Source organism: Listeria floridensis FSL S10-1187, assembly GCF_000525875.1.
In the GTDB taxonomy this organism is placed as follows: domain Bacteria; phylum Bacillota; class Bacilli; order Lactobacillales; family Listeriaceae; genus Listeria; species Listeria floridensis.
In genome coordinates, this window is sequence record NZ_AODF01000039.1 from 1 (window position 1) to 57671 (window position 57671).

53 protein-coding genes and 6 pseudogenes (1 of these 59 running past the window's edge) are annotated in these 57671 nt (G+C 40.2%); 17 read left to right on the plus strand and 42 right to left on the minus strand.

Annotation, left to right across the window (positions count from 1 at the left end; translation table 11 throughout):
• Positions 1–22: 22 nt before the first annotated feature.
• Complete coding sequence (locus MFLO_RS12430) at positions 23–361, minus strand: hypothetical protein (RefSeq protein WP_036098339.1); 339 nt, start codon at positions 359–361, stop codon at positions 23–25.
• 490 nt (positions 362–851) lie between these two features.
• On the opposite strand from MFLO_RS12430, the gene modA reads away from it, so the two are divergent.
• From modA to MFLO_RS12450, 4 genes and pseudogenes are all read left to right on the plus strand, one after another.
• Positions 852–1643: a molybdate ABC transporter substrate-binding protein gene (gene modA, locus MFLO_RS12435; RefSeq protein WP_036098340.1), complete on the plus strand. Its 792-nt coding sequence runs from the start codon at positions 852–854 to the stop codon at positions 1641–1643.
• Positions 1644–1881: 238 nt separating this feature from the next.
• Positions 1882–2873: pseudogene (gene argF / locus MFLO_RS12440) on the plus strand (ornithine carbamoyltransferase).
• A gap of 247 nt (positions 2874–3120) precedes the next feature.
• Entirely contained in the window at positions 3121–3378 is a 258-nt protein-coding gene (locus MFLO_RS12445) for a hypothetical protein (protein ID WP_036098341.1), read from the plus strand.
• A 206-nt stretch (positions 3379–3584) separates the two neighbouring features.
• Positions 3585–4016 (plus strand): hypothetical protein, encoded by a 432-nt coding sequence (locus MFLO_RS12450; RefSeq protein WP_036098343.1) that lies wholly within the window; start codon positions 3585–3587, stop codon positions 4014–4016.
• A gap of 524 nt (positions 4017–4540) precedes the next feature.
• Here MFLO_RS12450 and MFLO_RS12455 read toward each other — a convergent pair.
• The 14 genes from MFLO_RS12455 to MFLO_RS12515 form a co-directional block, all read right to left on the minus strand.
• A complete protein-coding gene (locus MFLO_RS12455) occupies positions 4541–5419 on the minus strand; it encodes a glycosyltransferase family 4 protein (RefSeq protein WP_051993659.1) in 879 nt (292 codons plus the stop codon).
• 192 nt (positions 5420–5611) lie between these two features.
• Positions 5612–6394 (minus strand): lipopolysaccharide biosynthesis protein, encoded by a 783-nt coding sequence (locus tag MFLO_RS16595; protein WP_241433658.1) that lies wholly within the window; start codon positions 6392–6394, stop codon positions 5612–5614.
• A gap of 19 nt (positions 6395–6413) precedes the next feature.
• Entirely contained in the window at positions 6414–7028 is a 615-nt protein-coding gene (locus MFLO_RS16600; RefSeq protein ID WP_241433659.1) for a lipopolysaccharide biosynthesis protein, read from the minus strand.
• Between the two features lie 24 nt (positions 7029–7052).
• Positions 7053–8270: an O-antigen ligase family protein gene (locus MFLO_RS12465; protein ID WP_241433660.1), complete on the minus strand. Its 1218-nt coding sequence runs from the start codon at positions 8268–8270 to the stop codon at positions 7053–7055.
• Between the two features lie 5 nt (positions 8271–8275).
• On the minus strand, positions 8276–8785 hold the full coding sequence (locus MFLO_RS12470) for an acyltransferase (RefSeq protein ID WP_036098344.1): 510 nt from the start codon (positions 8783–8785) through the stop codon (positions 8276–8278).
• Entirely contained in the window at positions 8782–9522 is a 741-nt protein-coding gene (locus tag MFLO_RS12475) for a WecB/TagA/CpsF family glycosyltransferase (RefSeq protein ID WP_036098345.1), read from the minus strand. Before MFLO_RS12475 ends, MFLO_RS12470 begins: the two co-directional genes overlap by 4 nt.
• Complete coding sequence (locus tag MFLO_RS12480) at positions 9522–10112, minus strand: sugar transferase (protein ID WP_077913250.1); 591 nt, start codon at positions 10110–10112, stop codon at positions 9522–9524. The genes MFLO_RS12475 and MFLO_RS12480 overlap by 1 nt, the downstream gene beginning before the upstream one ends.
• Positions 10113–10181: 69 nt before the next feature.
• The gene (locus MFLO_RS12485; protein ID WP_036098346.1) at positions 10182–10838 is read right to left on the minus strand and encodes a CpsD/CapB family tyrosine-protein kinase; all 657 of its coding nucleotides are present in this window, start codon (positions 10836–10838) and stop codon (positions 10182–10184) included.
• The gene (locus MFLO_RS12490) at positions 10822–11526 is read right to left on the minus strand and encodes a YveK family protein (RefSeq protein WP_036098348.1); all 705 of its coding nucleotides are present in this window, start codon (positions 11524–11526) and stop codon (positions 10822–10824) included. The genes MFLO_RS12485 and MFLO_RS12490 overlap by 17 nt, the downstream gene beginning before the upstream one ends.
• Positions 11496–12824 carry a nucleotide sugar dehydrogenase gene (locus MFLO_RS12495; protein ID WP_051993661.1) on the minus strand — a complete coding sequence of 443 codons (1329 nt, stop codon included), beginning with the start codon at positions 12822–12824 and terminating at the stop codon, positions 11496–11498. The genes MFLO_RS12490 and MFLO_RS12495 overlap by 31 nt, the downstream gene beginning before the upstream one ends.
• A gap of 14 nt (positions 12825–12838) precedes the next feature.
• The gene (locus tag MFLO_RS12500; protein ID WP_036098350.1) at positions 12839–13321 is read right to left on the minus strand and encodes a DUF4352 domain-containing protein; all 483 of its coding nucleotides are present in this window, start codon (positions 13319–13321) and stop codon (positions 12839–12841) included.
• Positions 13322–13393: 72 nt separating this feature from the next.
• A complete protein-coding gene (locus MFLO_RS12505; RefSeq protein ID WP_036098351.1) occupies positions 13394–15949 on the minus strand; it encodes an immunoglobulin-like domain-containing protein in 2556 nt (851 codons plus the stop codon).
• On the minus strand, positions 15897–18233 hold the full coding sequence (locus MFLO_RS12510) for a pectate lyase-like adhesive domain-containing protein (RefSeq protein WP_036098353.1): 2337 nt from the start codon (positions 18231–18233) through the stop codon (positions 15897–15899). The genes MFLO_RS12505 and MFLO_RS12510 overlap by 53 nt, the downstream gene beginning before the upstream one ends.
• A 113-nt stretch (positions 18234–18346) precedes the next feature.
• Positions 18347–19009 (minus strand): Crp/Fnr family transcriptional regulator, encoded by a 663-nt coding sequence (locus MFLO_RS12515; protein WP_036098354.1) that lies wholly within the window; start codon positions 19007–19009, stop codon positions 18347–18349.
• A 410-nt stretch (positions 19010–19419) separates the two neighbouring features.
• Here MFLO_RS12515 and MFLO_RS12520 point away from each other — a divergent pair, with 410 nt between their 5' ends.
• Positions 19420–20886, plus strand: a complete 1467-nt coding sequence (locus MFLO_RS12520; protein WP_149023052.1) for a helix-turn-helix domain-containing protein — start codon at positions 19420–19422, stop codon at positions 20884–20886.
• Positions 20887–21055: 169 nt separating this feature from the next.
• On the plus strand, positions 21056–21367 hold the full coding sequence (locus tag MFLO_RS12525) for a VOC family protein (protein ID WP_036098357.1): 312 nt from the start codon (positions 21056–21058) through the stop codon (positions 21365–21367).
• 62 nt (positions 21368–21429) lie between these two features.
• Here MFLO_RS12525 and MFLO_RS12530 read toward each other — a convergent pair whose 3' ends face one another.
• Positions 21430–24081: an immunoglobulin-like domain-containing protein gene (locus MFLO_RS12530; RefSeq protein ID WP_036098358.1), complete on the minus strand. Its 2652-nt coding sequence runs from the start codon at positions 24079–24081 to the stop codon at positions 21430–21432.
• Positions 24082–24613: 532 nt separating this feature from the next.
• Here MFLO_RS12530 and MFLO_RS12535 point away from each other — a divergent pair.
• The 3 genes from MFLO_RS12535 (at position 24614) to MFLO_RS12545 (ending at position 25716) form a co-directional block, all read left to right on the plus strand.
• Positions 24614–24844, plus strand: a complete 231-nt coding sequence (locus MFLO_RS12535) for a hypothetical protein (RefSeq protein WP_036098359.1) — start codon at positions 24614–24616, stop codon at positions 24842–24844.
• Positions 24841–25098 (plus strand): hypothetical protein, encoded by a 258-nt coding sequence (locus MFLO_RS12540; RefSeq protein WP_036098360.1) that lies wholly within the window; start codon positions 24841–24843, stop codon positions 25096–25098. Before MFLO_RS12535 ends, MFLO_RS12540 begins: the two co-directional genes overlap by 4 nt.
• A 258-nt stretch (positions 25099–25356) precedes the next feature.
• Positions 25357–25716 (plus strand): hypothetical protein, encoded by a 360-nt coding sequence (locus tag MFLO_RS12545; protein WP_051993662.1) that lies wholly within the window; start codon positions 25357–25359, stop codon positions 25714–25716.
• 20 nt (positions 25717–25736) lie between these two features.
• On the opposite strand, the gene MFLO_RS12550 is transcribed toward MFLO_RS12545, so the two are convergent.
• The 4 genes from MFLO_RS12550 to MFLO_RS12565 form a co-directional block, all read right to left on the minus strand.
• Positions 25737–26792 (minus strand): aldose epimerase family protein, encoded by a 1056-nt coding sequence (locus tag MFLO_RS12550; RefSeq protein WP_036098361.1) that lies wholly within the window; start codon positions 26790–26792, stop codon positions 25737–25739.
• 76 nt (positions 26793–26868) lie between these two features.
• Complete coding sequence (gene araA / locus MFLO_RS12555) at positions 26869–28293, minus strand: L-arabinose isomerase (protein WP_036098397.1); 1425 nt, start codon at positions 28291–28293, stop codon at positions 26869–26871.
• A gap of 16 nt (positions 28294–28309) precedes the next feature.
• Positions 28310–29008 (minus strand): L-ribulose-5-phosphate 4-epimerase, encoded by a 699-nt coding sequence (locus MFLO_RS12560; protein ID WP_036098363.1) that lies wholly within the window; start codon positions 29006–29008, stop codon positions 28310–28312.
• Positions 29009–29022: 14 nt separating this feature from the next.
• Positions 29023–30615, minus strand: a complete 1593-nt coding sequence (locus tag MFLO_RS12565) for a xylulokinase (RefSeq protein WP_036098364.1) — start codon at positions 30613–30615, stop codon at positions 29023–29025.
• A 239-nt stretch (positions 30616–30854) separates the two neighbouring features.
• Here MFLO_RS12565 and MFLO_RS12570 point away from each other — a divergent pair.
• Positions 30855–32259 (plus strand): annotated as a pseudogene (locus tag MFLO_RS12570) (sugar porter family MFS transporter).
• Between the two features lie 249 nt (positions 32260–32508).
• The gene (locus MFLO_RS17270; RefSeq protein WP_420912539.1) at positions 32509–32580 is read left to right on the plus strand and encodes an LPXTG cell wall anchor domain-containing protein; all 72 of its coding nucleotides are present in this window, start codon (positions 32509–32511) and stop codon (positions 32578–32580) included.
• A gap of 47 nt (positions 32581–32627) precedes the next feature.
• Here the strand turns inward: MFLO_RS17270 and MFLO_RS12575 are convergent, their stop codons facing one another.
• Both MFLO_RS12575 and MFLO_RS12580 read right to left on the minus strand, forming a co-directional pair.
• Complete coding sequence (locus MFLO_RS12575) at positions 32628–32870, minus strand: hypothetical protein (protein ID WP_149023054.1); 243 nt, start codon at positions 32868–32870, stop codon at positions 32628–32630.
• A 95-nt stretch (positions 32871–32965) separates the two neighbouring features.
• Positions 32966–34054, minus strand: a complete 1089-nt coding sequence (locus MFLO_RS12580; protein WP_036098366.1) for a GntR family transcriptional regulator — start codon at positions 34052–34054, stop codon at positions 32966–32968.
• 266 nt (positions 34055–34320) lie between these two features.
• Between MFLO_RS12580 and MFLO_RS12585 the strand changes: the two genes are divergently transcribed.
• From MFLO_RS12585 to MFLO_RS14850, 5 genes are read left to right on the plus strand one after another with little or no spacing between them, the layout of a single operon-like run.
• Positions 34321–34704 (plus strand): hypothetical protein, encoded by a 384-nt coding sequence (locus MFLO_RS12585; protein ID WP_036098368.1) that lies wholly within the window; start codon positions 34321–34323, stop codon positions 34702–34704.
• Entirely contained in the window at positions 34701–34958 is a 258-nt protein-coding gene (locus tag MFLO_RS12590) for a hypothetical protein (RefSeq protein WP_036098370.1), read from the plus strand. The genes MFLO_RS12585 and MFLO_RS12590 overlap by 4 nt, the downstream gene beginning before the upstream one ends.
• Entirely contained in the window at positions 34955–35218 is a 264-nt protein-coding gene (locus MFLO_RS12595; protein ID WP_036098371.1) for a phage holin, read from the plus strand. The genes MFLO_RS12590 and MFLO_RS12595 overlap by 4 nt, the downstream gene beginning before the upstream one ends.
• On the plus strand, positions 35215–35865 hold the full coding sequence (locus MFLO_RS12600; RefSeq protein ID WP_051993663.1) for a M15 family metallopeptidase: 651 nt from the start codon (positions 35215–35217) through the stop codon (positions 35863–35865). Before MFLO_RS12595 ends, MFLO_RS12600 begins: the two co-directional genes overlap by 4 nt.
• Positions 35846–36118, plus strand: coding sequence for an SH3 domain-containing protein (locus MFLO_RS14850; protein ID WP_051993664.1), 273 nt, complete (start codon positions 35846–35848; stop codon positions 36116–36118). Before MFLO_RS12600 ends, MFLO_RS14850 begins: the two co-directional genes overlap by 20 nt.
• Before the next feature lie 560 nt (positions 36119–36678).
• Here the strand turns inward: MFLO_RS14850 and MFLO_RS12605 are convergent.
• The 6 genes and pseudogenes from MFLO_RS12605 to MFLO_RS12625 all read right to left on the minus strand — a co-directional run bounded on the left by MFLO_RS12605 (position 36679) and on the right by MFLO_RS12625 (position 40785).
• Complete coding sequence (locus MFLO_RS12605; RefSeq protein WP_051993665.1) at positions 36679–37092, minus strand: tetratricopeptide repeat protein; 414 nt, start codon at positions 37090–37092, stop codon at positions 36679–36681.
• Between the two features lie 108 nt (positions 37093–37200).
• Positions 37201–37929, minus strand: a complete 729-nt coding sequence (locus MFLO_RS12610; RefSeq protein WP_036098372.1) for a MurR/RpiR family transcriptional regulator — start codon at positions 37927–37929, stop codon at positions 37201–37203.
• Between the two features lie 91 nt (positions 37930–38020).
• Positions 38021–38684: pseudogene (locus MFLO_RS12615) on the minus strand (DUF1129 domain-containing protein).
• A 68-nt stretch (positions 38685–38752) separates the two neighbouring features.
• Positions 38753–39130 carry a hypothetical protein gene (locus MFLO_RS16605; RefSeq protein ID WP_241433661.1) on the minus strand — a complete coding sequence of 126 codons (378 nt, stop codon included), beginning with the start codon at positions 39128–39130 and terminating at the stop codon, positions 38753–38755.
• A gap of 10 nt (positions 39131–39140) precedes the next feature.
• Complete coding sequence (locus MFLO_RS12620; protein WP_241433662.1) at positions 39141–39884, minus strand: hypothetical protein; 744 nt, start codon at positions 39882–39884, stop codon at positions 39141–39143.
• A gap of 13 nt (positions 39885–39897) precedes the next feature.
• Positions 39898–40785, minus strand: a complete 888-nt coding sequence (locus tag MFLO_RS12625; protein WP_036098374.1) for an ATP-binding cassette domain-containing protein — start codon at positions 40783–40785, stop codon at positions 39898–39900.
• 142 nt (positions 40786–40927) lie between these two features.
• Between MFLO_RS12625 and gshAB the strand changes: the two are divergent.
• A pseudogene (gene gshAB, locus MFLO_RS15200) lies at positions 40928–43269 on the plus strand (bifunctional glutamate--cysteine ligase GshA/glutathione synthetase GshB).
• Positions 43270–43363: 94 nt separating this feature from the next.
• On the opposite strand, the gene ychF reads toward gshAB, so the two are convergent.
• The 14 genes and pseudogenes from ychF to serC all read right to left on the minus strand — a co-directional run.
• Entirely contained in the window at positions 43364–44464 is a 1101-nt protein-coding gene (gene ychF / locus MFLO_RS12640) for a redox-regulated ATPase YchF (RefSeq protein ID WP_036098377.1), read from the minus strand.
• A 123-nt stretch (positions 44465–44587) separates the two neighbouring features.
• Complete coding sequence (locus MFLO_RS12645; protein ID WP_036098379.1) at positions 44588–46054, minus strand: catalase; 1467 nt, start codon at positions 46052–46054, stop codon at positions 44588–44590.
• 181 nt (positions 46055–46235) lie between these two features.
• On the minus strand, positions 46236–46436 hold the full coding sequence (locus MFLO_RS12650; protein WP_036098380.1) for a DUF951 domain-containing protein: 201 nt from the start codon (positions 46434–46436) through the stop codon (positions 46236–46238).
• Between the two features lie 24 nt (positions 46437–46460).
• Complete coding sequence (locus MFLO_RS12655) at positions 46461–47309, minus strand: ParB/RepB/Spo0J family partition protein (protein WP_036098381.1); 849 nt, start codon at positions 47307–47309, stop codon at positions 46461–46463.
• Positions 47302–48064 (minus strand): annotated as a pseudogene (locus MFLO_RS12660) (ParA family protein). The gene MFLO_RS12655 and the pseudogene MFLO_RS12660 overlap by 8 nt, the downstream one beginning before the upstream one ends.
• Positions 48065–48293: 229 nt before the next feature.
• The gene (locus MFLO_RS12665; RefSeq protein ID WP_036098382.1) at positions 48294–49016 is read right to left on the minus strand and encodes a helix-turn-helix domain-containing protein; all 723 of its coding nucleotides are present in this window, start codon (positions 49014–49016) and stop codon (positions 48294–48296) included.
• A 122-nt stretch (positions 49017–49138) separates the two neighbouring features.
• Complete coding sequence (locus MFLO_RS12670) at positions 49139–49444, minus strand: hypothetical protein (RefSeq protein ID WP_036098384.1); 306 nt, start codon at positions 49442–49444, stop codon at positions 49139–49141.
• Between the two features lie 18 nt (positions 49445–49462).
• The gene (gene noc, locus MFLO_RS12675) at positions 49463–50314 is read right to left on the minus strand and encodes a nucleoid occlusion protein (RefSeq protein WP_036098399.1); all 852 of its coding nucleotides are present in this window, start codon (positions 50312–50314) and stop codon (positions 49463–49465) included.
• 79 nt (positions 50315–50393) lie between these two features.
• Positions 50394–51110, minus strand: a complete 717-nt coding sequence (gene rsmG / locus MFLO_RS12680) for a 16S rRNA (guanine(527)-N(7))-methyltransferase RsmG (RefSeq protein WP_036098385.1) — start codon at positions 51108–51110, stop codon at positions 50394–50396.
• Positions 51111–51123: 13 nt separating this feature from the next.
• Complete coding sequence (mnmG, locus tag MFLO_RS12685) at positions 51124–53010, minus strand: tRNA uridine-5-carboxymethylaminomethyl(34) synthesis enzyme MnmG (RefSeq protein WP_036098386.1); 1887 nt, start codon at positions 53008–53010, stop codon at positions 51124–51126.
• 18 nt (positions 53011–53028) lie between these two features.
• Positions 53029–54402: a tRNA uridine-5-carboxymethylaminomethyl(34) synthesis GTPase MnmE gene (gene mnmE, locus MFLO_RS12690; protein WP_036098387.1), complete on the minus strand. Its 1374-nt coding sequence runs from the start codon at positions 54400–54402 to the stop codon at positions 53029–53031.
• A 245-nt stretch (positions 54403–54647) separates the two neighbouring features.
• Complete coding sequence (locus MFLO_RS12695) at positions 54648–55895, minus strand: DUF1015 domain-containing protein (protein WP_036098388.1); 1248 nt, start codon at positions 55893–55895, stop codon at positions 54648–54650.
• A 77-nt stretch (positions 55896–55972) separates the two neighbouring features.
• Complete coding sequence (locus MFLO_RS12700; RefSeq protein ID WP_036098389.1) at positions 55973–57157, minus strand: phosphoglycerate dehydrogenase; 1185 nt, start codon at positions 57155–57157, stop codon at positions 55973–55975.
• Positions 57150–57671 (minus strand): annotated as a pseudogene (gene serC / locus MFLO_RS12705) (3-phosphoserine/phosphohydroxythreonine transaminase) (it continues 568 nt past the right edge of the window). The gene MFLO_RS12700 and the pseudogene serC overlap by 8 nt, the downstream one beginning before the upstream one ends.

A 57671-nucleotide genomic window follows, 5' to 3' on the forward strand; every position in this document is an offset into this window, starting at 1 on the left:
GCCGCGAAAGGGGGTTTTTCAATTATGCTTCATTATTTTGCAACTGGGCTTCGGTTTGCCGATTCGCATAGAGCTTTCTTTGTAAACTGCTTCGCTCAACACCAAGCTGACCTTGGAGCGTTGCCAAACGTTTTTCAAGCTCACGAAGTTCTTCATCAGCACCATCAAAATGACTAGTATCTGCTCGACTAAAAAGATCCTTTTCTGCCTCTTCTTTTGCCACAGTAGCTTTTGCAAATTCTTCTTCCATCGCTTCCACCTGCTGTTCTGCATAGCTGACTTCAAGAAGTTGAGTTTCAAGCTCCAGGTTTACATGCTGGAGCTGTTCACGCATTTGCATGATTTTTTCTTCAGCTGTCATATCGCTTTTTCTCCTCCCTTCGCTGTTCTCTTGGCTGTCTGACTTTATTTCGAAAGAGCCCGTTAATCCGCTACTTTATTTATACGCGGCTTATTACTCTATCCGTTTTTGCGGCATTAATTATCCGCTTTACTAATATATTAAGTATAGCACCTGAAGCCTAAAACATCTGTGTCTTTTTTGTGAATTTTTCTGACAAATTCGTCCAATCTAAGACCGTTTTACTAGTCCATAGAACGCTTCTATTATTTAACACTCTCCATAAATCGCTTTATAGAGCAGTTTGACACCTTTTTTAGAAAAGGTAGAAAAAAGCCAAAACTGAACTCACTGAAGCATATCTCTGTGTTTTCACAAATTCAGTTCTATTTCCATTCGATATCCCTTGCAAATTCAATAGCACACAGAAAGATATAACAAAATTTCACTTACTAGCAAAAAATGATTTTATTACGTTACAATAGGAATATATAAAAAGGGGGCTATACAAATGAAGTTACGAAAATGGGGAGTTCTTGCGGTTGTTTTTTTGTTGACGATCCTAGCTGCATGCGGAAATAGTTCTAGCGAAAAAGCCGACAAGAAAACAAATGAAAAAGTAGACATACATATTTCTGCCGCGGCTAGCCTGAAAGATGCAATCGACGATATTAAACCACTTTATGAGAGAGCACATCCAAATACGAAGCTAACTTTTGATTTTGGCGGCTCTGGACAAATTAGAGCACGAGTGATGAGCGGATCTCCAATTGACGGCATTTTATTTGCAAGTGCCTCCGATATTAATCAGCTCGTTAAAGCCGATAAAGCATCAGGTAAAGCTGAATTCGCTCAAAACACATTGGTTTTGATTGAACCGGTGAACAGCGAAAATTCTACGAGCAATCTTGCCGATCGTTTGAAAGGTTATCAAAAATTTGCGCTTGGCAATCCTGATTCTGTCCCAGCTGGCAAGTATGGCAAGGAAACGCTTGAAAACTTAAAAGTCTATGATGCTATGAAAGATAAAATTGTTCTCGCATCTGATGTCCGTCAAGTCTTGTCTTATGTTTCAGCGGGAAATGCAGATGCTGGCTTTGTTTACAAAACGGATGCCCTTATCTCAGACAAAGTTAAGGTCGTAGAAACTGTTGCAGATGGTATTCATTCCCCGATCGGTTATTATTCTGGCGTGGTAACAGATACGGAGCACAAAAAACAAGTTCAAAGCTTCCTAAGTTTCATGCGTGAAGCAGGTGCACAAAAAGTGTTAAAGAAATACGGTTTTAAAGAAGGAAACTAATCCGTGATCAAACAAGCAGCTAGGAAAATCCTAGCTGCTTGTTTCACGTGAAACATCAGAAAATCTTTGCTAACATCGTTTGCGGAGATTCAGACTGTTACTCGAGCAGATGCTTTTTAATTTGTTGAGCCAACAAGCTTCATAAATTTCCAAGCCTCATGTTGAATATAATTCCAAAATAATGTATATTTATACTAAAATAAATTTCTTGTTCCTAACAGAAAGGAAGCGATGCAAAATGCCAATCAATCTACAAGGAAGAAGCTTTCTGAAGCTGCTGGATTTTACTCCTGAAGAAATTAAATATCTTGTTAACTTGTCGAAAGAATTCAAACGTTTAAAGTTAAGCCGTACTCCACATCGTTATTTAGAAGGCAAAAATATTGTACTGTTGTTTGAAAAAACCTCTACGAGAACGCGCTGTTCTTTTGAAGTTGCCGGAATGGATCTCGGCATGGGCGTCACTTATCTTGACCCCGGTTCTTCACAAATGGGGAAAAAGGAAAGTATCACAGACACTGCACGCGTTCTTGGACGTTATTATGACGGGATTGAATATCGTGGATTTTCCCAAGCACTCGTTGAAGAGCTCGCACAAGAAGCTGGCGTTCCCGTTTGGAATGGCCTAACAGACGACTTTCACCCGACGCAAATGATTGCTGACATGTTGACAGTGGAAGAACACTTCGGACATCTCAAAGGCCTGACCCTGACTTATATGGGCGACGCGCGCAATAATGTGGCCAATTCGCTAATGGTAGCCTGCGCCAAGCTTGGTCTTCACTTTAAGGCATGCGGACCAAAAGCCTCATGCCAAATCAGGCTCTCATTGAGCAGTGCGCACAAATTTGTAAGGCAACCGGAGCGAGCTTAACCTTCACGGATGACCCGGAAATCGGGGCTAAGGGTGCTGACATTATTTATACGGATATTTGGGTTTCGATGGGAGAATCGGATACAGTTTGGGCGGAACGAATCGAACTTTTAAAGCTGTATCAAGTGAATGAATTACTGATGGAGAAGGCGCATCCTAATGCCATCTTCATGCACTGCCTGCCTTCATTTCATAACCTTGAGACAACTGTCGCACAATCGATTCATCAAAAGTTTGGCTTAACTGAAATGGAAGTCAGCGATGCCGTTTTTAGTTCATCCCAGTCAAAAATATTTGACGAAGCAGAAAATCGGATGCACACCATTAAAGCGATTATGTATGCCACGCTTAAATAAAAAATATACTCCTATACCAAGCTGTCCTACTTATAAGCATTTTAAATGATCCTTTTCCATATCAACCTCACTGCCAACGGAGTCAATATAGCTTTTCAGAAAACTTGATTCACTCTATAGGTCTTAAGCAATTTTGATATAAAGCTGTTCAATTTTTTATGACTTTTAATTAAAGTTTGATTTTTATACCATAATAGAATACAATATTGATATTTAAAATACATAATTACATCAGGGAGGTATATTCATGAATATTCCATTTGCAAAAGTTGGCCAAGGCGATGATTCTTACTCAATTGGTGTAGTAGAACTGAGTAAGCATCCAGATTTAGAAAAAATAAAACAAGATTTGTGGTGTACTGAGTTAGGTTGCGAGTGTAGATTATTGTATTCAACATATTTATCTAGACCAATATTAAAAACATGGAAAAATCAGAATCATAGTGAAGATTGTATGTATTATTTTGAGAGAAATGAAGCAAAAAGAAAAAAGAGTTTATTCTGAAATGATACGTGGTAGTTTAAGTGCTAATGATAAAATGGCTAGATTAAAAAGAACTTTTCGCGAAGAAATTAAGCGACGGACAGAGCAAAATCAAGAAAAAAGCTCAAGTACTGAGACAAAGAAAAAAAAAGAAATTATCTTCAACAGTATCTGACAAGACACAACAACGAGAAAGTATCGGAGTAAATTTAGTTGCTGATGGAGAAGTGATAGAACAAGATGAGAGAGTTGTAACTCCGAGAGTGTTGAAAAGATATGGAAATCAATTTTCCGAAAAAGATGTAGGCAACATACGGCGGTTTGTTGGGGATATTATATCTGTAGATATTTCTGCACGAAGTCCGGTAATTAAAGGAAGGTCAAATGACAAAACAGTTGAAATAGTATTGGTTCCAGCATTTTTCTCCACAATGAATGACGTTAACAAAGAAATAATATTTGATGTCTTAAGTCTCATATCTCAGGTAAGCATTAATGAAGATTTATTATTGGTAGTGATGGGAGAAGTTCATAAGAATTCAAAATCTTCTTATTATGAATTACATTTATATGATCCCGATTCCATAGTAGTAGATGGCGTAAGCATTAGTTCCTTCAAAGCTCATTATACTGCTAAGAAATTCAGAGGCGAGAACTAATTATTTCTCCAAGACAAAGTTGACACTTTTCTATTCTTAATTTCTGTTCAACGAAGTGATGATGCTATAGAACATTGCTAGCTTACTCTGACTTTGATGTATTCAATTTATTCGTCTCTAGTAGTCATCTTGAAGTAAATCGTACTTAAATTGTTCTTTTTCAAACGAGCCAGCCATAGCTTTGACAAACGGGTAAATGATGCTGTTTTCCCAAACAAGCCCCGCCTACCAATTTTTTACAAATTCCATCTAGACATCACCCTTTCTTTTCCCAAAAAAACACGCCCATTTCTTAGCACAAAAAAACACGTCTTCTAATTCTTTGTCTTACACCAAAGAATTAGAAGACGCACTTATCTCAAACGAGCTTTTCATCCACTTCCCTACGCTTGTACTAACAAACAGGTTCAAAGGGGCAGAAAGCTAGTCTTTCTATCTTAGCCGGATTCGCGCCCCCCTAGTGTCGCATATTTTATTGTTTTTATCATAGTATGTGGTATAAGCTACAGATAATAGTATTTTGATCAAGCTTCAAGCTGACGAACAAGTCGCAACAACTGATTTTTCACGATATGAGTACTATAATTTTGAGCGGTTGTAATCGCATTTTCACCCAACTGTTTTCGTTCGGCAGGAGATAAAGAGAGAAACTGGTTCATCGCTTGGAATAGCGATGTTTTGTCCCCTTTACTGAACAAAAGGCCGTTATGATGCGGCTTGAGATAACCGCGAATACTTGGGATATCACTTCCGATTACTGGGGTTCCGCAGGCCATTGATTCAATTCCAACAAGTCCCAAACTTTCATTAAGCTCAGTCGGAAACAAAAAAACGTCAAAATCTTGATACCAGCTTGCAAGCTGTTCTTGCGGCAAAGCACTATAGGATTCGACTCGATCTCGTAAATCAAGCTTATCAATCAATTTCTCTTTTGCAAGCTCTTCTTGACCACTCCCGATCATTACAAGTTTCAGATTAGTTTCGCTTTGATTCCAACATAACTCTGCAAATGCACGCAGGGCTACGTCCCAACCTTTCCCCGGATCAATTCGCCCAACATAACCAAAAGTAATCGTCGTAGCATATCCTTTTGGGGTTGGATAAAACACACTTGTATCTACACCGCCTGATGGCGATACCCAAATTTTATTTTTATCGACGTGATATTTCTGGGCTACTGTATTCTTAAAAAAAGAAGACGGTACAACAATTTGATCTGCTTTACAAACAATTTCACTAACTTTATTCTGCAGTTTACGCTGGATCTTCGTTGTTGGAAAAACATCGCTGCCATGCAAGTTCACTACTAATTTGCGAGATGGTCTCAATTTTTTTGCTAGTAATACTGCCCATGCCGCATGTGAAGCGTAATGCAAGTAAAATAAATCAGATGCACCAAACAAGCCGCTGAAGATGATTTTGAAGTAAAAAAAAACTATACGATACTAACTTTTGCAGTACGCGGCTTGATTTTTTCATTACAATTTTATGAAGCACAAAGCCATTCTCTTTGAGTAATGCGGCTTGATTTTGCACAAAAATACCATATGCCGGATACTTTTTAGACGGATACATATTTGAAATAAGGAGGATTTTCATGGTTTCATTTCCTTTCGATTTTGAAAATAAGCCCAGCCTTTCTTAATAGCGGGAAAATAAATGAGGAGAAGTAGCAATAGAATGAGGCCGTTTATGATGCTAATCCAGAAAATATCGCGAATTATAACATTCAGCAAAGCTGTACCATAAAGTAGCAATGTAACAATCAAATGCCGTTTAACCGAAAAACCTTCCCAGACTCGCATCGAAAAATAAGTTCGTGTTAAAAAGAAAACAATGTACGCCGTTCCCGTAGCAATTGCAGCTCCAACAGCCCCGTATGCTGGAATCAAAAGCCAGTTTAAGCACACGGCTACAATCAAAGAAATCGCAGAGACAACAATATTGAAATAACTTTTTTTCTGAAAGACAATCCCAAGATGCGTTGTTTCGCTTACGGTCATCATAAGCGGATAAAAACAAAGGAATGGGAAAATATATTGTGTAGCTTGATAATCAGGCGAAAGAAGCATCACAATTATTCCTTTAAACAGCAACAGGGCTACAAAAGCAAATGCAATGAGACCCATTATCGCTTCGCTGACCACTTTAAAGTAGATTAGCGGCTTCCCAGTCTGGTACCATTTATACGCAGTAGGCACCCAAAAATTGGAAAAAGCTGTTTGGAAAACCAATAATGCACTAGCTATTTTAAAAGCTGCCATATACAATCCAAGTTGTGTAAAATCGCTTAAATAACGAAGAAACAGTTTGTCTATGACGATAAATAAGCTATAAAGAAACGTTGCGACAACAAGCGATAGAGCGAAAGGTGTCATTCGCTGTAACAAAAATGGGTCAATTTTTTTTAAAAGAAAAACATAAGAGTTTGAGATTTCTCAGCGTCAGTAAAAAATCGCCGAGCATCTGCCCGAAAATCATCGCATAGACAACGGTGACGAAATTTGTTGGGAATACTTGCAGGAAAAGAACTGTACAAACTAAAATACTCAACTTCACTAAAATGTTAAAAAATGAAAATTCAAATGCTTTATTTTCCATTCTTATAAATAAAAACAAAAAACGTTCAAAAATCATAAGAATAATTGAAGCAGCGATCGCCCACACTATTTTGTAGTAGCTGGCACTGCCAAACAGAAATACTGCAAGCGGATTAGCAAAGCCAACAAGCATCACGATGATGATCCCTGCTGCTACAAGCGGAATACTGATAGCCGTTGCAAACAATTTGTCGCTTCTCGGATAATCATAGAATTCTCGCGTCAGCGCCTGATCGTATCCCCAATAAATAATGCAGATCAAAAGCGTTTGAGCAAGCATAAACATACTTGTTTTCCCATATTCTTCCGGTGAAATAAAGAAGGTTACGACCGGAATGGTGATCAAATTTAACAGTGCAGCTCCAAAAGAACCGACCGCAAATCCCAAAAGGCGTTGAATTAAAGCTTTCAATATATTCACTCAAACTTTCTTTTTTTAAAAAATAGTGCCCCACAAACTAATCCAAAGAGCGTAGAAGATAGTGCCGAAAACATTACATGTCCTGCAAACAAGCCATAGAGTAGCAGTAAAAAAAAATAAGAGGCTATAAAGATTCTTTCGCCGCACTGCCCAGACAGCATAAAAGACAAGCACTAACAGCGAACAAAAGAGTCCCAAAAAACCAAGTGAAAAGAGAATATCAAATCCATCCATTTCCACTAAATCTCCGAACAGCCAATTTTTCTCGCGGTAATTAAAGCCGAATCCAAATAAATGTAAAGTGAGAGAACCTCCCTCTTCAAATTTTGAAAAAGCAGCATTTAAAAAATCACTTCTAGAGCTCGTAATTAAGCGGAGCAAATCCCCATTATAAAGCTGATAGAAATAACCGAGTCGGTTTAACGTTCCAGAAAACAGCTGTAATATAAGGTTTTTGTCATAAACTATAACCGCCGCAGCTAAACTAATAGAAACAAGAAAAAGTGTCATTTTAGCAGGAAGTGAGCCTAACTTACGAATGAATATCATATAAAAAATCAAGCAAATACTTAGTAAAATTCCATAAATAATTCCTGTTTTTGTTCCAAGGATAAACAAGCCGACTAAGATTCCTGCATATAACAGCAGCCAGCCTAAAAATCCCCAAATACTCGTGTGCCGCTCTTTCACTAAACAGACTCCCGTAAATGTAGCAGCTGTAATGAAGGCCACTGTTGTATCATTGTTAGCAAAGAAAAAGCCTTTAAATCCAACATTAGATCCTGCATAGGTTTGATTGCCAACCCCTAAAAAATAAGGAATTAAAAGCCCCGCCGCAAAGAGCACACTGATAATTAAGAAAAGAGTTTTAAAATCTTGAAGACTGTAAAAATTTCTGCACTGATAGATGTAATAGGGTATTAAAATCCACATAAAAAACTTGATGAGTATCATGAAATCATACATAAAGGTTTGATAACTATTTTCGAGAATAAAGACATGAAAAAGTAGTGCCAAAAAACCTGTAAAAATTGCTATGGCTGTTAAAATCGTAATGATCTGCTTTGGAAAGCCATGCTTAAAAATAGCAAGGATTAAAAAAACAAGACTAACCGCACGATAAAGTATCCCAATTGGAAATGCGAGTCCAGCTGAAAGAGCAAAACCGTTTAAAACATCAATCAATGGAAAACTAGCAAATAAGAAGAAAAATATCTTTTTCTCTGCACCCATTCGCTTTACCGCTCCTTCTTGATTACTTTTGCTGGAACACCGCCAATAATACTGTAAGGAGGAAAAGTTCCAGCTGTAACAACCGCTCCCGCAGCCACAACACATCCCGACGGAATATCTGCTCCTGGCAAAATAATAACTCGTGTACCAATCCAAACATCATTGCCAATATAAACCGGCGCCGTTTTCGTACCACTATCAATAATTTTTTCAAAACCGTTCACACTATGATTTTCCGTTAAAATAATGACTTCCGGCGCCATCAAGACGTCTGAACCAATTCGAACCTCCGCTTTAGCGACAATTCTAGAACGATCTCCAACCCCCGTATTCGCTCCTAAATAAATATTTTCCGGTTGTACAAACTGTATTTTGGGTCGCAAGTTAACATTTTTTCCTGTTTTACCTAAAAATCTTTGTGCCACTTTATTCTTTACTTGTTTCATCCATTTCCCAATCCACAAACGGCTCGGCATAGGCAGCACGTTCAAAATACTAAATAGAAGCTTACTCATCTTTTCAACCTCACTCTTTCTTTCAGAACTTTCCAAATAAAATAACTATTACTAAGCAGATAGCGCTTGAACATTCGCCGCGGTTCTTGTAAAAAGCGATAAAACCACTCCAAACCGACTTTTTGCATCCACCGAGGTGCCCGCTTCGTCTTTCCGGCCACAACGTCAAAACTCCCTCCGACGCCCATTATAAACGGCACCCCCATCGTTTCTTTGTACTGATCAATAAAAAATTCTTTTTGCGGGCTGGAAAAACCCACAAACAAAATATCCGCTTGACTCGCTCGAATCTGCTTTGCAATTTTAACAGCTTCGCCATCCGAAAAATAACCATTCCGATAGCCGGCCACCTGTAGTGTCGGATACTGCGCCTGCTGTTTTGCCGCCACACGTTGTACAACGGCATCTGTAGCGCCTAAATAGAATACCCGATAGCCTCGCTTCGCTGCTAATTTAACCACATTTAAAAATAACTCAATTCCCGTTACCCGCTCTGGAACCTTCTGACCTAAAAACCTGCCAGCTAAAACAATCGATGAGCCATCTGCACTGACAATTTCCGCCTGATTCACTATCCTTTGAAGCCTTTCATTATGATCGATCAAGTACACCTTAGAAGCATTAAGTGAAACGTGTTGAACGATCTTACCTTCTTCAATATATTTTGCAATCACTTGAAGCGTCTCCGCCATCGTGAGTACATCTAACTGACTTCCTAAAAACTTAATTCGACTCATTAGTATCCATTTCGTGACACCAGCAAAATCAAAACTGTTTTCAGCATTATTTTGAAATCGAGCAGCAGGCAGGACTGATTAATATAAGTTAAATCTAAATCCACCATTTCTTCAAAACTCAAGTCATTTCGCCCGCTTACCTGCCAAAGCCCAGTACAGCCAGGAATTGCATTAAGTCTTAATTTCTCGTAGCTGGTATAAGTTGCAACTTCACGAGGAAGAGGCGGCCGTGGACCTACTAGCGTCATTTCTCCTTTCAAAACATTGATTAATTGCGGCAGTTCATCAATACTTGTTTTCCTGAGAAAACTGCCAAATTTTGTAACCCGTGGATCTTTTTTTATTTTAAACATTGCGCCATCCATTTCATTTTGATCAAGCAGACTTTGCAAATCATTCTCCGCGTTCATCTTCATTGTTCGAAATTTATACATTGTAAATGGTTTTTCATTTTTTCCAATTCGCTTTTGTGCGAAAAAAACCGTACCGCGAGGTTCAGAAATTTTAATGATACATGAAGTAAGCAGAAAAACAGGCAATAAAACGATCAATCCGACAGAAGCAAATACAACATCACAAACACGCTTGATACGTTTATATTTTCTTTTTTTTTAGCAAAAGATGCCTGATAACGCAATCCTTCCATTAATCTCTCTCCTTTAATAAACATATTGATCTCGATTCTTGATACCGTTTAACACGCAGCCGACAATTGGTGTTTCAGCAAGCTGCATTTGTTTCAGTGCCAGTTTCGCACTCTCTCGAAGTGTCTTTGCCGCACGACAAACTAAAATAACACCATCTGCTTCTGAGGCAAGTACAAGCGCGTCTGAAACAATCGTTGCTGGTGGAGTATCAATAACAATTTGATCAAACTGTTCAGCTGCTTCTCTCAGCACAAGTTTCATTGCATTTGTTCCGAGTAGCTCATTTGGGTTTGGCGGCCTAGTTCCGCTTGCCAGAACAAACAAATGATCTATCTCCGTTTTTCGAATGCCTTCCTTCAAACTAACTTCTTGCGTCAGTACAGCAGATAACCCGTCTACCGGTCCGCCTAGAAAAGTTCGATGAACAGTTGGCTTGCGCAAATCAGCATCGATTAGAAGTGTTCTTTTTCCTTGCTGAGCAAACGAAATGGCTAAATTTGCCGATATCGTCGATTTGCCGCTTCCAGCTTCAGGAGATGTGATCAGCAGTACTTTTAATTCACGTTTATCCACTTTAAAAAAAGAAATATTAGTACGAATGGTACGAATTTGTTCGGCAACAACAGAATCCGGATTCGTAAAAGTAATGGGTTTAGTTCTTTTTGCCATTTTTTACCTCTCCTTTCATGTTCATCTCTGATACGACACCAAGTAGCGGAATATCTAAACAGTTTTGAATATCTTCCGCATCCTTGATTGAACGATCAAAGATCAGTCGAATAATCATAATGATAAAGCCGATAATAAGACCTAAAAAGAAAGATGCTATCAATAAAATCATTTTTTTCGGTTTAATAGGTGCCTGATTCGGCATTGTTTTTGCATAAGATAAAATCGTAACATTGTTAATTTTCATAATGTTAGGTATCTGTTTTTTGAAAACTTCTGCCGTTTGATTCGCAATTAGGACAGCTTGTTTTGGATCAGCGTCTTGCGCTGTAATCGTAATCACTTGAGAATCTGCATTTGTATCTACTTCAACAGAATCCGATAATCCCTGAAGCGTATAGCGATTTCCAAGTTTTGCTTTGACTTCCCCAAGAATCCGAGGACTTAAAATAATTGTTTTATACGTGTTGACTAGTTGTAAATTAGCTTGCACACTTTGTGCTTCAAGCGATGTTTCCCGTTCTGACTGATTGACTAAGATTTGCGCTCCACCCTTATAAATAGGCGTCGCAAACCAAAATAAGTAAATAACCATGATACAAACCGCAGCTGTTGTTGAAAAAAGAATGACCCATTTATTCTTCTTTACGCCAGAGATTAATTTGGATAAACTGATAACTTCTTCCATTGTTCCTCCCGATTTTTCTTTTTAAAAATTTGCTGAGCATTCAGCTTGCCAAACTTCGATAAGTCGCCTAAATTCAGACATTCTGCATCCTCAGGAACCTTCTGCACAACTCCTTTTGTATCGAGTATCACTTGCTCTGTCATCCCTACTAAATCCCCGCTGTCAAAACTTTCATACTCGCTATGATCCGTTAAGACGAGCAGCAATTCACTATCACGCACCGCTTCAGCCAGATCCTGTTCTATCCAATCAAACTGATGCACATGCGGATCATGCACAGCGACCTGATAAAAATCCTGCAACTGCTTCAAGATAATCAAAGCCGGGCTTTCTCGAATATCATCCACATTGCCTTTATAAGTAATCCCACAAATCGTAATTTTGCATCCCAACTTTCCGCTGAGCAGTTCACGAACCTTAGAAACAATAAAAGCCGGCATGGATTGATTGACCTTGCGAGCCGTTTGAATAAGTGGAGAACGTTCTGGTGCTTTAGCCGCAATGAAGTACGGATCTACCGCAAGACAATGTCCGCCAACACCTGGACCTGGATCAAGCAAATGAACACGTGGATGCTGATTCGCCATTTCGATAACATCCATTGCTTGGATATCGAGAGTATCACAAATTTTGACAAGCTCATTCGAAAGTGCGATATTCACATCTCGGTAGGTATTTTCCATCAACTTTGCCATTTCCGCTGTTGCCGCCTTCGTTCCCATCAAATGCCCTTCGACAAAAGTCTGATAAACTTCAATTCCTTTTTGCGTGCACGCTTCTGTTACACCGCCGATAATCCGATTGTTGTGCTTTAATTCATGCAAAATCTGACCCGGCAAAACCCGCTCCGGACAATGCACTAGAAAGACATCCTCGCCTATCGTAAAACCAGCTTGCTCAATGAGCGGTGCAATCTCATTTTCCGTTGCCTTTGGTTCAATTGTTGATTCAACAATGACCGTATTTCCCGTTTCAAGTAGCGGCAAAATACTTCCTAGCGCTTCAATTACGAGAGACAAATCACAGCTTTTACTAGCATTATTCAAATTTGGAGTTGGGACAGACAAAATAAAAACATCTGCCTTTTCTGGAATTGTACGCGCTTTGAAGTTACCGCTGTTAACCGCTTCTTGCAAAGCTTCTTCTAAGCCCGGCTCCTCAATGTGCAGCATCCCGCGATTCAACTTTTGAACAACATCTTGCTTAACATCCACCCCAACAACCATTTGATCGTGATTTGCAAACATCACCGCAGTTGGAAGGCCGATGTAGCCTAAGCCAATCACTTCAATTTTCAATTTCATCCTCCTCATTATTCACTTTTTTGGGGTAAAGTAAGAGTCCACTTGCTCAATTCTTTCGCTTTTGTTTTACTATTTTTGACCACAACAGGCTTGTAAACTAGTTCCAACTTTTTACTAGCATCCTTATCAATAGAAAAAATCACACTGCCTTCAGCAGATTTATCTACCGCAACCTCTGTCCCAATATTGTTGGCAGTCGGCTCCACGTGATACTCTTTCTTCGCCTTTTTGTCTTTCAGAATAAAATCGCCGCCGCCAATTCCGAACTTTGAATTGGAATGATTTGTCACCTTCATGTTAACGCGCAGCATGTCATGGCGCCCTTTCCCGTCCTCAGTTCGTTTTACATTCTTGATTTTCATATCAACATTCTTCACAGTTTTAGTCGCATAAGTCGGCTTTTCATCCGCTTTATTAGGGTCATCAATGGAACAAGCCCCTAGCGAAAAAACAAGTACAACGAGTATCAAAGCAAACATCCGTTTTTTCATTTTGATCTTCCTTCCTTTATTGATAGTTGGATTGTCTTGGGAGAAGTCCATCCCCCAAGACAATCACTATCGTTATTTAATCGTAACGCCTTTTGTATCGACTGATTGATTTGATGCCGTATATGCTACAACTTCCACCCGATCAGTATTCGATGTAATTTTATCTTTTGCATAGTATTTAAAGTTTCCACCTGCTTGTACAGCAACTGCCATATACTCTTTGCCATTTACTTTCAGCGCAACTTTGGCAACTTTACCTGCATAAATTCCACTGATCCAGCTGTCTTTTCCAACCGTATAGACATTCACACTAATTGACCCAGTTTCATCTTGGCCTGCTGCTTTTAGCGGTACCGCTTTTTCACTTAGCAATGCTCCTTTTTCGTCAAAAAGAAGTACAGAAACTTGATCCGTTGCTTTAGAAATTTTATCTTTTGCATAATATTGGAACGTGTTATTTACGCCAACATTTACAGGAGAATAACTTGTACCATTTACCTTGATCGAAATTTGTTTAGCATTACCGCTATAAGTTCCTTTGATAAATCCATCCGTACCAATTACAAAATTGTTTACTGTTTCAATTTTACTGCTTTCTTTTTCTCCAGTAACAATCACAACAACTTTTGTATCAACTAATTGACCTGTACTGCTATAAGCAAGCACTTTTACATCATCAGAAGCCGCTTTAATCTTATCTTTTGCATAATATTGGAACTGAGAATCATTTACAACATTCACTGCCGTATAGATTTTTCCATTCACTTCCAAAGCAATTGTTTTTACATCACCTACATAAATCCCTTTAACAAAACCGTCTTTTCCTATAGTGAAATCACTTGGTGTGATCTTGCCTAGCTCTGTATGAGAAGCTGATACCTTAACTGTTTTAGTATCAACTAAGTTTCCTGCTCCATCATAAGCATAAACTTTCACAACATCTGTTGTATTCTTAATCTTATCTTTCGCATAATACTGGAAGTGTGTAGCGTCAGTAACGTTTACTGACATATATTTCGTTCCGTTCACTTCTAGCGCTACTTGTTTTACATTACCAACAACTGTTCCAGTGACAAAACTATCATTTGCCATATAATACTCATTTGGAGTAATACTTCCGCCACCTTCATGCGAAGCCACAATTTTAACCGACTTAGTATCAGCAAGTGCACCTGCCGCATTATAGCCTAAAACTTTAACATCATCAGAAACACTCTTAATCTTATCTTTCGCATAGTATTGAAAATGTGATGAATCTGCTACATTCACTGGTGCATATGCTTTTCCGTTAACTTGAAGCGCAATTGTTTTAATACTTCCAGTGAAGGTTCCTGATACGAAACTGTCATCAGCAAGCGAGTATTCCGCAGGCGTAAGATTTCCTTTCATATCACTAGCATCTGTAAGTGGCACTTGAACCCGTGAAATTTCTTTTCCTTCTGAGTTATAGCCCACTAATTCAACTTTATCAGTTTTAGCTTTGATCTTATCTTTCGCATAATACTGCAAACTACCGTTGCTTCCAACTGGCACACGACCATATTCTTTGCCATTTACAAAGATACCAATTTTACTTACAGCACCTGTGTAACTACCTTTAACGTAAGCATCCATACCAACTACAAATGGATCTGCTTTTACAGTACCTTTAAGAACTGAACCATCCACAATGTTTACTTTCACAGTTTGCAAGACTTTACCATTGCTGCTGTAACCAATCATCTTAGCATCGTCAGTTAGTGCTAAAATTTTATCTTTCGCATAGTATTGGAAAACGCCGTCTTTCACATTGACCATTTGATATGATTTACCGTTTACCATTAAGTTTACTTTTGTAATATCACCCGTAAAGCTTCCATTTAGCCAGTTATCATAGCCCAAATAGAATGTGTTAACCGCGATAGAGCCGTTTAAGCTTTCTACTGTAACTTGAATTGTTTTCGTTACAACATTGCCATCTTTATCCGTTACTGAATATGTGACATGATAAGTTCCAGCCAAGTTTGTATTAACGTCGTTGCTTACAACTTTGATTTGACTTGTCAAATTACCATCTTCGCTATCCGTTGCAGTTACGCCATCTAGAGGATTAAAAGTATCCCCAATTTGAAGTGTTTTATCATTTGCTGTAATAACAGGTTTATGATTAGAGCCAACTGTTACTGTTTTTGGTGTGCTTTCTTTTCCATTAGTTCCAGTTTGTGTTACATCTATTTTTTGTCCTTCTTGTTGTGCTGGGATTTTAATTGTAAAATCTCCGTTAGAATCTGCTTTACCTGTTACTTTAGATCCATTAGGTAAAGTAACGGTTACGTCATTTCCAGGTTCTGCTTTACCCGTTACTTGAGTATCGCCAGCTTTAATAGTGTTTACTGCAGGAGCATCAGGAACTCTTAGATCTTCCTGAATTTTTGTGCGTACACGGATACTATCTGTTAGACCGTTTGTTTGTTGTGCATAAACAAATTGATCTTTCTTCAAAATTACGCCCGAAGGAACATCAAGTGACCATTTCCCATCAGCATTTACTGTTGTTTGAGCAGTTGTTCCATCTGGGAAAGTTACAATGATAGTATCATCTGCAATCCCAGTACCACTGACTTTTTTTATTGCTCGTATAGATTTCATCAACTGTTGGAGCTGCTACACTAGCTTCTGCCACAGTAGAAACCCGTGAATAGTTAAATAAGTCGAAACCAGCAATATTTTGACCAGCTGGGGAACCGCTATAATAATCTACGACTGTATCGCCCACTTTATAAGAAAGCGGAATAGTCACTAGATTAACATCTTCCCAATTACTCGTTGGTGTTTTTGACCAGTCTGATTCGTGACCCCATGCATAGATTTGTGGCATATTGTTGATCTGAACTCTCGACCGGTAAGCATCGTTATCATTTAAACGTCCTCTAATAATATGTCCTTTTTTAGAACGATTTCCTTGTCTAAAATCAAAGTAGCGAACTCCGTTTAATACCAATTTGGAGTTATCCCCTCCAGTTAAATCAAACACCTTCTCAGATTGATTGGATAATGTCTCTACATAAATTTTAGAATCTTTTTCAAATGTTACAATACCATTCGCTTGAATCGCTGGATTATTACCATTACCTGATGCAGCACGTACATTGAAGATAGATTCAGGTTGAACATTTACTGAACCGGTTGTTTGAACCCCAATATTAGTAGCATCAATCTTGATGTTAGACCCCTTTTTACCAAGCAAATTTGAAGAGAAGCCTCCATCTTGGAAAATACCTAATGTAGCATTGACATGGAGATTTGATTTTTCTCCAACTAAAATATCAGAAGCATAATTAGAACTAAAACCTCTATCCGTTAGTGCAGTTACATTAATATTATTATTTGCCCCAAAAATAGTGTCACTTACTGTATCAATTCCGATACTGGAATTAGATTTCACATCAAGATTGACATTTGAATCTGTTTGTAATCCATTGCCTGATGTATTTCTCAATGAAATACCTTGATTATAAGAAACTATTTTCGCCTCTGTTGATTTACCCAATGTTAAACCACCAGCCGATACACCTTGTCCCGATGAACTATTTAAGTTCAAAGCTGCTTCACTGCCGACATCAACTTGAGCTACACCATCCGCATAGATTGAATTGGATTTAGATGTGATATCAACGTTCGTATTATCCCCAAAAGAAACCGGTCCATTTGACCATATTCCATTGTTAGTTGCTGATTTAATTATGATATCAGCTTTTTCAGATGCCGGTTTTTCTTGATTAGAAATCGTACCAAACCGTACACCAGAATTACCTGTTCTAATACCAATATTGTAAGTTTCAAGACTCACACTAGTTCGATCTCCAAAACTCACCTGACCATCCGTGTAGATCCCAAAATTCGTGTTACTCTTAAAGTTTATATTAGAATCTTGACCTACCGAAATGTATCCTCTATTTCTTGAGTTTAATGCTGTACCATCACCTGTTGCTTTGAGGTATACCTTATCACCAATCTTAATATTACCAGCGACATCAATGCCGTTACCAATATCTCCAGAAGCAAGAGTAAGATTAGAACCATTATTTATCCGAATCGAATTTGCTCGAATCGAACCGTATTTTGAAGTAGAAGCCACATTTACATTTTCCCCAAAAACAAGATCACTTGTATTGGCATCAAATGCATAGCCTCTACTGGAGGACATATTAATTGATGCGTTATTTCCAACTTCTGCTATACCCTTATTATTGATTACAATCGCACTATTTGTTGCTTCTAAACGCTCAATTGAAGCATCATCTTCAATTCTAAGTTTTGATACTTGAATTGCATTATTTTGTGTACTGACAAATTGGTTGCTTGCACCAGCAACAGACATGCTGAGTGCTCCGTCCCCGCCAATTACATATCCACGTATTTGGACATTATCAATAATGTTTAATGTTGGTGATGTTGAACCATTGAAACCTGTAAAAATTGGATTTGATCCATTATTTGTCATAACCACATCTTTTAAATCAATAATAGATGTTGATTTCATCCGGATTTTATAAGTAGATTGACTAATTGTATAGCCATTCCCTTCAATCCTTACATTTTTATTTACAATCACATCGCTAGTAACATTGATATCACCTGTTAAAACAATATAATTTGTTAAGCCGTCCTCTAAAGCAGCCTTTAACTGTGGAAATGTTGAAACCTCAGTTTTAATCTTTGTTGCTCCATCCGGAAGAGCTAAGTCTGCCGGTTGCACATTAAAAGGTTTTTCTGTATTTACTGCTTTGTTAACATCTGTATTTGCTGCTTTAGGTAGTGCTTCAGATGCTAGAGCATTGACTGGTAAAACGGCCGCAAACTGACCGCAGACAATCATTGCAGCTAGTGCTGTTTTTAGCCCCTTGCTCGTGTTCTTGTGTTTGTTACTCACTTTTTATTCCTTCCCTTCTTACATCTGATAGTTTTCTCTACTTTATCCTTTCTATAAATTAAGGTTTTTTTACGGGATACCTTTAAACCCATATTCTCAGATTGATCCGATAGTCAAATTTCACAAACCATTTCACCTAATTTTTCTTCATCAAAGATCATACCTGACTTTCTTCTTTGTATTATTTTCTTATTCTCCCAATTATTTAAAACAATCGTTATACTTGCAGGGCTTGCTCGTAATCCCTCAGCCAGCATATATTGTTTAATACTGCTTGGTATGGTAATTACACCATCTTTACTTGTCGAAAGAATCTTCCCCCAATTAATAATTAGATAGGCTAGTCTATTTTCCAAATTTATATTAACCATTTCATACAAGTCGCTTAAATGCTTATATCTTTCAGTCTGCTCTAAGAAAATCTCAGAAAAAAGTGTCGGGTGTACATAAAAATGATTTAAAAAGTACTCTCGATCAACCCTAAAAACTTTACACTCATTGACCGCGGTCAACAGCCATTTTTTAATGTACATATTCGGATTGTGTTCGTACAAGCCAATTAGAAAATTCACCCCTATTAAATCAATAACCGTGTATTTATGTTGTCCCGCTTGAACTTTCAACAACGCATTTCCTTCCATCAAGATGTATACACATTCGCCATTAAATGTGATATCTTCTCCGGGTGTATATATTTCTTCTGTCGTATATTGAGCTGCTAAACCTGGTTCTTGGGTGAGAAAATATCTCCACTCAGGATAACTTTCTACATACACTCGCCTCACCTCCTTTATTAGTTTAACCCAATTATTTTGTTCGAAAATCATGGACAATAAAAAATTCTGTTCAATATAAGTCTTTTTTGTGAACTTTACTATTAATTTGATTGTATAAATCCAATTAATATCATTTGATCAATTCATTTCATAAAATTTTATTCATATTCATCACACTAAGATGTTACTATTTCATCTTAAAACACCTGCAAAACTATTGTTTTTTTCTTTTTTTTCTTTTTTTTGGAAAAAAAAAAAGCAAATCGCTCAAAAATAAAATTCCCGTATAAAAAAGGTATTATTGTAGTACAAAAAGAGCATTTTTCGGGAAAAAATATTTATTCGTTCACTTTTCCGACACATTTTATGTTATATTGAGGAGAAATATGTAACAGGCAAAGGTGATTGATTTGGAATTTATTGATTTACTAAATAATAAGGATAGAAGAATGCTAATCTTGCTGCACGAGCTGGTAAAAAACGGTTCAATCAGTATAGATGAACTATTAGCAAGAATATCCGTAACAAAGAAAACGCTTTTGAAAACAGTGGATGAACTTAATCAGTTTGATCTTACCGACTCGAACAAATCGATTATTCATATTGATAAAAACAGAATATACATCCTTGAGAACTTAAATCCAGCACTGCTCGTCCTATATAAAAAAGTTGTTCATCACTCTATTCCTTCTATAATTTTGACAAAGCTTTTTCATATGGAAACACCTTCCATTAACCAGCTAGCAGAAGAATGTGCCAGCAGTTCCGTTATCATCTATAAACAGATTAAAGCCTTAAATCGTTTTTTAGAGCTTTATGACATACAAATTAAACTTTCGCCGCTTCGCTTATCAGGAAGTGAGGAGCAAATCCGGTTTTTTTACAAACATTTCTTTTGGTACATTTTCCATGGAATTGATTGGCCTTTTAAAAATGTGACCGAGAGTGAGCTAACAAATTTGATCCAACTACAAGCGCCTTTTTTAATCCCTCCTAAATCAAACACGATCAAAGAAAGTATTCTTTTTGACATTGCGATCATCCTTTCTCGCAGGAGAAACCAACAATTTATCTCCAGACAAATTACCTATTATCCTGATAGCCCGCTAAACAAAGTCATTTATTCTGCTGGATCATTCCAAAATATCGATTCTCCAAAAACGTATCACTTCTTAGAGAAGTCCTATTCAATGGCATTACTTGAAACCGATTCACCAGTTAGTGACGAGCCCAGCCTTATGCAAGAAATGCTGTTTTTTTATCAGCAAGAAGACAGCACTTTTTACCGGATGATGATGACATTAATGGAAATTTTTAGAGAAAAACTAACAAAGAACGACTTTCAAAAAATCGATATTATTCCGTTTAAAATGAAGATTATCCGGCTATTCTTTCGCATTTTTTACTTTAAAGGAGAGAAAAATTCTTTATTTCCTTTTTTAAACGAAGAAGAAACTGAAAATAGCTTTTTGACCCATTTACTTGAGTTTTCTATTGTACGCTTGCTACATTCTTTTCCAGAACTAGATAAAAATGCTCAAATTCTTTATACTCGCCTAAAAACTTTGTTATCTAGCAACCTTTCTTTCACAAGCTACCTTCCTACAGTAACGATCTTGCTTGATATTGACACCGAACCGCTCCGCGAGCATATCAGTCATCAAATTCAATCTCTTGATTACAATTGTATTTTTTTAGATCATCCCAGTATTTCTGCAGAATGTGATTTACTGATTTCGAACTCCATTTTACCGAGTATTGAATGCGATGAAGCTTTTATCTTCTCTCATAAAAAACTGACAAATTATGACTGTACTTTACTTAATCAAAGATTAGCTCAGATAACTAAAACCAAAATAGACAATATTCAGATGTAGCAACCCCCTAAGCTTGCATTACGTTATGTTTTGACACTCCTATTTAGCGATGCTATATTTTTTGTAGATTCTTCAAAATAAAGGTAAAGGTAAAGGATTTGATCAAATTGATTAAAAAAATAGAAGTCATGTTATATGTAAACAATGTCGAAAAAATTGCTAACTTTTTTTGAAAAAAACCTTTGAAGCAAACCGCGCGGCTGAACAAGAAATGCCTGATGGATCGCTGATGATCAAACTGGATCTTGCAAATCAATTTGCCCTTTGTCTCTTTAATCAAGACTTCATCAAGAAATTTTCGCCCGAAGTATCACTTGAGACCCCATCAATTATGCTTTTTTCGACAGAGATTGAAAAACTTCACGCTAAGATTTCTGAGCAAGGCTTTTTCATCAGTCCGATTTCTGATGAACATGGTCAAAAAGGCTTTAACTTTGCTGACCCGGAAGGACATTATTTCGCAGTGAGTGAAGCAGAATAAATTGGCAAACAAAAAAAAGGCCGACTGAAACTACCCGTCGACCTTTTTTTGATTTTAAATTTTTATTTTAATGTTACTGCAACTCGCACCTGTTCAAAGTATCCTCGGTCCACACCGATTACTTCTACTTTATCACTTGGACTCTTAACAAATTGCGAGATCGTAGCGAACTGATAGCTGCCATCTTCCATAGAAGCTTGTGCAACTACTTTTCCATTTACTGAAAGACGGACTTTAGCAATATCTTTCCCGTATGTTCCGCTTAGCTCCGAATCAGTCAGCGCATAATCATTCGTTGTAAGACTATAATCTTGATCTCCTGGTTGAATCGCTACTGCTTGGCGTGCAATTTCTGCTCCGGAAGCGTCACGACCAACTAATTCTAATTTATCGTTAGCACTTAAAACCCATGGTTCCACATAGATCTTTACAACTCCGCCGCTTTTCACAGCTACTTCATTACGTTCCTTTCCATTTACGAATAACGCAACTTTTTCAATACTCTCACCATGCGTTCCTGTAAAATAAACGTCGCCAAAAGTATAGGAGTCAACCGTTAACTGATTAGCGAATTTTACTGTTTCACGTGTTTGCTCATGAAATCCTTTGTCAACTCCGATGACTTCTACTTTATCATTAAAACTTATAATGGAAAGATTGGCATTTGCAAATGTAAATGACCCATTATCTGTCAAAGCTTGCGCAATCACCTTGCCGTTTACTGCAAGACGAACGCGTGCCACATCTTGCCCGTATGTTCCTGTAAGTTCTTTAGCACCTAGTGCATAAGGATTGATATTCAGCGTATAATCCACTTTACCAGGATCTATAGTAACCGTTTGACGTGTAACTTCTTTACCGGATGCATCGCGACCAACAATTTCTACTTTGTCATTGGCACTTAAAACCCACGGATCTACATAGATTTTATAACTTCCGCCATCTTTCACAGCTACTTCATTCTTTTCTTTTCCGTTTACAAGTACAGCTACTTTTTCAATACTTTTCCCATGCATTCCCGTAACATGCAAGTCTCCAAAAGTGAAAGGATCAATCGTCATTTTATTAGCAAAATCAATCGTGATACGCGCTTGCTCATAGAATCCTTTATCAATACCGATGACTTCTACTTTATCATTTTGACTAACGATATAGGAGCCAGCATTGGCGAATGTGAAAGCGCCGTTTGCTACTGTAGCTTGTGCGACCACTTTACCATTAACAGCCAAGCGGACACGTGCCAAGTCTTCCCCGTATGTCCCTGTTAATTCCTGTGTTCCAAAGTTATAAGCTTCTGCTGTAAGTGTATAATCCATATCTCCTGCTTGGACTTTTACAACTTCACGTGCCACTTCTGTCCCTGTTGCATCGCGACCAACAATTTCTACTTTATCACTCGGACTTAAAATCCATGGATCACTATATAAGATGTAATTTCCTCCATCTTTAACTTTCACTTCATTTTTTTCTTTTCCATTAACAAACAATGCCACTTTTTCAATACTTGAACCGTGTTTTCCGATCAAGTGAGTATCTCCAAACGTGAATGGGTCAATCGATAATTTATTAGAAAACTCTACAGTTGTACGCGCTTGTTCAAAATATCCCTTATCCGCTCCGATAATCTCTACTTTATCATTAACACTCGAAATAAATGCTCCTGCATTAGCAAATGTAAAGATACCATTTTCTACGACTGCTTGAGCAACTACCTTATCATTGACTGAAAGACGAACACGTGCTAAATCTTTCCCATATGTTCCTGTTAGCGCCGTATCGCCAAAGGCATATGAGTCCGCAACCAGTGCATAATCCATATCTCCTGCTTGAATTGGCACTTCAATGCGAATGATTTCTGTACCAGATGCGTCACGACCAACAACTTCTGCTTTGTCATTTGGACTCAAAATCCACGGATCTACGTACAGAATATAATTTCCGCCTACTTTGACTTTTACTTCATTTTTTTCTTTTCCATTAACAAATAAAGCAACTTTCTCAACATTTACACCATGTTTCCCTACAAAATGAGTATCTCCATAAGTAAACGGATCTGCTGTTAATTTATTGGCAAACTCTACAGTGATACGTGCTTGTTCAAAAAAGCCTTTATCCACACCAATAAGCTCAACTTGATCATTTACGCTCGAAACAAATGAAGATATATTTGCTAAAGTGAAAACCCCATCTTCAACTGCAGCTTGTCCTACGACCTTTCCGTTCACTGCTAAACGAACACGATCTAAGTCTGATCCATATGTACCTGTTAATGTTTGATCTCCGTATGAGAATGTATCTGCTTGCAGAGCATAATCCATATTCTCTGCACGAATTGCAGCTGCTTTCCGAGCTACCTCAAGACCGTTTTCATCGCGACCTGCGATTTCAATTTTATCACTTGGACTTAAAATCCAAGGTTTGGCATAAATTTCAAAAAGGCCGCCATCTTTTACAGCTACGGCATTTCGTTCCTTTCCATTTACAAAAAGCACAACGGTCTTGATATTTGCACCGTTAGTTCCTTTAAAGTGCACATCTCCAAAATTGTAAGCATTTACAGACAATGAACTGTCGAGTGGTATAGCAGCAACCTTCTGCAGTTCATTCGGTTGATATGGAACAGATGCTTTTGCAGTAGTTGCGGGTAATAAAGAACCGCAAATTAAAGCGCTTACTAAAACGAATCCCAAAACTTTATTTTTCTTCTTATTCATTTTGTCGCCCCTTTTCTTTTAATATTACTCTCTTTTCTAGTATACAATTTTTTTCATTTGTTTTTGTGACAGAATTTCGAACAATTTAAAAAGAAAGACGCATTTTTATATCCTTTGGACTAACTTTTGGATAATGCTTCCATTTATCTCCTGCATAGGCTGAACTACCATTGAACTATTTCTTTACACTTTACCTTCGTTACTTTTTTATTTCCATTTCTTTACATCACGTGAAACCCCTTCTTGTCCAAAGGATTTTACCATTAGATACTAAATTTGGCAGTTTCTTTTGTTTCTCGTATACTCAGAAAGTGAATATTTGATCATAGAAATGTATGATCATACATTAAAAATTCAAAAAGAAAGAAGGAATCAAAATGAAGGTCATTAAAAAACGTATTGCAAAACACTTTTTTTTCTCTCATCCTTGCTTTACAGACTTTATTTTTCGGTATTTTTTTTACTAGCTCACCATGATTTTATGGCCACTAAAACTGCCTATGAACCGTTGACAGATTTAATGGGGGATCACTTGGCAGCTTGGCTTTTGACATGCGCCGGCTTACTCAATTTGTTCTGCTTGCTGGGCGGAAAAACTCGCTTTAGACGCTGGGTTTTAATCGCAACCGCTTTTATTTGGGCGCTCTTTTTTGCCGCTTTTTTCAGTCAGGAGCTTGGCGGCTATCCAAACATTGGCTGGATTTTCATTCTCGGCCTTAACGCCGCCATTCTTCATGAAGCCGCAACAGAGGATTTTTCATGAACACACTCCTATCCTTTATCCCCCCAACCGTTGTCGTCGCCTGCATCACCGCTATTGGAACCTACTTTGCTTCCACAAAAAACAGCCAAACCACGATGGAAACTCTTTACACCACTGAAATTCAAAAAATTATTGCCGAATATAATTTTCAAATTGGTGAATTACGTCAGGAAATTCATTTTTTGAGGCGGGAAAATCAAGAACTCCATACGTTAATTGCAAAGTTGCAATCTTCTCGAAAAAATCGAACTTGAAAATGAAATTTCCTATTTTTACCATTCTAGCTACTTCAAATACAATTTAAATTAACTAAAGATAATAAAAAAGATACTATCCTCAGTAACCGTCACTCATACGGTTCCACACCTTTTCTTCGTGTTTCCACGAGCCATTCAATGCTGGAGATTTTCAGCCATACTATTTCTATTCAACTTATTTCTAGAACTATTTTTTGTGAAAATGATCACCTGCAAAATATGCAAGCGATCTTCATTTAAAGGAGGAAATTTATTATGATAACTAAAAAAAATTTACGGATGCTTCAGCGCCAACTTTTGCATCAATTGGAGCTTACGACCACATCGGCCAAGAAAAAAGCTTTGCTTGCCAAACTTGAATATTATGAGGCGGTCGGTGATCGGCGCAAGGGGCGCAAATTATCAGCCGATCAAAAATTACACTTATTTACAAAAGAAGAATACTTGAAACGCCGCCAAAACGAAAAAGACGCCGCAATCTATCAAAGTATCGGCGTCTCAAGACGATTATTCTATTTATGGAAAAAACGACAAGGACTTGTAAAAGAGCGCTCCGATAGTAATATCAAAGTGGAACGCCGCCAAACGTTTAGCCCTAACCGCGAAAATTTCTAAAGGTTTTAAAGCAGGATTCATCATTCTTTCGTAGAAAACGTATATTCCGTCACATAACCCCTCGGCTGATTCGCCTGTAAAATTGGTGTTTTAAACCGCGATTCATTCAGCGAATTCGGATAGAATTGTGTTTCCAAACAAAAACCTGCATGCTTTTGATAATGGGAGTTGCCCTTGCCGCCTGGATGGTCTACAAAGTTTCCTGTGTAAAATTGTACGCCAGCTGAATTTGTGGCCACCTCCATTACGATGCCGCTTTCGTCTCCGCTAGCCATCGCAAATTTCTGCAAGCCGACCTCGGTTCCAGCCAGCACATAATTATGATCGTATCCATTTGTAAACTTCAATTGGTCATTGTCCGCATCCAAGTCTCGCCCAATGGTTTTTGCTTCGCGGAAATCAAATGGCGTTCCCGCAACCCTTACAATTTCCCCAGTTGGTATCTTATCCGCATCTTGAACCGGTGTATAGAATTCACTCGCAAGTATCAATTCGTGATTTAAAATATTCCCGCTTCCAGCCCCATTTAGATTGAAATAACTATGGCTCGTCGGGTTAAAAACTGTGAGTTGATTAGCGATTCCGCGGTAAGAAATCGAAAGTGTTTGATTGTCTTTCAGTTCGTAAGTCAGCTCAAAAATCAGCTTCCCTGGAAAACCTTGATCGCCTGCTTCGCTCACCAGCTCAAAACTGATTTTACGCGCGGACTCATCAATTTGTTTGACAGTCCAAGGTCTCAGGTGATAACCGTCCGAACCGCTATGAAGGTTATTTTTCCCCTCATTCGCTTCTAAAAAATAGGTCGTATCACCAAGTTCAAAAGCTGCACCCTTCGTTCGGTTTGCATTCCGCCCAATAATTGCACCGAAAAAGGCATCGTTTTCCGTTTCGTAATGCGCAAGATCATCATAGCCCAGCACCACATCGCGTAGCTTGCCTTCCCGGTCCGGAACCTCGAGCCGCACAAGCGCCGCACCAAAATCCGTTACGGTCATTCGCATGCCAGACGTTGTTTCAAACGTGAATAAATTTACTTCCTGCCCATTTGCTAACAAGCCAAAAGATTGTTTCTTCATCTGTGTTCCTCCTTTACATGCAAAATCCCCCGTCTTTTTTGATAAGGCGGGGGAAAGTTTGATGAAATCGATGCTACTACTTGATGACGACTGTTTCTAGGCCAACTAATTTCGCCCACGTTAAAATTTGATCCGTCGTCAAGTTGAGCGAAACCACTGTATGGTGCCCGCCGCCTGCCTCAATCCAAGCATGAACCCCTTCATGGAAATTCGGTTTTACTTCCCATAAAACACGTGCCACTGGGAGGTTTGGTGCTTCTTCGGTCGGTTCAAATGCCGCGACTTCATTCACGATCAGTTTGTAGTGCGTGCCGAAATCTGCCATCGAAACCACAACGCCGTCTCCTGCTTTTCCGTCAAACACTAGACGAGCTGGGTCTTCACGATCGCCCATCGAAAGTGGCGAAACCACAATTTTTGGTTTGTTTACAGCAAGCGTTGGATCAACTTCCATCATATGCGATTGCAGAATGGCTTCTTTGCCTGCAGCCAGTTCATACGTATAATCTTCCATGAAACCAGTATTTTGATTATGCGACATGACTTTCATCAACCGATCAAGTGCTGCCGTTTTCCAGTCGCCTTCACCAGCAAATCCGTATCCATCTGCCATCAAACGTTGCACAGCAAGACCTGGTAGCTGCTGCATGCCATACAAATCTTCAAAGTTTGTCGTAAACGCATTGTAACCTTCTTTTTCAAGGAAACGGCGGATTCCGATTTCTTGGCGTGCCTGCACTTTCACATGCGCTTCCCAAGTTGCTTTGTCATAATCCCCATAATCAAAATCATAAAGTGAGCGGTATTCCTCAAACAGCGCATCCACTTCTGTATCCGAAACAGCATCTACAACTTGAACTAAATCACCAATCCCAAAGTAATCGACCACCCAGCCGTAATCAATTTGTGCTTCAATCTTATCGCCGTCTGTTACGCCTACATTTCGCATGTTGTCACCAAAACGTGCCACTTTGATCGCAAAGCTTTCATTATAAGCTACCGCAACGTCCATCCAGTCTGCCACTTGCTGTTGAACCGCAGGATCTTGCCAGTAACCCACTACAATTTTATTGCGTTTATCAAGTCGTGCATTGATAAAACCATATTCGCGGTCACCATGTGCAGATTGATTCAAATTCATAAAGTCCATATCAATTGTTTTCCATGGAATACTTTCATTAAATTGTGTTGCCAAATGAAGCAGCGGCTTTTGCAAAAGTTTCGTGCCGCGAATCCACATTTTCGCTGGTGAAAAAGTGTGCATCCAAGTAATTACGCCTGCCACTTCATCGCGATAATTGACTTCTTTCATGATTTTTGTGATGATTTCCGAGCTGACTGCAAGTTCTTTCAATACAACCGGATAAGGCATTTTACCGCTTTCGTTTAAGCCTGCCACCATTTTTTCCGCGTCTTCCTTTACACTGCGTAAAGCTTCATCTCCATACAAATGTTGCGACCCAACTACAAACCAAAATTCTTTTTTATCCATGTTCATCATTTTTTCCAGCTCCTTTTTATTTTCCTTGTCCATAATAGGCATTTTCGCCGTGTTTCCGTAGATAATGTTTGTCTAAAATTCGTTGCGGCAGTTCTTCTGCATAGCTATTCAACTGACGGGTGAGAAGATTCATTTGGCACACTTCCTCAAGCACAACCGCATTCATAACAGCTGTTTTTGCATCTTTCCCCCATGTAAAAGGTCCGTGCCCGTGGAGGAGAACACCAGGAATATCGCTTGGTCGAATTTGACGTTCCTTAAACGTCTCGACAATCACGTTTCCAGTTTCGCGCTCATATCCCGCATCAATTTCCGCTTGAGTGAGAAAACGAGCACAAGGAACCGCACCATAAAAAGTATCTGCATGCGTTGTCCCCATTGCAGGCACATCCAGACCTGCTTGCGCCCAAATCGTTGCCCACGTTGAATGCGTATGTACGATGCCACCAATTTCTGGAAAGGCACGGTAAAGTACAGCATGTGTAGGCGTATCCGAAGATGGATTCAGCTCTCCTTCCACCACATTGTTATCGAGATCAACCACCACCATATCCGATGGCTGCATCTCATCATAACTAACACCACTCGGCTTGATAACAAAATAGCCGCTATCAGGGTCCATCGCACTGACATTGCCCCACGTATACTTAATGAGTCCACGCTCAGGCAGTTCCAAATTTGCAAGGAAAACCTCTTCCTTTAGTTTTTCAAGCATGGTTGCACTTCCTTCTACATCAAATTTTGCGTCGCTGTTTTTTCGATCGCAATTCCAGCCCGGTAACGCTCGATGAACGTTCGGTAGCCAGCCATATCTTCTTCTGTCGGTTTTAAAGTTACACCCTGATCAGATCCGAAGACTTGCTCCTGCAAGAATTTTTCAAGTGTTTCTTCCTTTGCATGTTCCATGTAAGAAGCGAGGAGGGCTATGCCCCACGCGCCGCCTTCGCTGGCTGTTTCCATCACCGTGATCGGGGCTTCCATTGCGGCGGCTAGGATACGCTGACCAACTTCAGGTGTTTTAAAGATGCCGCCGTGACCAACAAGCCGGTCAATCTGAATCTCTTCCTGCTTCAAAATATCAAGCCCGATTCGCATCGCACCAAAAGCACTCGCAAGGTGGACACGCATAAAATTCGCCAAGTTAAAATTGCTCTCAGGTGTCCGGACAAAAAGCGGTCGTCCCTCATCCACACCCATGATATTTTCGCCTGAATAATACCCGTAGGATAAGAGCCCGCCACAATCAGCGTCGCCTGAAAGAGCTTCCTTGAATAAAACTGAAAACAGCTTTTCGGTACTGATATCAAGCCCTAAAACCTCAGTGAACTCGCCAAAAATTTTCATCCACGCGTTAATATCCGAGGAACAATTATTCGTGTGAACCATTCCAACTAAGTCGCCTGATGGTGTGGTCACCATATCAATCTCAGGATGGACAGCATCCAGCTCCTTCTCAAGCACAATCATCGCAAATGCTGACGTTCCAACTGAAACATTACCTGTACGTCTTGCCACGCTGTTCGTCGCGACCATCCCCGTTCCAGCATCGCCTTCTGGCGGACAAATTGGTATCCCCGCTTTAAGATGTCCGGTCGGATCAATCAAATAGGCACCTTCTTGTGTCAAAGTTCCAGCTTGTTCGCCCGCCAAGCGAATTTCTGGTAAGATTTCATTCAATTCTAGCGAAACATCGTGACTTTTTATTAAATCAGAAAAGATGTTCATCATCTTTTGATTGTAGCTTTTTGTCTCCAGATCAATCGGAAACATTCCAGAAGCATCTCCAATTCCAATGACTTTTTCACCTGTCAGCTGCCAGTGAACATAACCGGCTAGCGTAGTGAAAAAGGCAACATCTTTAACATGTTCCTCTTGATTTAAGATGGCTTGATAAAGATGTGCGATACTCCAGCGCTGCGGAATATTGTATTGAAACGCCTCAGTCAGCTGCTGTTCTGCTTCCCTTGTGATGGCATTGCGCCACGTTCGAAACGGTACAAGCAGTTCATTATTTCGGTCAAAAGCTAAATAACCGTGCATCATCGCACTGAAACCAATCGATCCGACCGATTCAAGCGTCTCTCCGTATTCTTCAAAAACTTCCGCTGCCAGTTTTCGGTAACTCATCCGCAAACCTTTCCAAACCTCTTCTAATGAATACGTCCAAATACCATCTTGCAGCTGATTTTCCCAATCATAGCTGCCCGAAGCAATTTGGCGAAATTTGGAATCAATCAAAACTGCCTTGATTCGCGTTGAACCGAATTCAATCCCTAAAGATGTCCGTCCATCTATGACATCTAACATTTCTTGAGCTTTCATTTCTTCCGTCTTAATGGAAAAAACCTCCCTCGTTGTTAAATTTTGGATCAAATCATCGCGTTTATAGCGCTTACATTCTTAATTTAACTTTTATGTACGTACATGTCAACTAAAAATTTTTACTTTTTTTCAAAAAAGGGCTTGTTATGTACGTACAAATATTGTAAAATAAAAGCGCTTACAGAAATAATGATCAAATTATGGCTTACACATTTTTTTGATAAGGAGTTGTCATCAACATGAAAAATGAAAAGAAAATCTCGGCATCATTCATTTATTTCTTCGGGGCTTTTGGGGGGAATTTTGTTTGGGTATGATATCGGAGTTATGACGGGAGCGTTGCCTTTCCTTCAAAGCGATTGGGGAATCGCAGGAAACGCCGGCTTAATCGGTTGGATTACATCTTCCGTAATGCTAGGTGCAATAATCGGGGGAGCACTTGCCGGACAATTATCCGATAAACTTGGTCGGCGAAAAATGATTTTAATCTCGGCTGTTATTTTTGTTATCGGTTCGATTCTTTGCGGAATTTCACCGCATAACGGCTCATTCTTCCTGATTGCTGCTCGTGTTATACTTGGTCTTGCAGTCGGAGCGGCATCTGCACTTGTTCCATCTTATATGTCCGAAATGGCTCCGGCGAAACTTCGCGGCCGTTTATCAGGTATCAATCAATTAATGATTGTATCAGGTATGCTTTTATCGTATATCGTTGACTTCCTTTTGAAAGGGCTTCCAGAAACATGGGCTTGGCGCTTAATGCTTGGTCTTGCTGCGGTACCGGCTTTAATTCTCTTCTTCGGTGTCCTAGCATTGCCTGAATCACCGCGCTTCCTTGTAAAAATGAATAAAATGGATGAGGCACGCCGCGTTCTAAGCTTTATCCGTAAACCAGATGAAGTCGATAAAGAATTACAACAAATTGTTGATACTGCAAAACAGGAACAGCAAGCTATGCAAACTACTTCATGGGGCACACTTTTAACAGGACGTTACAGAATGCTCGTTGTTGCCGGAATTGGTGTTGCGGCGTTCCAGCAATTCCAAGGCGCCAATGCGATCTTCTATTACATACCGTTGATCGTCGAAAAAGCAACGGGGCACGCAGCGAGCGAAGCTTTAATGTGGCCAATCATTCAAGGTGTTATCCTTGTTCTTGGCGCTCTCTTCTTTATGCTGATTGCCGATAAATTCAACAGACGAACACTCTTAAAAGTAGGCGGAACGGTAATGGGGCTTTCCTTCGTGCTTCCTGCCATCTTAAACAGCGTGATGAAATCCGACATGAACCCAATGGTCATGATTGCTTTCCTTTGCGTTTATGTAGCCTTCTATTCTTGTACATGGGCACCGCTCACATGGGTTATCGTTGGAGAAATCTTCCCGCTTGCCATTCGTGGACGTGCATCTGGGCTTGCTTCTTCCTTCAACTGGATCGGCTCGTTCCTAGTTGGTTTGATGTTCCCGCTCATGACAGCTTCCATGCCGCAAGAAGTTGTATTCGCAATCTTCGGTATCATTTGTTTCCTAGGCGTTCTCTTCATTCAGTTCTTTGTGCCGGAAACACGCGGTCGGACGCTCGAAGAAATCGAGCTACAAGCTGCTCATAAACGGTTAAAAGCAAACAAAGCAGAAGAAATTTAAGGGTAAACGACACACCAAAAATCCGGCAAGAACCGTTCCAAATGGTTCTTGCCGGATTTTATTTTCTATAGCTTCTAAAAGAAAATCATGCAGATCAACTGATCATAATTGATACTGATACGCCTTTCATAGTATACTATTTGTATAAAAACACCAGAAAAACTAGCGCTACACCATCGTACCCTTTGATTTTAGGAGTTGAAAGATATGCCATCCTATACACTTCTTGATACGATCTATACCGCTATTATGTTTTTATTAGTATTTCTTTTGATTGCAGGGATAGCCTTCTTGTTTAAAAAAAGAAAGCGTAATAATTAAAAAACCAGCAAGCGCCATTCCGAATGGTACTTGCTGGTTTTTATTTACTATCCAAGTTCAGGAACCGCGAAATAAAAAGTAAGATACCCAAGTACGCAACCTAAAAGCACCAGTATCTGAAGAACAAGCACAATCCAAGCTGCTACCCTCATCCACCTCATTCGTACATTTCCCTTTAATTGCCTGATCAAAATAATAGAAAACACCATGCCGATCACAGGAAGAATGAACGCGAGTATTAATGAAATAAGACCTTCCGTTCTAGTTATACCACCAGCTGTATTTTTCATAAGTTGTCTCTCCTTTGTTGTTATCAATTTCGGTAAGTCCTGCTTCACAAATGAAGCAATTTTGCCCCTTCTTTTAATCACACACCCGTTTTCCATTAAACCTTTCGCACTGAATCCCGTTCCACAAGCTTCGGCTGATACAAAATATCCGCTTGAGTTTCACCTTGCTCGATCGTATTCACTATCCAAGCCGCCGCATCCATCCCCATCTGCTCTTTTGGATGACTGAGCGTCGTAAGCTTGATGCTCCCCACTCGGCTAAGTGACGAATCATCATTCCCGACAATCGAGAAATCTTCTGGGACTTTATAGCCCGCTTCAACAAGTGCCATCGCAAGCAAATTCGCGATTTGATCGTTGTAGCATACAACCCCTGTGATGCTGTCTCCCGCGCTAATGAGCCGCTTCATTGCCTCCCCAATCACCTTTTCGCGTGTTTCTGTCGTAAATGTGATGACATCTTCCGGCGAAAATTGAATCCCATATTCCTCGCAGGCTTTAATAAAACCTTTCATCCGATATTTCCCTTGTAGATCATCAATTTTCGAGATAAAAAGCAGCTTTTCATGGTGATTCTTGATCAAACATTCCGTCGCAAGATAACCCACTTTGACATCATCCACACAAATGGACGGCGCATTCAGTTCCTCATAAACCGCATTAATCATCACGATCGGAATCCCTTGCTCGCGCAAATTGACGTAAAGCGCCAAATTTGGATTGTAAACACTACTTTTTGTCGGTTCTACGATAAGTCCATCCACCCCGTAATCTATCATCTTCTCGAGACAAGCTTTCTCCGCTTGATGATCGTTGTTTGTACTTGCAAGCATGAGCGAATAATTTTCATGCCGTAATGTGTTTTCAATTCCGCGAATAATGGAAGGAAAGATATAATTTGATAAATACGTCGTAATAACCCCGATTGTTTTATGTTCACTGCTTACAGCTACATTTACAGTTCGTTTATAGCTATCATCCACATAAGTCCCCGAACCTTTTTCCTTGCGCAAATAGCCGTCATTTACAAGTACAGCAATCGCTTGGCGCACCGTGTGGCGACTTACTTCATAATCTTTTTGTAGCTTGAGTTCAGGTGGAATAGCCGTACCAAGCGAATAATCACCCGAAAGAATTTTTTTACGGATTTCATCAGCAATCAATTGATATTTGGATTGATTCATCGATTTATTCCTTCCTTTTTCACAAAAATTGACCGTACAAATTTTTAGCACTATTATCATACCATTTTTTTAAAGTCTCAACAATGAATTTTCGGGAGAAAGAAGAAGCAAATTTTGACTCTTCCCACTAAACGCTCCTAGCCAACTCATTTGCAAAAAGTATACGAAATTTGGCAGAAAAACTATTTCATTATAAACTAATATAACAAACGTTTGTTCTCTCTGCGGCCGCAGATTTAAATACAAATTAGAAAGAAGGGAATCCCATGAAAGCAATTTGGGTTCGTATCCGCACGCAGACTTTCTCGCTGATTCTCGCTTCGCAAACTTTATTATTTGGCGTATTTCTTCTGGCACATCAAGATTTTATGGCAACAAAAACGGTTTATCAGCCACTTACAGATTTGATGGATGACCAAGTCATTGCATCCATCATGGCTGGTATTGGTTTTTTAAATATCCTTTGCTTGTTAACTGGGAAAAATCGAGTAAGACGCTGGGTCGTAATCGCAATGGCATTTATGTGGGCACTGTTTTTCGCTGCCTTTTTCAGTCAAGAACTCGGAGGGCATCCGAATAGCGGCTGGATTTTCATTCTCGGATTAAATACCGCCATTCTTTATGAAGCGGCAACGGAAGATTTCCGATGATGAACTTACTTTACTCGATTCCAGCCACTGTTGTCGTGGCCTGCATCACGGCCATAGGAACCTATTTTGCATCAAAAAGAACAAGCAAGACAACGATGGAAACTCTTTATACAACCGAGATCCAGAAGATCATCGAGGAATATAATCGCCAGCTTGGTGAACTGCGTGACGAAATTCGAAAATTAAAACAAGAAAATCAGGATTTAAATGTATTGATTCAAAAACTGCAACAAGAAAGGAGAAAAGCACAATGAAAGAAAACGCCATCGAAGGAGCTGTCATTGCCCGCACGCTGATTTTGGCGTTGGCTCTTTTAAATCAATTGCTCACGGCTTTAAACAAAAGTCCGTTTGAACTTGTAATCGCCGAGCATGAACTTGCCGAAATTTGTTCACTTGTACTGACGGTGGGCGCTAGTGCCTGGGCTTGGTGGAAAAACAACAGCTTCACAAAAGTCGCACGAAAAGCAGACGAAACTCTGCGGCAAGAACGGGGAAAGGGGGAATTTTCATGACATGTCACTACAGTAGCCGTAACTGGGCAAATATTGCCAAGCTTGCGGACAACACGAAAGCAGCCGCGACGAAATTGCTAAAATGGGCGGAACAGGAAAAAATTGATGTACTAATTTATGAAACACTCAGATCGAAAGCACAGCAGGAAGAAAACGTCCGAAAGGGTGCATCTCAAACAATGAAGTCGTATCATTTAGTGGGGCAGGCGCTCGATTTCGTGCCGGCAAAAGGGACAGCTGTAAACTGGAACGGTTATGATGAGCCGAGTATGAAGCGCTTTGTCGCGCAAGCTAAGCTACTTGGATTCCAGTGGGGCGGAGATTGGAAGTCTTTCATCGATAAACCGCATCTCGAATACCCGCATCGTGGTTACGGGAGCGATACGTTTTCTGGAACGGTGGCGCATTCGACTGCGACAGTTGCATCGGTCAAAAATTCAGCCCCCGCCGGTAACTCGCTTAGCGTAGTCGATTATATGAAATCAATCGGACTTGATAACAGCATGACCAATCGAAAAAAAATGGGCGGAGAAAGCAGGGATTTCCAGTTATGTTGGAACTGCTGTGCAAAATCAAGCACTCCTTGCTTATTTAAAAGCGGGACAGAACAAAACGGTAGCTGTAAAAGTGGTCAATCCGAAGTTTGATCGTTATTATGCAGAAACCGGTACGTTCACAGCCCATACAAATGTGGCTGTAAAAGCAGAACCCACTGTAAAGGCAACTCAATATGACCGGATTACCAAAGGAAAAAAAGTAAACTATCATCATGTCGCTTTTTCGAGCGGATATGTCTGGGTCGAATTTAAACATGCAAACGGTAAAAATATGTTTGCGTGCGTTGGAAAAGCAGACGCTGCGAATAAGCGTAACGCTTTAAAGTATGGAGCATTTGAATGATAAGACAGAATAAAAACCTTCATCTAAAAAATGAAGGTTTTTGTTCTGTTTTGTTTGTTTTTCAATATACTGTATTAGCACTTGCACTTACGAAAATAAACTGAGTTCCGAGAGCAGTACTTTTCTAAAAGATACCACAACGGACTGGTTGCTAGACTAAGATTCAATTCTTACTTTTTCATCTGAAGCTTATAAAATTCACGGTTTTATGAAAACCCGTCTTCCGCCCCGTTTTAATCATAAAATAATTCCTTTTTAAAAAAGTGTGTGTGATTGACTCAGTTTACTAGTCTCGCCAAATTGATGCTGTGAATAAAAACGTTACGTTTATTTTGTCATTAGTCTGGTTAGCGAACTACTGCTATTGAAGCAAGTCTTCGTATTTTTTTAGAAGAGCTTCTTGTTTTGCTCCATCCAGCACACAAATAAAAAAAGCAGCCAAAATCCCGAGTAGATTTTGACTATTGTTTTTTTAAGTTTTACTTTTCGCTCATTCCCACTTTTGATCCAGCTTATCGCTATAAAACAAAATAGCATCCGAAAAAGCAGCAATCTCAACATCATTCGTTTTTTTTTACCAGTAATTTGAGAATCTGCTCCATTGCTTCTGCATAGTTTTCCTTATTATAGAAAACCATCGCTTGAAAAACTTCCAATACAGACGAATCTGGAAAAGCATTCCGAGCTTTTCGAAACACACGGTCTGCTTCTTCATAGTCACCTAAACTTCGCAGTGTACTTCCAAGCCCGAGATACGCTTCCATCAAATCTTCGCCTGAAAGCCCTAACTCAATCGCCATTTGATAGTGCGATACAGCTTTCCTTTCTTCGCCAAGATTATCATAGCACCAAGCCATCTGATACTGATTCATTCCGCTCTCTGGATTTTCCGCAAGCACACTTTGCATCATTTCCATGCTTTCTTTCAGCTGACCAAGTTTTCTAAGACGAACAACTTCGTCCACCGTATTCATTTTCAACCCCTCCCTTTTATAAAAAAAGTCATATTTTCCTGTATTCAGCAAAACCTCAGCTAACAAATAAAAGAAGCCTCACAAATTTTGCTAGGCTTCTCGCTTTCGTTACGTATATTCACGATTGTAAGTTTTCTTCGCAATCGATTCAAGTAAAAATAAAACAGGTATCTGAGTAGTGATATTCGTCCGGTCAATCATCTCCGGCGTGACGAAATAAGGAATATTGATATCTGATAGGGCCGCAAGTGTATTCTTGCCTGTATTCGTGATGCTAATAATCTTACTACCATATTCGCGCATATTCTGTGCCTGATCAATCACATGATCCGTTTCGCCTGACACGGATAAAATAATAATCACAGCATTATCAAACTGTTCAGCCGGATTCGGATAGAATGGGTCCTTTATATAAAAAGTGCGTTTCTTTAAATTTGAAAAATAACGTGATCCATATTCCGCTAAAATACCAGATGTTCCAATACCAAAAAAAACAACCAAACTTGCCCCAGCAATCATCTGGACTGCTTCCTCAAGCTGCTTCTCATAATCACGATTTAAAGTGCGTTCAAAAAACTCCTCCAGAACCTCAACAGTATCCGCGGTTTTCCTTTTGCCGGTTGAACGAATTTCTTGCTTAAGCTGCACTTTAAACTCAGAAAACCCATCAAATCCGAGTTTCCTTGTAAAACGAACGATCGAAGCTGGCGAAACATGTGTGCTTTCTGACAATTCGCGAACACGCATATACACAACTTTATCACGATTCTTCATAATGAAACGGTACAAGTGCTGCTCCGTCTCCGTAAAAGTCTTCACTACTTCATAAGAAAACATCTTTCGTCTTACCCCTTTCTTTTATTTCCCGGGAAATAAAAGAAGCAGCTCCATCCAAAAATCATCTGAAAATGCAGCTGCTTCCTCTTTTTTATAAGGATGGAATATTTTTTTGGCGCTTGATGTACCAGCGAAGTGCCAAAATAGCGGCACCGGCAACCGTCATCACGATCGGACTTAAAGCTACATTGATTGCTGGTGGAACGATTATTTGAACACCGGTCATTACAAGCATCCAAACAGCAACTACGAGTACTGCCATTAAAATATAACGTAGTGTACTACCTTTTTTGCCAGCACGCATTTCAGCAGAATACTTGCGCAACACAATCATTGCAAATCCACCGACGATACCTGTTACAAGTAAAACAGCCAATCCAAGTGTTTGCCCTTGGAAGAATGCACTGATCCCAGAAATTAGCATCATTGCACCGAGTACTAGGAGCGCACCGTCAAGAAACAGCCAACCTTTGCCAGTTGTTTCATCAACTGGAGTTCTTTCAGCTTTAACTGTAAGAGAAGTCACATATTCAGTCGGTGTTAAATCAAATAATTTACGTGCAGTTACACCTTGCTTTTGCTGTCCAAGAATTTTTTTCAATCATTTCACGGACGATTTCTGTGCGCTGTGCTTCACCGTAATCTGTTGTTTTTAAGTGTTTTTCAACTTCTTGAACATATTGCAAATTCTTGTTTGTTAGCTGTCCTTTTTGTTCTTCTAAAGAAGGTTTGCTTACTTCTGTTTCTGTAGCCACTTTATTAACTCCTCCTACTTCTATTTATAAAATCCATTATACAGAAAATTTGTCTAAATGGCGACGCTTTATTTAGTCATTTGAAAATAAGCTGAAAATCGCTTAACTATGAAAATACAAACAAAAAATAAGATAAAGGCGGTCAAAATTGCTACGGTGAAATAGGCAGCAAGAGAGATGCCTGGATCAAGGTTTCCATCCACAGAATTTGCCGTAACGGCGCCGACAGAAAGTGAAAATAGCAGGCAAAGCGGCCATTTTACCCATTTAAAAGCAAACAGTTGGCCATTTCGCTCGATTTTTTGCTGTTTAAAAAGCAAAACGGCACCGAACGTGAGGATAATAATCATCACACTGAAAAATAGCGCCGGTCCAAAGGAATTTCCCTGCAGCTCAAACGGACTGAACACTAGCAGATAATCTTCAAATTTAATTAAACTATCCAAATTAGGGTTTTCAGATGGGCGTTGTATAATTAAAAAAAATCTTATCGAGCGCGTTGATGACTACATTCGGAAAAAGCCATGCTCCCGTCCCAATCAAAACACTCGGAATCGGTGAAGCAATGCACAAGCTGACAACAACAGCGAGCAAAAAGATTAAAATAAAGCTTAGATAGGCACTTAGCCCATCAATCATGAGCTGAGATTGATTCCATTTTAGATACTCGCTTGGAATTTTTGAATTGAAATATAGCATTCCAAAACCAAAAGAAGCGCAATAACTGATAGTAATGACCGCAAAGCTCTGCAAAAGTTTCACTGCGATGATCGCTGTCCGCTTGAAGGGCAAGAGAGCCGTAAAGCGATTTTTCCTTGTATAACGTTCAAAGGCGATCAAAAAGAAACCTAACAAGAACACAGCAATTTTGCTCGCGCTGAAAAAGAGATCATTAGTGAATGAAGCTAGATAAAAATTTTGAATCGATACATTATCGTAGTTGTTCATTTGAATCAAATTAGGAATCAAATAAACAACGGTTAAATTCTGATCAATTTCTTTCTCTGAAAGTCTTAGGTCACTATTTTTCTGTTGTTCTTTTATAAATTCAGCAGAATGGTAATAGCGATCAGTGGATTCCCAGCGGCTCACATCGGAAAATAGGCCACCGAAAATTCCTAACATGAAAAAGAGAAAGACAAGCAGAAATGCCCATTTTGAACTTTGCCATTCTTTATACCATAAACCTTTATCAAACAAGATCATTCCTCCTTCACAATTCAAGATAGTCAATTTTTTCTTCTGTTAAATAAAGTTGAAAGACATCTTCAATCGTCATCACGAGCTCTTCATACAAAATCGGTTTTTCCTCCTCAAGCCGCGCTGTGAAAGCATCGACTTCATTTGAAATGAAAATTGTGTAGATGCGTCCGTTGCGGCTCAAAAGCTGGGCTTCCTTTTTCACAAAATCAGGCACGCCCTTCGTCCGAAATGCAACTTGGATTTTTAAGGTTTCCGCCCGAAGTGTATCCAAGTACAAATCGAGTTCAAGGCCGGTTCCTTTGAGTAGCAGCACGCGGTCAGCAATGGTTTCAAGCTCATCCAGTCGGTGCGATGCAATTAAAATACTCGTCCCCTTTTCTCGTGCCTGCTCCTTTAAAAAAGCCAGCAACTCCTTCTTGATCAAAACATCCAGCCCCTCGAGCGGCTCATCAAGCAATAAATATTTTACATTCAATGAAAAAGCTAAAATCATAAAGAACAGTGCTTTTCGACCTTTTGAAAAAGAAATAATCTTCGTTTTTTCATTCATATCAAAACGAGCTAACAAATTTGCAAAGCTCTCTTCGTCAAAATCAAGATAAATGGATTTGTAAAGCTTTACTACTGCTTTCACGTTATAAGTATTGAAATAATTCATACTATCTTCCAAAAAGAAAATTTGCCGCTTTAAGGCGGGGTTTACAGCCAAGTTCACTCCATTAATCAGGATTTCTCCGCTATCTGCCGTATAAATACCAGAAATCGTGCTAAAAAGCGTGGTTTTACCTACTCCGTTTCGACCAATCAGCGCAGTAATCTCGCCTTGTTTCAGTTGAAAGGAAATATTCTGCAATACGATTTGATCATCAATTGCTTTAGTAACTTGCTTTACTTCCATTACATTTATCCTTTCCTTGTGAAATTCTTATAACTATTATACATGAAATCTCTTTTTGTTGTTTCACAAACCAAATATTATACTAACTGGGGAGTTTGCTGTAATATATGAGATGGAAAAATATTTTCATCGGGGTGAAACAATGATTAATTTAGATCAACCATTGCTTACTTTTTTACAAACTGAATCTTCGCTTGCTAAAAAGGTTTTTTCCGGACACTTCGGGTTAGAGAAAGAAAATTTACGTGTAACATCTAGTGGAAAGCTTGCTTTAACTCCCCATCCGGCTATTTTTGGTCCTAAAGAAGATAATTCATACATTAAAACCGACTTTTCCGAAAGTCAAATTGAAATGATAACGCCTGTTTGCGATTCAATTGAAGACGTTTATGATGCCGTTGCAAATTTGCATAACATCGTCACGCTTTCAATTAACGAAGATGAACTTCTCTGGCCAAACAGCAATCCGCCGCTTATTCCTGCTGAACAAGATATTCCAATCGCAGTGTACAGTGATGGAGCGAATAGCGCAAGCCGTCAGTATCGCGAACATTTAGCAAAAGAATACGGCAAAAAAAATCCAGTTATTATCGGGAACACATTATAATTTTTCGTTTTCTGATCAGCTTCTAAAACCGCTCTTCCAAGAATTTCAAATGGAGGGAGAAACTTATCAAGCGTTCAAAAATCGGATGTATTTGAAAACTGCAAAATACTTTATGAAAAATCGTTGGCTGATGGTTTATTTGACAGGGGCTGGGCCTGCTTACATGGACGGCTTTACACAAACTGCAAATGAAGAGAAACTTGCAGACGGTGTTCGTTTAATCAAAGAAGGGATTTCGCTTCGCAACAGCTCATCCGGTTATAAGAATAAAGAAGCTCTCCACATTGATTACAATACGTTTGATGGATATATTCGTTCGATTGGAGATCATATTAAAGACGGACGCATCAACAGCATGCGCGAGTTCTACAATCCTATCCGATTAAAAAACAGCAATACGGATCAAACATTAGAAAGCCTAGCTGAACAGGGTGTCGAATACCTTGAAATTCGTTCGATTGATTTAAATCCGCTTGAAGAAATCGGAATAGCAAAAGACACACTGTATTTCTTGCATTTGTTCCTGCTCACTGGCCTTTTATCTGAGGATAGAGAGCTTTGCACAGATAACCAAGAAATTGCAGACCGCAATGAAGAAATGACTGCATTATTCGGACTTTCACACCCTACTATTGTCGGCTGTTCGGAAGAGCGTATTCCGTTTGTCGAAGCAGGAATGGCTGAGCTTGATAAGATTGAACAAATTTTAGAAAGCTTTGCTCCAACTAATAAAAATTTACGTCTCGTACTGGACTTGCAAAAGGACCGGTTGCTACACGCTGAAAAAACTTTTGCTGCTCAAGTAACTGAAAATATCCGTGCAAAAGGCTATCTGCCCTATCACCTTCGTATCGCACGTGATTCTTTTGAACATGCCGATCTTGAAGCTTACCGCTTAATTGGAGCTGAGGATTTTGAACTTTCCACGCAAATCGTTTGGAAATCTGCTTGGAAAAAAGGGATCAAAGTCGATATCCTTGACCGAATCGAAAACTTTTTACGTCTTTCGAAAAAAGGACACGTTGAACTCGTCAAACAAGCTACAAAAACGGCTAAAGATAATTATGTTTCGGTACTGATGATGGAAAACAAAGTTGTGACTAAAAAAAATTCTTGCTGAAAATGGCGTTCGTGTACCGTTCGGAGAGAATTTCACTGATTTTGATACCGCTCTTGAATGCTACAGTCATTTTGTTGGCAAACAAATTGTAGTGAAGCCTAAATCGACAAACTACGGACTTGGGATCAGTATTTTTAAAGAAGAGTTTTCGCAAGAGGTCTTTAAAGAAGCCTTAAAGATTGCTTTCAGCTATGATCAAGCTGTGATGGTTGAAGAATTTATTCCAGGAGATGAATATCGTTTTCTTATTATCGGTGATCAAATTGAAGCGGTATTAAAGCGTGTGCCTGCTAATGTGATTGGTGATGGCGTCCACTCAGTAAGCGAACTTGTAGACGAGAAAAACGACGACCCGCTACGTGGTACCGATCACTTAAAACCACTTGAAAAAATCTTAAAGGGTCCCGAAGAAACACTGATGCTTGAACTGCATCAGATGAAGTGGGATGACATTCCAGCGAAAGATCAAATTATTTACCTTCGGGAAAACTCAAATATCAGCACTGGCGGGGACAGCATAGATGTAACTGAATCCATGGATGACTACTATAAAGAGCTTGCAATTCGTGCCGCGAAAGTCGCCGATGCCAAATTCTGCGGAGTTGATATCATTGTTCCTCCAAATCCGCTTGATTACGAAAAAGCTGCGATTATTGAACTCAATTTCAATCCAGCCATCCAGATGCACGCCTTCCCCTATCAAGGTGAACGTAAGATGATTGGCGATCGCATTATTGAATACTTGTTTGCTGAATAAAACGAAAGCTTCTGCCAGATTGGCAGAAGCTTTTTTTACGCGCAAAAAGTCGAACTCCTAGGAGTTCGACTCAAAAATGTTTCACGTGAAACACTTATACATTGAAACGGAAATGAACAACATCACCATCTTGCATGACGTATTCTTTACCTTCTAGACGTACTTTACCTGCTTCTTTAGCCGCTTGTTCCGAACCATATTCGACGAGCGCATCATAAGAAACTACTTCCGCACGGATAAAGCCGCGTTCAAAGTCAGTATGAATGATTCCAGCACATTCCGGCGCCTTCATTCCTTTACGGAAAGTCCAAGCTCGAACCTCTTGAACACCTGCCGTAAAGTAAGTAGCCAGTCCAAGAAGCGAATAAGCAGAACGAATCAATTGATCCAAGCCAGATTCCTCAATACCAAGTGCTTCAAGAAAATCCGCCTTATCATCATCTTCCAGCTCCGCAATTTCTTCCTCGGCACGAGCACATACAACGATAACTTCTGAACCTTCACTAGCTGCAAATTCTCTCACTTGCTGCACGTAGTTATTACCATCAGGGTTTGAAACATCTTCCTCACTTACATTCGCCACATAAAGAACCGGTTTTTTAGTAAGTAAAAAGAGATTTTTTACAATCTTTTCTTCTTCGTCGTTAAATTCAACCGCACGAGCCGGCTTGTCATTTAAGAATGCTTCTTTCAATTTTGTCAGCACATTGAACTCCGCAACAGCATCTTTATCTTTCTGCTTAGAAAGCTTTTCGACACGACCGATTCGTTTTTCAACACTCTCAAGATCTGCCAGAATCAGCTCTAGATTAATCGTAGAGATATCATCGAGCGGATCTACTTTCCCTTCGACGTGCGTAATATTCTCATCATCAAAACAGCGTGTCACATGGCAGATTGCATCCACTTGACGAATATGCGATAAAAATTTGTTTCCAAGCCCCTCGCCTTTACTAGCCCCTTTTACAATTCCGGCAATATCCGTGAATTCAAATGTAGTCGGAACTGTTTTTTTCGGCTGAACAAGCTCCGTTAACTTATTTAGACGACCATCCGGAACCTCAACGATCCCAACATTGGGATCAATCGTTGCGAAAGGATAGTTTGCTGCCTCCGCACCGGCTTTCGTTATTGCATTGAAGAGCGTTGATTTCCCAACGTTCGGTAGTCCAACAATACCAGCTGTTAATGCCATTTTTCAAATAACTCCTTTTCGTTTTAATCGAATCAAATCACTAAGAACTATTATAAAGCTTTTTTATGTAAAAAACCACCATCTAAAAAACCTGCCCCCGTAAATGGGGAGCAGGTTTTCAAATTATTTTAAATCAGAGATGTACTTGTCGAGCTCGATACCCGTCTTAGCAGCTACTTGCTCTGCAAATACTGGCTCGACTTGATAGAAATTCCGCAAGTTTCTAATTTTAATTTCTTCACGGACATTTGCCCAATCATCCGCAATATTTTTCACAAGCGCTTTTTGTTCTGCCTCTGAATAGCGTTTCCATACCTCGCGTGCATGACCGAAATTATTAGGCTTTTCAGCAATAAGGCGCCCAGCAATATCTCCGCGAATTTCTTGTTCAGGTTCAATGAACTTGGCATTTTCTTTTGGTTCAGACTCATAACTGTTCGGCTCGTAGTTTATAGAGCTTGTTTGCTGTTTAAACGGCATTGCCCCATCACGTTGATTATTTGCAACTGGTGTTTTAGGCTGATTCACAGGCAACTGTAGGTAATTTGGTCCAATCCGGTGCCGCTGTGTATCTGAATAAGAGAACAAGCGCCCTTGCAACAGCCGATCTTCTGACGGTAACATCCCACGTACAAGCACGCCCGGATTAAAGCCCACCGATTCGGTTTCCGAGAAAATATTTTCCGGATTACCTGTCAAAGTCATTGTCCCCACCAGCTCATATGGAATAACATCTTCAAACCAGTCTTTTGTAGCATCGAGCGGATTGAAATCAAATTTATCAAGATCAGCCGGATCAAGCACTTGAACATACAGATCCCACTCCGGATAGTTTCCATCTGCAATGGCTTCATGCAAGTCGCGCGTCGCATGATTAAATTCCTTTGCTTGAATTTGTGAGGCTTGGTCAGTCGACAAATTGACAATACCTGCTTTTGGCTGCCAGCGAAGCTTCACATAGACCGTCTTTCCTTCCTCATTAATCCATTTAAAAGCATGGACGCTCGAACCCCGCATTTGGCGATATGATGCAGGAATCCCTTCGTCGCTGAACAAATAAGTAATCATTGTCGTCGCTTCCGGTGTTAAACTAAAGTAATCCCAGTAACGATTCGGATCTTGAATATTTGTTGTCGGATCTGGTTTAAGTGAATGAATAACATCTGGAAACTTGATTGCGTCGCGAATAAAGAAGACTGGTAAATTATTCCCAACAAAATCAAAATTCCCTTCTTCTGTGTAGAATTTTACAGAAAAGCCACGCGGATCACGAAGCGTTTCGGGAGAATGCAACCCATGAATAACCGTAGAAAACCTCACAAAAACTTCTGTTTCTTGCCCTTCTTCTTGTAAAAAATGCGCCATAGTATACTTCTTCATACTGTTTTTCACAACAAATTTACCATGTGCTCCAACGCCGCGTGCATGGACAACTCGTTCCGGTACCCGTTCCCGGTCAAAGTGTGCTAATTTTTCAATGAGCTGATAGTCTTCAAGCAGTGTTGGTCCTTTTAAGCCAGCCGTCATTGAATTTTGGTTATCTCCGATAGGTGCACCTTGGTTTGTTGTTAAATTTTTCTTCTCCGTCATCTCTTTTCCCTCCATCTGTATATTTTTTCACTTAATATTAATTATTAAATGATATCTATTATGGTAAAGCAAACCAAGTATAACTTCAAACCATTGGCCTCTTAAATTCGCAAAATAATTCACAAATCCTTCTATGCAAACAAAAGACCTAGCCAGTATCACATTGACTAGGTCTTTCTAATTATTCATTCTCGCTTTTTAAAATTATCCGCTTCATTTTCCGTTCAAACTCACGTCGCGGAATCAAAACACTATGCCCGCATCCCTCGCACTTGATCCGAATATCCATCCCCATTCTAATAATACGAAATCGATTCGTCCCGCATGGATGTGGCTTTTTCATTTCAACAATATCATTCAATTCAAATTTTTTATTTTCCATACTCTTCCTCTTCACAAATCTTATTTAGTCATCAAATTGAATATCTAAAATATCTAAAATCCGATCCAAGTCGTCATCCGAAAGGAATTCAATCTCAATCTTGCCTTTTTTATTATTGCGCTTAATAGAAACAGCAGTTCCAAACTTATCGCGCAATTGATTTTCACTTTCACGGATAAATACCGGTACTTTCTTCGGCTTTTTTGTTTCACGTGAAACATCTTCATTAATATCTGTTACAAGTTTCTCTAGTTGTCGAACGGTTAATCCGTCTTTGATGGTTTTCTTAGCCAGCGGCACAATATTTTTCTTTTGCTTAAGTGCAAGAAGCGCCCGCGCATGGCCAGCTGAGAGGGCACCTTCTCGAATGAAGTCTTGTACTTCTTCGGGAAGAGATAGCAAACGGATGAAGTTAGCCACATAAGGACGACTTTTTCCAACTCGTTCAGCGAGTTTACTTTGTGTAAGCTTTAAATTCTTCATCAGAAAATTATAGGATTCCGCTTCTTCAAGCGGAGATAAATCTTCACGTTGTAAGTTTTCAATCACCGACAGTTCCATCATTTCACGGTCATCCATCTTGCGGACAACTGCAGGAATTTCGCTCAATCCTGCCTTAGCTGAAGCCCGACAGCGCCGCTCTCCAACTACGATTTCATAACCGTCTTTCTTTTCCCGTAAAATAACAGGTTGCAACACTCCGTGTAGCTTAATTGAATCTGTCAGCTCTTGGATGGCTTTTTCATCAAAAGTCTTCCGCGGCTGAAACGGATTTGCAGCAATTTTGTCGAGTGCAATACTTACTACTGTCTCTTCATCTGTATCCACCGTATTGAATAGAGCATTTATTCCTTTTCCAAGACCTTTAGCCATGAGCAATCACTTCCTTAGCTAATTCTAAATAAACTTCGGCTCCTTTTGACTTTGGATCGTATAGCAAAATAGGTTTACCGTGACTTGGCGCCTCACTTAAGCGGATATTCCGCGGGATAATAGTATCAAATACTTTATTTTGAAAGTATTTTTTCACTTCATCAATAACTTGAATTCCCAAATTCGTTCGGGCATCAAGCATTGTAAGCAATACTCCTTCAATTTGCAGCTCTGAATTCAATTGTTTTTGCACAATTCGAATCGTATTAAGCAGCTGACTCAAACCTTCCAGCGCATAATACTCACATTGAACTGGAATCAAAACTGAATCTGAGGCCGTAAGTGCATTTAATGTAAGCAGGCCTAGTGATGGCGGACAATCAATAATGATATAATCATAGTCATCCTTGACTGTATCAATCGCTCTCTTTAAGCGTAGCTCCCGCGAAATCGCCGGTACAAGCTCTACTTCAGCCCCTGCAAGTTGGATCGTTGCAGGAATAACATCTAAATTATCTAACTCTGTTCGTTGACATACATCTTTTAAAGGAACATCATCAACCAGCACATTATATATGCAGTTTTCAATTTCTCCCTTATTAATACCGACGCCACTAGAGGCATTCCCTTGAGGATCAATGTCTACTAGCAAGACCTTTTTTTCCCAAAAAAGCAAGGCTAGAGCTAAGATTAACGGAAGAAGTTGTTTTTCCTACCCCGCCTTTTTGATTTGCAAGTGCAATAATTTTGGTCAATTTTTTCACCAGCCCTTATTAAGTTCCTGATCTCTCAGTTCTATAAATTCTATTCTACCAAAACTTTTCGAATCCGTCTCATAAAAAAGCAAAATTTTTTCTTTTTACTTAAAAAAAAAGTGTTTCACGTGAAACATTTTTAGTAAAACGTTGCTTTAAATTAAAAATCTCCGCTAAATTTAGATTTTTATCTAAACGTAGCAGAGATTTTGTTTGTGGGTCTTTTGGCTTATTTGGCACTGATGTTAATTTTTACTTCTAACACAGAACAGGCCTTTTGATACATTCGGAAAGTTAAATCTGGATCTCCCGCTTCAATGCGTTCTATGATTGTTGGTGATAAATCCGTTTTTAACGCTAAATCAAGCTGGGACCATTTTTTCGTGATTCGCTTTGCCACAATAACACGGGCAAGTACTGCCGAAAAACTTTCTAAGTAATGCGTCATTCCATCATTTTTCCACGCCAACTCTTTCAGCGATTCAAAACTATAGTTATCCTGACCGATGCTTAAATCAGCATTTACACGACTAAGAAAAATTCGTTTTGCTTCCTCACGATAAGCCCCCATTTGATCAGTAAATGGATTTTTATCTTTAAAGTATCCTTTGATAAAGCAATAGTACGTCTCCATTTCGGAAAATGCTGTGAAATAAATTAAACGGCAGTTCTTATCTTTGAAGTGAAGTTTTAATTCATGTAGCGGCTGATCAATTGATGTTTCCACTCGCGTCGACTGTAGCGAGTATGCTTGACTCTTGCCAATCGTCAGGTGAATATCTGGCGCAACTTGTTTCCCCGTACTTAATTTGCGAGTTTCAGCCTGTTCGAGTTCTAGCATTCCTTGTAACAAAAGTGTTGCCATCAGCGGTTGATTTTGTATTAAATCTTGTATAAAGTCATAAGCTTGGAACTGTTCTTCCTCATCTTTCACAAAAATAATTTTAGCCATGACTATCCGCCCCCTCTCCTCATCTTTTTTCCATCTACTTTAATTTTACTTGGTTTAGTAAATTTTTGCATCCTTTATACCCAAATTGTAATAAAAAAACAATCTTCTCAATGAAGATTGCTTTAGTTCGTATTTTTATCCAACTGTTTTGCTTTTTTATACCAGCCGTAGATTTGTTTGATCAGCCAAAAAGCATATGCAAAGGCAATCAAGTACATTAGATAACCGGCACCAGCCGTAAGCACAGCTCTCATATTACTGATCTCAGCAGCAGCACTGCTCGACATCAGCGGATAGATGAAAAAAATCACCATGCGCTGAGGCTGCAAACTTAGAAGTGCGGTTGTAATAGACGAGACAAAAGAAGGCAAAATCATCGCTGAGCAAGCAATACCAACGATATGCCAAAGAATTTTCAGTATCTTCATTCGAGGAAGCTCCTTCTGCTATTTATTTTTAGGAATTTGGATCGTAATTTCATAAAAATCATCGGATTCTGTTTCGCTCATTTTCAAGTCTGTTCCGCTTTTTTGCACAAGCGAAACCGATTCTTTGATCGTATTCAGCGCGATGCGAACATCTTTACTCACTAACTTGATCTTAGATCGTTTTTTAGGTGGTTCTTGTTCTTTTGTTAAAAAATCGCGAATCAAGCTATCCGTTTGTTTCACATTCAAATGGTCTTCCTTTATTTTGTTTAAAAACTTTAACTGCTCCGGCTCTCCGTCAAGCGCTAAGAGCGATCTGGCATGCCGTTCTGAGATATCCTTCGCAAGTACAGCTTCTTGAATTGGTTTCGGCAACTTTAAAAGACGCAACTTATTCGCAATCGCAGACTGGCTTTTGCCAACTTGCTTTGCAAGCGCTTCTTGTGTCACTCCGTTCATCTCAAGCAAGCTCTGGTAAGCTGCAGCTTCTTCAATCGGGGTTAGCTGTTCCCTTTGCAAATTTTCAATTAAAGCAATAGCCGCAGAAGCATCATCGCTAAAGTCTTGGACAATCGCAGGAATCACAGGAAGTTTTAAGTGAGAAGCCGCTCGGTAACGCCTTTCGCCAGCAATGATTTCATAGCCGCCCTCTTCAAGTTTGCGAACCACAATCGGTTGAATAATCCCATGAATTTTAATCGTTTCCGCAAGTTCTTCAATTTTTTCTTGGTTGAAAATTGTTCGAGGCTGAAACTGGTTTGGCACAATTTGATCCAATGCAATTTCCTCAACATGCTGTTTCAGCTGATCTTCCGCTACTTGTTCATCATTATTGTTTTTATCTTTTTTTCCAAAAAGTGAAAAAGCCATGAAGTATCGTCCTTTCCCAGTTTCTTTCACATCATTTAATATCCTTCTCTCATTTTAGCAGAAATAGGAAAGAAAAACATTATTCAATCGGTTGTTTATTCGGAGTTCCCGCTTTACGCGGATATTTATTAGGCGTTTCCTTTGTTTTTTCAATGATATACAGATTGCGCTCGCTATTTTCAATTGGCAGTTGGAATGCATAATGTTCTTTTACTTTTCCACCAAACAGCGTAATAGCTTTCTTCGCCGTATCAAGCTCTTGCTCAGCTTGTTGCGCCTTCATCGCAACAAAGACACCGCCTTTTTTCACAAGCGGCATGCAAAGCTCTGCTAGCACACTCATGCGCGCTACTGCGCGAGCAGTAACAAGCGAATACTTTTCACGATGCGCTTTATTCTGACCGAAAGTTTCAGCCCGGTCATGATAGAAGTGAACTTGCTCAAGTTCTAGTTCGGCTGCAAGGTGGTTTAGGAACGTAATGCGTTTCTGTAATGAGTCAACGATGCTGACCTCAAGGTGCGGGAAACAAATTTTTAAGGGAATACTCGGAAAGCCTGCACCCGCACCTACGTCGCAAATGGTGTCAAATTCGTCAAACGACACGTAGAAGGCCGCGGAGACGGAATCGTAAAAGTGTTTCAAATAAACGCCTTCAAGGTCTGTTATCGCAGTTAAATTCATTTTTTCATTCCATTCCACAAGCAGCTCAAAGTAACGCTTAAATTGCTTCATTTGCTTGTCGTTAAGCTGAATGCCCTCTTCCGCTAGCTTCGCTCGAAATTCTTCTGGCTTCATCTCGTCTTTTCCCTCACTTTACTTTTGCTATTTTCCCTTGCTCGATGTATACAAGCAGAATCGAAATATCCGCAGGGTTTACCCCGCTAATGCGGCTTGCTTGCGCGATCGAAAGCGGCTCGATTTTTTTCAGTTTCTCAACAGCTTCTGTTGCTAGTCCAAAAATCGCATCATAATCAATTCTTTCAGGAATTTTTTTATCTTCCATCCGCTTCATTTTTTCTACTTGCTGATAGGCTTTTTCAATATAACCTTCATATTTAATTTGAATCTCCACTTGTTCCTCAATGTCCCAAGTCAAAGATGTTTCACGTGAAACAATTTGTTTAATTTTATCATATGTCATCTCAGGACGACGTAAGAAATCTGCAGCAAGTACGCCATCTTTTAGCTCAGCTGATCCAAGTTCGCGTAGCATCGCTTGAACCTCTTCTGTCGGTTTAATCCGCGTTGTTTCTAGACGTCGTTTTTCCATTTCGATTGCTTCTTTTTTCGCTAAGAAGCGCGCGTAGCGTTCATCGCTGATCAGCCCGATTTCATGTCCGATTTCCGTTAAGCGCAAATCTGCATTGTCATGACGCAACAGCAAACGATATTCAGCACGCGAAGTAAGCAAGCGATAAGGTTCCTCAGTACCCTTTGTCACAAGATCATCAATTAAAACACCGATATAAGCTTGATCGCGCCCAAGTACGATTGGTTCTTTCCCTTGAACCTTGCGACAAGCATTAATTCCCGCCATAAGCCCTTGACCTGCAGCCTCTTCGTATCCGCTCGTTCCATTGATCTGCCCTGCTGTGTAAAGACCTGGAATTCGTTTTGTTTCAAGCGACGGCCACAGCTGATCTGGCATCACAGCATCATATTCGATTGCATAGCCAACCCGCATCATTTCTACATTTTCAAGCCCTGGAATCGTCCGGAGCATTTTTTCCTGCACATCTTCCGGCAAACTCGTCGAAAGTCCTTGCACGTATACCTCTTCCGTATTGCGTCCTTCTGGCTCAAGGAAAATTTGGTGACGTGGTTTATCGCTGAAGCGGACAATTTTATCCTCTATCGACGGACAATAACGCGCTCCCGTGCCTTTTTTCGTCGCCGTGAACATTGGTGACCGACTCAAATTCGCATTAATAATGTCATGTGTCGCCTCGTTCGTATACGTCAGCCAGCATGGCAGTTGCTCAAGTAGCATCTCTGTTGTTTCATAACTGAATGCACGCGGATTTTCATCGCCCGGTTGAATTTCAGATTTCGAATAGTCAATCGAACTTGATTTTACACGCGGCGGTGTTCCAGTTTTAAAGCGGCGCAGTTCGAATCCAAGTTCTTCCAAGTGCTCAGAGAGCTTTACAGAAGGCTGTTGGTTATTTGGTCCACTTGAGTAGCGTAAATCGCCGACAATGATTTCACCACGCGAAAACGTGCCAGTTGTAAGCACCACTGTCTCTGCCGTGTATGCCGCACCACTGTTCGTAATGACCCCGCGGCAGACGCCGTCCTCGATGATAAGTCGGTCGACCAAGCCTTGTTTGAGTGTAATGTTTTCTTCTTTTTCAATGGTATGCTTCATTTCATGTTGATAATCCCATTTATCCGATTGCGCGCGCAGCGCGCGCACAGCAGGACCTTTGCCGGTATTGAGCATCCGCATTTGCACATACGTTTTGTCGGTATTGCGTCCCATTTCGCCGCCGAGAGCATCAATCTCGCGCACGACTACCCCTTTTGCTGGACCTCCAACAGAAGGATTACAAGGCATAAATGCCACCATATCTAAATTAATCGTAAGCATGAGTGTCTTTGCGCCCATCCGGCCGCTTGCAAGGCCTGCTTCAACGCCAGCGTGACCTGCACCGACGACAATCACATCATAGTGACCCGCTTCATACATTTGCATGATATCGTTCCATCTCCTTTATTTTCCAAGACAAAATTGATTAAACAGCTGATCGAGCAATTCATCTTGCACCGAATCGCCAGTAATTTCTCCAAGTAAATCCCACGCTCGCGTCATGTCAATCTGCACAATATCAACCGGCATTCCGGCTTCAACTCCTTCAATTACCGCATCAAGTGCATCGCTTGCTTGGTGAAGAAGCGCGATATGGCGCACATTCGATACATACGTCGCATCGCCCGCGTCAATTTCCCCTGTGAAAAAGAGCCGCCGAATCGCTTCCTCGAGTTCCGTTATTCCTCCGTCAGTGAGCATCGAAGTTTCCACTACCGGATTTTGTCCCGCGAGTTCCGCCACTTCCGCAACATCAAGCTTGCGCTCCAAATCCGTTTTATTCAGCACAACGACAAAACGCTGACCACGCGCCGCTTCAAACAACGCCCGATCTTCATCCGATAACACTTCATTTTGGTTTAATACAAGCAGAATAAAATCCGCTTCAGAAAGCGCCTTACGCGACCGTTCAACGCCGATTTTCTCGACAATATCTTCCGTTTCGCGAATCCCTGCCGTATCAATCAAACGAAGCGGTACACCGCGTACATTGACATATTCTTCAATAATATCCCGTGTCGTTCCAGCAATATCCGTCACAATGGCCTTTTCCTCTTGAATCAGCTGGTTTAAGAGCGAAGATTTTCCAACATTCGGCCGCCCGATAATTGCCGTAGCAAGCCCTTCTCGCAAAATTTTTCCTTGCTGAGCCGTTTCAAGCAGCTGAGCGACCGAAGCCTTCACAAGTTGTGTCTTTTCCACGAGCATTTTTTGCGTCATTTCTTCCACATCATCATATTCCGGATAATCAATGTTCACTTCCACCTGCGCGAGCGCGTCCAAAATCTCCTGCCGCAAATTGCGAATCAGCCGTGACAAATTGCCGTCCATTTGCTTGAGCGCAACCCCCATCGCACGGTCGGTTTTCGCCCGAATCAAGTCCATCACCGCTTCCGCTTGAGACAAATCAATTCGTCCGTTTAAAAAAGCGCGCTTAGTGAACTCACCCGGTTCAGCAAGCCTGGCGCCGCGTCTTAAAATTAGCTGCAAAACCCGGTTCACCGCAACAATCCCGCCGTGGCAGTTGATCTCCACCACATCTTCACGCGTAAACGTGCGCGGAGCCTTCATGACAGAGGCCATTACTTCCTCAATAACCTCATCATTTTCCTTAATATGCCCATAATGAATCGTATGACTTGCTGCATCCGCAAGCGAATTTTTGGCATAAAAAATACGATCCGCTATCTGAATCGCTTCATCACCGCTTAAACGAATAATAGCAATGGCTCCTTCGCCAGGCGGTGTTGAGATAGCAGCAATAGTATCAAAATCCATTCTTGTTCCCACCTTTCTAAATGTAAGCCAAATAAGCCCGGCTTAGAAATGTCCGAATAAATTTTTTGCGACCACACAACATTTCGCTCCGCTTTGACCAAAGCTTATGTCATTTAATAGCATTATTTAGTTATCCACAAAATTTATATTCCTTATTTTAACTTATTCACATGTGGATAACAACCGTTTTTTCTTTTTATCCACAAAAAAGTGCGCCTCCCTCGTTCAAGGTCAGCGCAACAAATTTATTTCGTTTCCAGTTCATGAACAAACAACCCGCTTAGAAGCTTCGGTTCAAACCACGTTGATTTCGGCGGCATAATTTTACCCGCATCTGCCACATCAAGCAACTGTTCCATACTCGGCGGATACAGTGCAAAAGCGGCATTAAATTTACCGCTGTCGACAAGCCGCTCGAGTTCCCCAAGACCGCGAATCCCGCCAACAAAATCAATCCGACTATCGCGGCGTACATCCTCAATTCCAAACAGCGGCGAAAGCACCTGCTCTTGCAAAATCGACACATCAAGCTGCCCGATTACATCCGCCGGAATACTCGCCTCACGTGCCCGAAGCCCATACCAATTCCCATCCAAATAAAGTCCAAATTCATGCGGCTCACTTGGCTTAAAGGGCTCCTTTTGCGGCGGAGTCAGCTCAAAACTCCCCTGAAGCTTCTTTAAGAAATCATCCGGAAGTTCCACGTTAACCACCCGGTTGTAATCCAAGATTTCCAGTTCATCCGCCGGAAATAACACCGAAAGAAAATAATCAAATTCCTGCTCTTCCGCCCCATTCCCATCCAGATGCGCTTTCCGGCGCGCAAGCCCAACTTTAACTGCCGATTCCGTCCGGTGATGTCCATCCGCAATATAAAGCGCAGGAACCGCTTCAAAGGCCGCACTAATTTCTTCCGCCAAATCCGCATCGATGATCCGCCAAACCCGGTGTCGCACTTCATAAAAACTTGTGAAATCATATAGCGCCGCATTCTCTTTCGCATAATCGTGTAGCTTTTCATCCAGCTGCTGAAGTCCGCGATACGTCAGAAAAATCGGGCTCGTATTCGCATCACAAGCATCAATATGGCGAATCCGGTCTAACTCTTTTTCTTCACGCGTAAGCTCATGCTTCTTGATCGCTCCATTAATATAATCGTCAACCGTCGTCACACAAACCAGCCCGAGTTGCGAGCGCCCTGCCGAAGTCAGTTCATACAAATAAAAACCCGCTTTCGCTTCCTTTTTCAACCAATTATTTTGTAAAAACTCCTGCAAATTTGTTCGCGCTTGCTCGTAAACCTGGTCTGCATACGGTGACACCGTCTTCGGCAAATCAATTTCTGCTTTGTCGATATGTAAAAATGAATAGCGGTTTTTCTCTCCCAGTTCGCGCGCTTCTTCGCTCGAAAGCACATCATATGGCAACGATGCTACTTCACTCGCCAAATTTTCTTCTGGCCGTACTGCCTTAAATGGCCTCACTTTTACCATCTCAATCCCTCCCTTTACCAATTAAACGGGCATAAAAATTTGCATCTTTATGCCCGATTATTTCCCAGGAAATAAATTTATACAGTTACACCGAGCGGCTCAATGACCCGCACACGTAAAATCCCGTCAAGCGCTTCAAGATCCCGCTTAATCGCCTCTAGGTTGACGAGCTCGCTTTGTTCTAAATCTAAGAGTGTATAGGCATAATCGCCACGGCTCCGATTCGTTAAATCCAAGATATTTACATCATGATTCGCTACAAGCGTCGTAACTTGTCCTACGGTATTCGGCACATTACGGTGGCAAACTCCGATTCTTGGATGACCATTATAGGGCATTTCAACATTTGGATAGTTCACAGAGTTTTTGATCGTGCCTGTTTCTAAATACGATTGCAATTCACGGGCAGCCATAATCGAACAATTGATTTCCGCTTCCTCTGTCGACGCACCGAGATGCGGCAATACGCGCACATGATTCGTTTTTAACAGTCGATCAGATGCAAAATCCGTCACATAAAGTCGCAACCGTCCACCATCAAGCGCTTCTGCCATCGCTTCCTCATCCACTAGTTCCCCACGTGAAAAATTGAGCAGCACCGCATTAGACTGCATTAAAAGCAAAGTTTCAGGATTGAACATTTGGCGCGTATTATCACGTAATGGCACGTGGACACTGATATAATCGCAAGTTGTCAAAATTTCTTCCAGTGTATCGGCTCGCTTTACATCCGTCGAAATTTTCCAAGCCGTATCCACTGAAACATAAGGATCAAAACCGCTGACTTCCATGCCAATCGCCGCAGCATCATTCGCAACAAGCGCTCCAATAGCACCTAGACCGATAATGCCCAACTTTTTACCGAGAAGCTCCGTGCCTGAAAAGGCCTTCTTGCCCGCCTCGACTTTCGTAGCAATATCGTCTCCCTCAATCTTTCTCACCCATTCGCTTCCTTCGATAATCGGCCTTGCTGACATAAACAAACTTGCAAGCACAAGTTCTTTCACCGCATTCGCATTCGCCCCGGGGGTATTAAATACGACAATCCCTTGTTCCGAGCAAGTATCGAGCGGAATATTATTTACTCCCGCCCCAGCACGTGCAATCGCCTTAAGCGACTTTGGAAACTCATAATCATGCAAGCTGTAGCTCCGCAACAAAAGTCCATCCGGATCTACATTTTCGTCCACTCTGTATTTCTCGCGATTGAAGCTCTCGAGTCCTTCCTCCGCAATCGCATTCAGTGTTTCAATATTAAACATGAACTTCTCCCCCTTTATATTTGAGCGCAAACTCATCCATAAACGCCATCAAAGCCTCGACCCCTTCAATCGGAAAGGCATTGTACAAACTTGCCCGCATTCCTCCAACCAAGCGATGCCCTTTCAAATTGACGAAGCCTTTCCCCTCTGCTTCTTCCAAAAAGAGCCGATCGAGTGCTGCATCACCAGTTTGAAACGGAATATTTGTAAGCGAACGACAAAAACGCTCGACTGGTGAAGAAAAAACGGTCGAACGATCTAAATACTCATAAAGCAAGCCTGCCTTCGCGCGGTTCTGCTTTTCAACAGCTGCAACTCCACCTTGAGTTTTGATCCACTCTAAAACAAGTTTTGCCACGTAAATCGCAAAAGTCGGAGGCGTATTATAAAGCGAATCATTTTTTGCCTGTACCGCATAGTCTAGCATCGCCGGTAGCTTTTCAACTTGACCGATCAAATCGTCACGTACAATAACAATCGTAAGTCCTGCTGGACCAATATTTTTTTGCGCACC

What these genes read in the sequence shown, in the direction of transcription:
- MFLO_RS12430 (WP_036098339.1), bottom strand. Translation starts at nt 361, where the DNA reads ATGACAGCTGAAGAAAAAATCATGCAAATGCGTGAACAGCTCCAGCAT.
- MFLO_RS12465 (WP_241433660.1), bottom strand. Translation starts at nt 8,270, where the DNA reads ATGGGTGCAGAGAAAAAGATATTTTTCTTCTTATTTGCTAGTTTTCCA.
- mnmE (WP_036098387.1), bottom strand. Translation starts at nt 54,402, where the DNA reads ATGGATTTTGATACTATTGCTGCTATCTCAACACCGCCTGGCGAAGGA.
- MFLO_RS12585 (WP_036098368.1), top strand. Translation starts at nt 34,321, where the DNA reads ATGAAAGCAATTTGGGTTCGTATCCGCACGCAGACTTTCTCGCTGATT.
- MFLO_RS12600 (WP_051993663.1), top strand. Translation starts at nt 35,215, where the DNA reads ATGACATGTCACTACAGTAGCCGTAACTGGGCAAATATTGCCAAGCTT.
- MFLO_RS12500 (WP_036098350.1), bottom strand. Translation starts at nt 13,321, where the DNA reads ATGAAAAAACGGATGTTTGCTTTGATACTCGTTGTACTTGTTTTTTCG.
- MFLO_RS12470 (WP_036098344.1), bottom strand. Translation starts at nt 8,785, where the DNA reads ATGAGTAAGCTTCTATTTAGTATTTTGAACGTGCTGCCTATGCCGAGC.
- MFLO_RS12655 (WP_036098381.1), bottom strand. Translation starts at nt 47,309, where the DNA reads ATGGCTAAAGGTCTTGGAAAAGGAATAAATGCTCTATTCAATACGGTG.
- MFLO_RS12485 (WP_036098346.1), bottom strand. Translation starts at nt 10,838, where the DNA reads ATGGCAAAAAGAACTAAACCCATTACTTTTACGAATCCGGATTCTGTT.
- MFLO_RS12505 (WP_036098351.1), bottom strand. Translation starts at nt 15,949, where the DNA reads ATGAAATCTATACGAGCAATAAAAAAAGTCAGTGGTACTGGGATTGCA.
- MFLO_RS12665 (WP_036098382.1), bottom strand. Translation starts at nt 49,016, where the DNA reads ATGGCTAAAATTATTTTTGTGAAAGATGAGGAAGAACAGTTCCAAGCT.
- modA (WP_036098340.1), top strand. Translation starts at nt 852, where the DNA reads ATGAAGTTACGAAAATGGGGAGTTCTTGCGGTTGTTTTTTTGTTGACG.
- MFLO_RS12700 (WP_036098389.1), bottom strand. Translation starts at nt 57,157, where the DNA reads ATGTTTAATATTGAAACACTGAATGCGATTGCGGAGGAAGGACTCGAG.
- MFLO_RS12590 (WP_036098370.1), top strand. Translation starts at nt 34,701, where the DNA reads ATGATGAACTTACTTTACTCGATTCCAGCCACTGTTGTCGTGGCCTGC.
- MFLO_RS12490 (WP_036098348.1), bottom strand. Translation starts at nt 11,526, where the DNA reads ATGGAAGAAGTTATCAGTTTATCCAAATTAATCTCTGGCGTAAAGAAG.
- MFLO_RS16595 (WP_241433658.1), bottom strand. Translation starts at nt 6,394, where the DNA reads ATGACACCTTTCGCTCTATCGCTTGTTGTCGCAACGTTTCTTTATAGC.
- MFLO_RS12545 (WP_051993662.1), top strand. Translation starts at nt 25,357, where the DNA reads ATGATAACTAAAAAAAATTTACGGATGCTTCAGCGCCAACTTTTGCAT.
- mnmG (WP_036098386.1), bottom strand. Translation starts at nt 53,010, where the DNA reads ATGCAAATGTATGAAGCGGGTCACTATGATGTGATTGTCGTCGGTGCA.
- MFLO_RS12650 (WP_036098380.1), bottom strand. Translation starts at nt 46,436, where the DNA reads ATGGAAAATAAAAAATTTGAATTGAATGATATTGTTGAAATGAAAAAG.
- MFLO_RS12540 (WP_036098360.1), top strand. Translation starts at nt 24,841, where the DNA reads ATGAACACACTCCTATCCTTTATCCCCCCAACCGTTGTCGTCGCCTGC.
- MFLO_RS12610 (WP_036098372.1), bottom strand. Translation starts at nt 37,929, where the DNA reads ATGTTTTCTTATGAAGTAGTGAAGACTTTTACGGAGACGGAGCAGCAC.
- MFLO_RS12560 (WP_036098363.1), bottom strand. Translation starts at nt 29,008, where the DNA reads ATGCTTGAAAAACTAAAGGAAGAGGTTTTCCTTGCAAATTTGGAACTG.
- MFLO_RS12645 (WP_036098379.1), bottom strand. Translation starts at nt 46,054, where the DNA reads ATGACGGAGAAGAAAAATTTAACAACAAACCAAGGTGCACCTATCGGA.
- MFLO_RS12575 (WP_149023054.1), bottom strand. Translation starts at nt 32,870, where the DNA reads ATGAAAAATACAGCTGGTGGTATAACTAGAACGGAAGGTCTTATTTCA.
- MFLO_RS12670 (WP_036098384.1), bottom strand. Translation starts at nt 49,444, where the DNA reads ATGAAGATACTGAAAATTCTTTGGCATATCGTTGGTATTGCTTGCTCA.
- araA (WP_036098397.1), bottom strand. Translation starts at nt 28,293, where the DNA reads ATGATGAACATGGATAAAAAAGAATTTTGGTTTGTAGTTGGGTCGCAA.
- MFLO_RS12550 (WP_036098361.1), bottom strand. Translation starts at nt 26,792, where the DNA reads ATGAAGAAACAATCTTTTGGCTTGTTAGCAAATGGGCAGGAAGTAAAT.
- MFLO_RS12475 (WP_036098345.1), bottom strand. Translation starts at nt 9,522, where the DNA reads ATGAGTCGAATTAAGTTTTTAGGAAGTCAGTTAGATGTACTCACGATG.
- rsmG (WP_036098385.1), bottom strand. Translation starts at nt 51,110, where the DNA reads ATGAAGCCAGAAGAATTTCGAGCGAAGCTAGCGGAAGAGGGCATTCAG.
- MFLO_RS12580 (WP_036098366.1), bottom strand. Translation starts at nt 34,054, where the DNA reads ATGAATCAATCCAAATATCAATTGATTGCTGATGAAATCCGTAAAAAA.
- MFLO_RS12445 (WP_036098341.1), top strand. Translation starts at nt 3,121, where the DNA reads ATGAATATTCCATTTGCAAAAGTTGGCCAAGGCGATGATTCTTACTCA.
- MFLO_RS12695 (WP_036098388.1), bottom strand. Translation starts at nt 55,895, where the DNA reads ATGGTAAAAGTGAGGCCATTTAAGGCAGTACGGCCAGAAGAAAATTTG.
- MFLO_RS12605 (WP_051993665.1), bottom strand. Translation starts at nt 37,092, where the DNA reads ATGAATACGGTGGACGAAGTTGTTCGTCTTAGAAAACTTGGTCAGCTG.
- MFLO_RS12565 (WP_036098364.1), bottom strand. Translation starts at nt 30,615, where the DNA reads ATGAAAGCTCAAGAAATGTTAGATGTCATAGATGGACGGACATCTTTA.
- noc (WP_036098399.1), bottom strand. Translation starts at nt 50,314, where the DNA reads ATGGCTTTTTCACTTTTTGGAAAAAAAGATAAAAACAATAATGATGAA.
- MFLO_RS12530 (WP_036098358.1), bottom strand. Translation starts at nt 24,081, where the DNA reads ATGAATAAGAAGAAAAATAAAGTTTTGGGATTCGTTTTAGTAAGCGCT.
- MFLO_RS12595 (WP_036098371.1), top strand. Translation starts at nt 34,955, where the DNA reads ATGAAAGAAAACGCCATCGAAGGAGCTGTCATTGCCCGCACGCTGATT.
- MFLO_RS12625 (WP_036098374.1), bottom strand. Translation starts at nt 40,785, where the DNA reads ATGGAAGTAAAGCAAGTTACTAAAGCAATTGATGATCAAATCGTATTG.
- ychF (WP_036098377.1), bottom strand. Translation starts at nt 44,464, where the DNA reads ATGGCATTAACAGCTGGTATTGTTGGACTACCGAACGTTGGGAAATCA.